51 protein-coding genes and 1 pseudogene (1 of these 52 running past the window's edge) are annotated in these 50,892 nt (G+C 66.0%); 24 read left to right on the top strand and 28 right to left on the bottom strand.

Annotated elements, in window-relative coordinates; translation table 11 throughout:
- Window positions 1-488: 488 nt before the first annotated feature.
- Window positions 489-791, bottom strand: a complete 303-nt coding sequence (locus ABE485_RS16190; protein WP_346516285.1) for a hypothetical protein — start codon at window positions 789-791, stop codon at window positions 489-491.
- Window positions 792-914: 123 nt separating this feature from the next.
- Here ABE485_RS16190 and ABE485_RS16185 point away from each other — a divergent pair, with 123 nt between their 5' ends.
- On the top strand, window positions 915-1,844 hold the full coding sequence (locus ABE485_RS16185) for a LysR substrate-binding domain-containing protein (RefSeq protein ID WP_346516284.1): 930 nt from the start codon (window positions 915-917) through the stop codon (window positions 1,842-1,844).
- Window positions 1,845-1,984: 140 nt separating this feature from the next.
- On the opposite strand, the gene ABE485_RS16180 is transcribed toward ABE485_RS16185, so the two are convergent.
- On the bottom strand, window positions 1,985-3,502 hold the full coding sequence (locus tag ABE485_RS16180) for an acetyl-CoA hydrolase/transferase family protein (RefSeq protein WP_346516283.1): 1,518 nt from the start codon (window positions 3,500-3,502) through the stop codon (window positions 1,985-1,987).
- A 242-nt stretch (window positions 3,503-3,744) separates the two neighbouring features.
- Here ABE485_RS16180 and ABE485_RS16175 point away from each other — a divergent pair, with 242 nt between their 5' ends.
- Both ABE485_RS16175 and ABE485_RS16170 read left to right on the top strand, forming a co-directional pair.
- Entirely contained in the window at window positions 3,745-4,671 is a 927-nt protein-coding gene (locus ABE485_RS16175; protein ID WP_346516282.1) for a LysR family transcriptional regulator, read from the top strand.
- A gap of 225 nt (window positions 4,672-4,896) precedes the next feature.
- Complete coding sequence (locus ABE485_RS16170; protein ID WP_346516281.1) at window positions 4,897-7,311, top strand: DUF3772 domain-containing protein; 2,415 nt, start codon at window positions 4,897-4,899, stop codon at window positions 7,309-7,311.
- A gap of 8 nt (window positions 7,312-7,319) precedes the next feature.
- Here ABE485_RS16170 and ABE485_RS16165 read toward each other — a convergent pair whose 3' ends face one another.
- The 3 genes from ABE485_RS16165 to ABE485_RS16155 form a co-directional block, all read right to left on the bottom strand.
- Complete coding sequence (locus ABE485_RS16165; protein WP_346516280.1) at window positions 7,320-8,003, bottom strand: hypothetical protein; 684 nt, start codon at window positions 8,001-8,003, stop codon at window positions 7,320-7,322.
- Between the two features lie 44 nt (window positions 8,004-8,047).
- Window positions 8,048-8,524, bottom strand: coding sequence for a hypothetical protein (locus ABE485_RS16160; protein ID WP_346516279.1), 477 nt, complete (start codon window positions 8,522-8,524; stop codon window positions 8,048-8,050).
- Window positions 8,525-8,894: 370 nt separating this feature from the next.
- Window positions 8,895-9,281, bottom strand: coding sequence for a hypothetical protein (locus tag ABE485_RS16155; protein WP_346516278.1), 387 nt, complete (start codon window positions 9,279-9,281; stop codon window positions 8,895-8,897).
- 97 nt (window positions 9,282-9,378) lie between these two features.
- Between ABE485_RS16155 and ABE485_RS16150 the strand changes: the two genes are divergently transcribed.
- Window positions 9,379-9,669 carry an antibiotic biosynthesis monooxygenase family protein gene (locus ABE485_RS16150; protein WP_346516277.1) on the top strand — a complete coding sequence of 97 codons (291 nt, stop codon included), beginning with the start codon at window positions 9,379-9,381 and terminating at the stop codon, window positions 9,667-9,669.
- 29 nt (window positions 9,670-9,698) lie between these two features.
- Here the strand turns inward: ABE485_RS16150 and ABE485_RS16145 are convergent, their stop codons facing one another.
- The 6 genes from ABE485_RS16145 to ABE485_RS16120 form a co-directional block, all read right to left on the bottom strand.
- Window positions 9,699-10,055, bottom strand: a complete 357-nt coding sequence (locus ABE485_RS16145; protein ID WP_346516276.1) for a nucleotide pyrophosphohydrolase — start codon at window positions 10,053-10,055, stop codon at window positions 9,699-9,701.
- Between the two features lie 25 nt (window positions 10,056-10,080).
- Window positions 10,081-10,692 carry a 3'-5' exonuclease gene (locus tag ABE485_RS16140; RefSeq protein WP_346516275.1) on the bottom strand — a complete coding sequence of 204 codons (612 nt, stop codon included), beginning with the start codon at window positions 10,690-10,692 and terminating at the stop codon, window positions 10,081-10,083.
- A gap of 5 nt (window positions 10,693-10,697) precedes the next feature.
- On the bottom strand, window positions 10,698-10,922 hold the full coding sequence (locus ABE485_RS16135; protein ID WP_346516274.1) for a DUF1653 domain-containing protein: 225 nt from the start codon (window positions 10,920-10,922) through the stop codon (window positions 10,698-10,700).
- 120 nt (window positions 10,923-11,042) lie between these two features.
- Entirely contained in the window at window positions 11,043-12,386 is a 1,344-nt protein-coding gene (locus ABE485_RS16130) for a methyl-accepting chemotaxis protein (RefSeq protein ID WP_346516273.1), read from the bottom strand.
- A 160-nt stretch (window positions 12,387-12,546) separates the two neighbouring features.
- Window positions 12,547-13,257 carry a glutathione S-transferase gene (locus ABE485_RS16125; protein ID WP_346516272.1) on the bottom strand — a complete coding sequence of 237 codons (711 nt, stop codon included), beginning with the start codon at window positions 13,255-13,257 and terminating at the stop codon, window positions 12,547-12,549.
- Between the two features lie 63 nt (window positions 13,258-13,320).
- Entirely contained in the window at window positions 13,321-14,403 is a 1,083-nt protein-coding gene (locus ABE485_RS16120; RefSeq protein WP_346516271.1) for a GlxA family transcriptional regulator, read from the bottom strand.
- Between the two features lie 140 nt (window positions 14,404-14,543).
- Here ABE485_RS16120 and ABE485_RS16115 point away from each other — a divergent pair, with 140 nt between their 5' ends.
- The 5 genes from ABE485_RS16115 to ABE485_RS16095 are packed head-to-tail and all read left to right on the top strand — an operon-like array spanning window position 14,544 to window position 19,332.
- Window positions 14,544-15,596: an ABC transporter substrate-binding protein gene (locus tag ABE485_RS16115; RefSeq protein ID WP_346516270.1), complete on the top strand. Its 1,053-nt coding sequence runs from the start codon at window positions 14,544-14,546 to the stop codon at window positions 15,594-15,596.
- 7 nt (window positions 15,597-15,603) lie between these two features.
- On the top strand, window positions 15,604-16,650 hold the full coding sequence (locus tag ABE485_RS16110) for an ABC transporter ATP-binding protein (protein WP_346516269.1): 1,047 nt from the start codon (window positions 15,604-15,606) through the stop codon (window positions 16,648-16,650).
- Window positions 16,647-17,495: an ABC transporter permease gene (locus ABE485_RS16105; protein WP_346516268.1), complete on the top strand. Its 849-nt coding sequence runs from the start codon at window positions 16,647-16,649 to the stop codon at window positions 17,493-17,495. The genes ABE485_RS16110 and ABE485_RS16105 overlap by 4 nt, the downstream gene beginning before the upstream one ends.
- Window positions 17,492-18,283, top strand: a complete 792-nt coding sequence (locus ABE485_RS16100; protein WP_346516267.1) for an ABC transporter permease — start codon at window positions 17,492-17,494, stop codon at window positions 18,281-18,283. Before ABE485_RS16105 ends, ABE485_RS16100 begins: the two co-directional genes overlap by 4 nt.
- Before the next feature lie 35 nt (window positions 18,284-18,318).
- Window positions 18,319-19,332, top strand: a complete 1,014-nt coding sequence (locus ABE485_RS16095) for a proline racemase family protein (protein WP_346516266.1) — start codon at window positions 18,319-18,321, stop codon at window positions 19,330-19,332.
- 63 nt (window positions 19,333-19,395) lie between these two features.
- On the opposite strand, the gene ABE485_RS16090 is transcribed toward ABE485_RS16095, so the two are convergent.
- From ABE485_RS16090 to ABE485_RS16075, 4 genes are read right to left on the bottom strand one after another with little or no spacing between them, the layout of a single operon-like run.
- Entirely contained in the window at window positions 19,396-20,994 is a 1,599-nt protein-coding gene (locus tag ABE485_RS16090) for a GMC family oxidoreductase (RefSeq protein ID WP_346516265.1), read from the bottom strand.
- A 36-nt stretch (window positions 20,995-21,030) separates the two neighbouring features.
- Window positions 21,031-21,834 carry a shikimate dehydrogenase family protein gene (locus tag ABE485_RS16085; RefSeq protein WP_346516264.1) on the bottom strand — a complete coding sequence of 268 codons (804 nt, stop codon included), beginning with the start codon at window positions 21,832-21,834 and terminating at the stop codon, window positions 21,031-21,033.
- Between the two features lie 14 nt (window positions 21,835-21,848).
- Window positions 21,849-22,832, bottom strand: a complete 984-nt coding sequence (locus tag ABE485_RS16080; protein ID WP_346516263.1) for a transketolase family protein — start codon at window positions 22,830-22,832, stop codon at window positions 21,849-21,851.
- A complete protein-coding gene (locus tag ABE485_RS16075; RefSeq protein WP_346516262.1) occupies window positions 22,833-23,690 on the bottom strand; it encodes a transketolase in 858 nt (285 codons plus the stop codon).
- Between the two features lie 123 nt (window positions 23,691-23,813).
- On the opposite strand from ABE485_RS16075, the gene ABE485_RS16070 reads away from it, so the two are divergent.
- Both ABE485_RS16070 and ABE485_RS16065 read left to right on the top strand, forming a co-directional pair.
- Window positions 23,814-24,518 (top strand): GntR family transcriptional regulator, encoded by a 705-nt coding sequence (locus ABE485_RS16070; protein WP_346516261.1) that lies wholly within the window; start codon window positions 23,814-23,816, stop codon window positions 24,516-24,518.
- A 9-nt stretch (window positions 24,519-24,527) separates the two neighbouring features.
- Window positions 24,528-25,598 (top strand): glycerol dehydrogenase, encoded by a 1,071-nt coding sequence (locus tag ABE485_RS16065; protein WP_346516260.1) that lies wholly within the window; start codon window positions 24,528-24,530, stop codon window positions 25,596-25,598.
- An 80-nt stretch (window positions 25,599-25,678) separates the two neighbouring features.
- Here ABE485_RS16065 and ABE485_RS16060 read toward each other — a convergent pair whose 3' ends face one another.
- The 3 genes from ABE485_RS16060 to ABE485_RS16050 are packed head-to-tail and all read right to left on the bottom strand — an operon-like array spanning window position 25,679 to window position 28,345.
- Window positions 25,679-26,614, bottom strand: coding sequence for a 3-keto-5-aminohexanoate cleavage protein (locus tag ABE485_RS16060; protein ID WP_346516259.1), 936 nt, complete (start codon window positions 26,612-26,614; stop codon window positions 25,679-25,681).
- On the bottom strand, window positions 26,607-27,563 hold the full coding sequence (locus ABE485_RS16055) for a 3-hydroxyacyl-CoA dehydrogenase (RefSeq protein WP_346516258.1): 957 nt from the start codon (window positions 27,561-27,563) through the stop codon (window positions 26,607-26,609). Before ABE485_RS16055 ends, ABE485_RS16060 begins: the two co-directional genes overlap by 8 nt.
- Window positions 27,563-28,345 (bottom strand): SDR family oxidoreductase, encoded by a 783-nt coding sequence (locus tag ABE485_RS16050; RefSeq protein WP_346516257.1) that lies wholly within the window; start codon window positions 28,343-28,345, stop codon window positions 27,563-27,565. Before ABE485_RS16050 ends, ABE485_RS16055 begins: the two co-directional genes overlap by 1 nt.
- A 333-nt stretch (window positions 28,346-28,678) precedes the next feature.
- Here ABE485_RS16050 and ABE485_RS16045 point away from each other — a divergent pair, with 333 nt between their 5' ends.
- From ABE485_RS16045 to ABE485_RS16020, 6 genes are all read left to right on the top strand, one after another.
- Complete coding sequence (locus ABE485_RS16045; RefSeq protein WP_346516256.1) at window positions 28,679-29,878, top strand: ABC transporter substrate-binding protein; 1,200 nt, start codon at window positions 28,679-28,681, stop codon at window positions 29,876-29,878.
- A 139-nt stretch (window positions 29,879-30,017) separates the two neighbouring features.
- Complete coding sequence (locus ABE485_RS16040; protein WP_346516255.1) at window positions 30,018-30,884, top strand: branched-chain amino acid ABC transporter permease; 867 nt, start codon at window positions 30,018-30,020, stop codon at window positions 30,882-30,884.
- A 22-nt stretch (window positions 30,885-30,906) separates the two neighbouring features.
- Complete coding sequence (locus ABE485_RS16035) at window positions 30,907-32,688, top strand: branched-chain amino acid ABC transporter ATP-binding protein/permease (protein ID WP_346516254.1); 1,782 nt, start codon at window positions 30,907-30,909, stop codon at window positions 32,686-32,688.
- A complete protein-coding gene (locus tag ABE485_RS16030; RefSeq protein ID WP_346516253.1) occupies window positions 32,681-33,385 on the top strand; it encodes an ABC transporter ATP-binding protein in 705 nt (234 codons plus the stop codon). The genes ABE485_RS16035 and ABE485_RS16030 overlap by 8 nt, the downstream gene beginning before the upstream one ends.
- 19 nt (window positions 33,386-33,404) lie before the next feature.
- Window positions 33,405-34,400, top strand: a complete 996-nt coding sequence (locus ABE485_RS16025) for an NAD(P)H-quinone oxidoreductase (RefSeq protein ID WP_346516252.1) — start codon at window positions 33,405-33,407, stop codon at window positions 34,398-34,400.
- Window positions 34,397-35,164 (top strand): SDR family oxidoreductase, encoded by a 768-nt coding sequence (locus tag ABE485_RS16020; RefSeq protein WP_346516251.1) that lies wholly within the window; start codon window positions 34,397-34,399, stop codon window positions 35,162-35,164. The genes ABE485_RS16025 and ABE485_RS16020 overlap by 4 nt, the downstream gene beginning before the upstream one ends.
- A gap of 67 nt (window positions 35,165-35,231) precedes the next feature.
- Here ABE485_RS16020 and ABE485_RS16015 read toward each other — a convergent pair whose 3' ends face one another.
- Entirely contained in the window at window positions 35,232-35,891 is a 660-nt protein-coding gene (locus ABE485_RS16015) for a thiopurine S-methyltransferase (protein WP_346516250.1), read from the bottom strand.
- A 282-nt stretch (window positions 35,892-36,173) separates the two neighbouring features.
- Here ABE485_RS16015 and ABE485_RS16010 point away from each other — a divergent pair, with 282 nt between their 5' ends.
- On the top strand, window positions 36,174-36,884 hold the full coding sequence (locus ABE485_RS16010; protein ID WP_346516249.1) for a tetratricopeptide repeat protein: 711 nt from the start codon (window positions 36,174-36,176) through the stop codon (window positions 36,882-36,884).
- 22 nt (window positions 36,885-36,906) lie between these two features.
- Complete coding sequence (locus ABE485_RS16005; RefSeq protein WP_346516248.1) at window positions 36,907-37,647, top strand: hypothetical protein; 741 nt, start codon at window positions 36,907-36,909, stop codon at window positions 37,645-37,647.
- Window positions 37,648-37,692: 45 nt separating this feature from the next.
- Here ABE485_RS16005 and ABE485_RS16000 read toward each other — a convergent pair.
- The 3 genes and pseudogenes from ABE485_RS16000 to ABE485_RS15990 all read right to left on the bottom strand — a co-directional run.
- A pseudogene (locus ABE485_RS16000) lies at window positions 37,693-38,430 on the bottom strand (YoaK family protein); the annotation flags it as partial.
- An 81-nt stretch (window positions 38,431-38,511) separates the two neighbouring features.
- Complete coding sequence (locus tag ABE485_RS15995; protein ID WP_346516247.1) at window positions 38,512-39,192, bottom strand: lysozyme inhibitor LprI family protein; 681 nt, start codon at window positions 39,190-39,192, stop codon at window positions 38,512-38,514.
- A complete protein-coding gene (locus ABE485_RS15990; RefSeq protein WP_346516246.1) occupies window positions 39,189-40,418 on the bottom strand; it encodes an SMI1/KNR4 family protein in 1,230 nt (409 codons plus the stop codon). The genes ABE485_RS15995 and ABE485_RS15990 overlap by 4 nt, the downstream gene beginning before the upstream one ends.
- Window positions 40,419-40,519: 101 nt before the next feature.
- Here ABE485_RS15990 and ABE485_RS15985 point away from each other — a divergent pair, with 101 nt between their 5' ends.
- The gene (locus ABE485_RS15985) at window positions 40,520-41,173 is read left to right on the top strand and encodes a hypothetical protein (RefSeq protein ID WP_346516245.1); all 654 of its coding nucleotides are present in this window, start codon (window positions 40,520-40,522) and stop codon (window positions 41,171-41,173) included.
- A gap of 12 nt (window positions 41,174-41,185) precedes the next feature.
- Here ABE485_RS15985 and ABE485_RS15980 read toward each other — a convergent pair whose 3' ends face one another.
- The gene (locus ABE485_RS15980; protein WP_346516244.1) at window positions 41,186-42,232 is read right to left on the bottom strand and encodes an aldo/keto reductase; all 1,047 of its coding nucleotides are present in this window, start codon (window positions 42,230-42,232) and stop codon (window positions 41,186-41,188) included.
- Window positions 42,233-42,550: 318 nt separating this feature from the next.
- Here ABE485_RS15980 and ABE485_RS15975 point away from each other — a divergent pair, with 318 nt between their 5' ends.
- Window positions 42,551-43,510: an AraC family transcriptional regulator gene (locus ABE485_RS15975; protein WP_346516243.1), complete on the top strand. Its 960-nt coding sequence runs from the start codon at window positions 42,551-42,553 to the stop codon at window positions 43,508-43,510.
- A gap of 16 nt (window positions 43,511-43,526) precedes the next feature.
- Here the strand turns inward: ABE485_RS15975 and ABE485_RS15970 are convergent, their stop codons facing one another.
- Entirely contained in the window at window positions 43,527-44,342 is an 816-nt protein-coding gene (locus ABE485_RS15970) for a 2-keto-4-pentenoate hydratase (RefSeq protein WP_346516242.1), read from the bottom strand.
- Window positions 44,343-44,509: 167 nt separating this feature from the next.
- Here ABE485_RS15970 and ABE485_RS15965 point away from each other — a divergent pair, with 167 nt between their 5' ends.
- Both ABE485_RS15965 and ycaC read left to right on the top strand, forming a co-directional pair.
- Window positions 44,510-45,454 carry a LysR substrate-binding domain-containing protein gene (locus tag ABE485_RS15965; RefSeq protein WP_346516241.1) on the top strand — a complete coding sequence of 315 codons (945 nt, stop codon included), beginning with the start codon at window positions 44,510-44,512 and terminating at the stop codon, window positions 45,452-45,454.
- A gap of 157 nt (window positions 45,455-45,611) precedes the next feature.
- A complete protein-coding gene (ycaC, locus tag ABE485_RS15960; protein WP_346516240.1) occupies window positions 45,612-46,238 on the top strand; it encodes an isochorismate family cysteine hydrolase YcaC in 627 nt (208 codons plus the stop codon).
- A 79-nt stretch (window positions 46,239-46,317) separates the two neighbouring features.
- Here the strand turns inward: ycaC and ABE485_RS15955 are convergent, their stop codons facing one another.
- Window positions 46,318-47,466: a sterol desaturase family protein gene (locus ABE485_RS15955; protein WP_346516239.1), complete on the bottom strand. Its 1,149-nt coding sequence runs from the start codon at window positions 47,464-47,466 to the stop codon at window positions 46,318-46,320.
- 253 nt (window positions 47,467-47,719) lie between these two features.
- Between ABE485_RS15955 and ABE485_RS15950 the strand changes: the two genes are divergently transcribed.
- Entirely contained in the window at window positions 47,720-47,944 is a 225-nt protein-coding gene (locus ABE485_RS15950; RefSeq protein WP_346516238.1) for a YdcH family protein, read from the top strand.
- A 17-nt stretch (window positions 47,945-47,961) separates the two neighbouring features.
- Here the strand turns inward: ABE485_RS15950 and ABE485_RS15945 are convergent, their stop codons facing one another.
- The 3 genes from ABE485_RS15945 to ABE485_RS15935 all read right to left on the bottom strand — a co-directional run.
- Entirely contained in the window at window positions 47,962-48,954 is a 993-nt protein-coding gene (locus ABE485_RS15945) for a Bug family tripartite tricarboxylate transporter substrate binding protein (RefSeq protein ID WP_346516237.1), read from the bottom strand.
- 102 nt (window positions 48,955-49,056) lie between these two features.
- On the bottom strand, window positions 49,057-50,280 hold the full coding sequence (locus ABE485_RS15940; RefSeq protein ID WP_346516236.1) for a CaiB/BaiF CoA transferase family protein: 1,224 nt from the start codon (window positions 50,278-50,280) through the stop codon (window positions 49,057-49,059).
- A gap of 33 nt (window positions 50,281-50,313) precedes the next feature.
- Window positions 50,314-50,892 carry the 3' portion of a hydroxymethylglutaryl-CoA lyase gene (locus tag ABE485_RS15935; RefSeq protein WP_346516235.1) on the bottom strand. The gene runs 378 nt beyond the window's last position, so only the last 579 of its 957 coding nucleotides appear in the window; its start codon lies off the right edge, out of view — the gene reads right to left on this strand; the stop codon is at window positions 50,314-50,316.

Below are 50,892 nucleotides of genomic sequence, written 5' to 3'. Positions count from 1 at the left end.
GCACCAATCCTTGCAATAACCGCTGGGCTTTCATCGCTGATCGCTTTTGCGGCAGGCGTTGCCGGGTAACCCTTGGCGCCTGTTGCACTTGCTTGGCTTCGCGGTTCAAAAACTGCTTGAGCTGCGAAGGAGCGAGACTATAGCACAGTTTTTGGAGCTGTCATGCCGGGGGAACAAATCGGTCGGCAGATTTCGCACGCATGGCAGAGGCTGCGGCTGTTCCCTTACCAGGAACAAGCCGCGGCTTCTGCCGTGCGGTGACATCCGCGCCCCTGGAAGTGGCCTCGCCCCCAGCCATACGTCGCAGCTGTTACCAGCCGCTGTCGCCTATATAAAGGGGCAAACGCTAGAGGGGGCAAACGCCAATCTATATATAGAAGCGGTAGAGGCTAACACCAACCTGTCGCGACAAACACCAATCACATATAGAGACAGAGGCGCCAGTCAGCCCGGATCGGTCGAACGACCGCAATGCTTGCAGGCAGAATCTACCAGCGGAGGTAGTCCGCATTGCGCAACCGTTCCAGGTCGCGTTTTACGGTTGCTTCGTTCACCAGCCATTGGGGCGCGCCGACGTCCTGCAACTGGTGCGCGTCCATTTGCGCAGCCAGGTTGCGCATCCGGGCTTCGCTGCGCCACTTGCGGTACGCGCCCCAGATCCGGCCAAGCCAGCTTTGGCCTGGCGCCTGCGCCGCTTCCAATACGGCAAGCGCAGGTTCCGGCGCCGCCCGAACCGTGGAGTAAGGCGGGCAATACAGGGGGGAAGTCGGGGTGCAGCTCTGCGTAGACATGATGGGCTCCTTCGCTTTATCCGTTTGGTAAGCGTATTCGCCCATTGTCCGGCTGAAAATCGAATTGTTTTGGCATTATCGGTAAGTTACGATGACCAATAAGCAAACCCAACCCACCCGCCCATGCGCCTGCCTCTGAATACCCTCCCCGCCTTTCGCGTCGTCGCCGAACTGCAGAACCTGCGCGCCGCAGCGGAACGGCTGCACCTCACGCACAGCGCCGTCAGTCAGCAGATCAAGGTGCTGGAAGAACAATTGGGATTTCCGCTTTTCGAACGCAGCGGCCGAGGCATCGTGCTGAACTCCGCTGGCGCCGCCCTGCTATGCAGCGTGCAAGGCGCAATGGCGCTGCTCGATGAGGGCGTGCAGGCGGCCAGCGCAGCCGTCACGGGGAGCGAGCAGCGCCTGCGCGTATCGGTGTTGCCGTCCTTTGCACAACGCTGGCTGCTGCCCCGCATGTCCCGGTGGCGGGCGCGGCATCCGGGACTGGCCCTCGAGATCGAAACGTCGCAGCAGGTGGTGGACCTGCTGCGGGACGGATTTCATGCGGCGCTGCGGTTTGGCCGGGGACCGTGGGCGGGGGTGGAATCGGAACCGCTGTTTGACATGCCCCTGCCTCTCATCGTCCTGGCTTCGCCCGAAACGATGGCCTCACTACCCGACAATTCGCCGGAAACCCTGTCGCGGCAGCCTTTGCTGGGCGAACGCGAAGTCTGGCAGCACTGGTTCAATGCCGCCGGGCTGCGCGTCCCGGTCACGCCGGTAGCGTCCTTCAATGACGCAGGAATGATGCTGCAGGCCGCCGAGCAAGGGCTGGGCATCACGCTCGGGCGCGAACTGCTGGCCGCAGACGCCCTGTGCGCCGGCCGATTGGTCCAGGTTTCGCCCATCAGCGTGCACTATGAACAGGCGCAAACCTATCACCTGGTCTACCGGCCCAGCCTGAAGGACTGGGCTCCGCTGGCCGCATTCAAGCAATGGCTGCGCGACGAATTGGAAATGTCGCGCAGGAATCTGGTCACGCCGGACCCGGACGATCCGCGCAATCCATAAAAAAGAGGCAAGGCAGCGCAACGCTGCCTTGCCTCGACCAAACGCGGCGCCCGGCGGAATGCATCTCCGCGCCCAGGATTCACTTCGCTTGAATTGCCTGGCGGACGCCGCGGCGGCGGCAGTGAATCTTCAGGCCGGCCTTATGCGGCCTTGCGCGCCGACGCGGCGGCGGGCTGCATGGAATCCGTTTCGTTGAACCGCTGGTGCCACGAGAATGCCTCTTCAAGCAGATGGGGCGTCTGGCCGCCGCGTTCGCATGCGCGGTCGAAGTAGTCCTGCAAGGCGTCGCGGTAAGAGGGGTGCACGCAATTGCGGATGATGGCGCGAGCGCGCTCCCGCGGCGCCAGGCCGCGCAGATCGGCCAATCCACATTCGGTCACCAGCACGTCCACATCGTGCTCCGTGTGGTCCACATGGGACACCATCGGAACCACGCTGGAGATGTCGCCGCTCTTGGCCATGGACTTGGACACGAAGATCGCCAGATGGGCGTTGCGAGCGAAATCGCCGGAGCCGCCGATGCCGTTCATCATGTGCGTGCCGCCGACATGCGTGGAGTTCACGTTGCCGTAGATGTCGAATTCAAGGGCGGTATTGATCGCGATGATGCCCAGGCGGCGCACGATCTCCGGCGCGTTGCTGATTTCCTGGGGACGCAGCACGATGCGTTCGCGGTAGTGCTCGATATTGGCCAGGATCTTTTCGTACACGGGCTTGGAGACCGTGATGGACGAGGCCGAGGCGAATGCGAGCTTGCCCTGATCCAGCAGTTCGATGGCGCTGTCCTGCAGCACTTCGGAATACATCGTCAGATTCTCGAAGTCCGACGATTCAAAGCCGTGCAGCACCGCGTTGGCAATGGTGCCGATGCCGGCCTGCAGGGGCAGCAGCGCGTTGGTCAGGCGGCCCGCGTCGACTTCGGCGCGCAGGAAATCGTTGATGTGCCCGGCGATGGCATTCGTCTCGTCGTCGGGGGGCAGCGCATTGGACGGGCTGTCGGGCTCGTGCGTGACGACGATGGCGGCGATCTTCTCGGGATCCACCTCGATGCAGGGCGAGCCGATGCGCTGGTCCACCGACACCAGGCCGATGGGCTGGCGGCCCGGCCGGTCGCCGGGAACGTAGACATCGTGCAGGCCCTCGATGGCGGCCGGCACGCTCATGTTGAGTTCGACGATGATCTTGTCGGCCTGCTGCGCGAACGTGGCCGAATTGCCCACCGACATCGTCGGCACGATGGCGCCGGTTTCGGTGATGGCGGCGGCCTCGATGATGGCCACGTTGATCGGGCCGAGGTGGCCGGCGCGCAGTTGCTCGACGGTTTCCGACAGATGCTGGTCGATGAAGGCGATCTCGCCCTGGTTGATCTTGCGGCGCAGCGTCGTATCCACCTGGAACGGCATGCGGCGCGCCAGGGCATTGGCCTGGGCCAGCAGCTTGTCGGTATCGTGCCCCAGCGACGCACCGGTGATCAGCGTGATGGAGAGCGGCTCGCGCTCGGCACGCGCCGCCAGCGCCGCCGGCACGGACTTACAGTCCCCTGCCCGCGTGAAGCCGCTCATCCCGACGGTCATGCCGTCCTGAACCAGCAAAGCCGCCTGATCGGCGGACGTGATCTTGGCGCGCAGTCCAGGGTTGCGGATACGGTCGAGATGCATGGTGTCTCCAAATTTGAATGCCTACAGCTTGCGGCCGGGCGCGGCGATGCCGCTTTGCGCGCCCAGGCGCCGTCTGACGCGGCGTTTCCCGAAGTCCCATTGCGGGCGCGAGCCGGCAACGGAACGATTTTTCGGCAGTATAGGAAGCCGCGCGCAAATCTCGTAATGACTTAAAATCATCCATTCCAGTCGTTTTTTTCATCATTTGAGTTTTTCGCCAACGCGCGAAGGGGCCGGCAAGCATGGATGTGCGCGCATTGCGGTATTTCGTGGAAACGGTCAGGCACGCCAGCTTCACGCAGGCGGCCAGGTCGCTCTTCGTGACGCAATCCACCGTCAGCAAGATGATCCGCCAGCTCGAGGAAGAAGCCGGTACGCCCCTGCTGATCCGCGACGGGCACACCGCGCGCCCCACCGACACCGGGCGGGTCATGTATCAGCGGGGGCTGCAGGTGCTGGAATCGATGCGCCAGCTTTCCGAGGAATTACGCCAGACCGCCGAACTCGATCGCGGGTCGCTGGAGGTCGGCATTCCGCCGATGATCAATCTGCTGTTCACCCCGGTCGTGAAGCGGTTCCGCGAACTGCATCCAGGCATCCACCTGACCCTGCGCGAAGGCACCGGCCAGGCGGTGGAAAGCCTGGTCGCGCAAGGCGAGCTGGAAGTGGGCGCCACCATCCTGCCCGTCGCCCCCGACGCTGGACTGGCTGCGCAGGCATTCGGCAGCTATCCCATCTGGGTGATCGGTCCGCCCGACGCGCCCTGGGCCGGCAAGACCTCGCTGCCGCTTGGCGCGCTGCGCGACGCGCGGCTGCTGATACCGACCGACGATTTCGCGATCACGCGCCGCTTGCGCCAGGCGTTTGCCGATGCGGGCTTCCAGCCCGGCATCGCGGCGCAGAGCGCGCATTGGGATTTCCTGGTGGCCATGGCTTCGGCCGGCCTGGGCGTCGCCCTGCTGCCCGAGCCGCTGATGCAGCGCATGAAGACCCGGGGCCTCAGCACGGCAAAGCTGGCCAAATCCGGCATGCAATGGGAAGTGGGCCATATCTGGCTGCAATCCGGCTATCTGTCCTTTGCCGCCCGCGCCTGGCTGGACGTCTGCAATGCCGTCCTTGGCGGGCCCAGGAAACCGGCAGTGCGCCCGCCAAAACACCAGCCGAGTTGAATCCAAACGTTGGCCTCGTAAACTTGGGTTGCGGCCAGCAGCGGCGGCAGACGGTCGGACAAGTCCGCCGCTGAATCCGGCCCTGTTTTATTGGCCCGGGCCCTACCCATTCGCCCGGAAAAGCGCCGTTCAGAAAACTGGGGACGCAATACCAGTTTTTGTTGCAACGGCCGGGGCGGCGGCTTGCTATGCTGCCGCCTCGACGCGAGTGACTCGCCCAAAAACATGACCCCGATTCCGTACACCTTGCTTACGCGCGTCCGCCGCGCGACCGCCTCCCATCTGGCGACGTTGCTTGCCGCATTGCTGCTGGCCTTCTGCTTCATGCCCGCCTTCGCGGCGCCGCCGGCCGCGCCCGCGGATACCGAAGCCGTGCTGTCGGCCGCCCGCAAGCAGATCGACGACATGCGCAAGCGGATCGCCGATGAAACCGACGATGCCGTGCTGGTCAAGCAGCGCGGAGACGCCCTGGACATCCAGTCCAAGGCAGACGCGGCGGCGGAAGCCCTCACGCCGCAGCTGGCCAGCGTGACGGCGCGGCTGAGCGAACTGGGCACCCCTCCCGACGGCGCGAAAGAAGCGCCGGACGTGGCGGCGCAGCGCGCGCAACTGGAAAAGAACAGCCGTGCGCTGGACGCGCAGATAAAGCTGGCCAGGCTCCTGTCCGTGGACGCCGGCCAGACGGCCGAGCAGATATCGGCGCAGCGGCGCACGCAGTTCCAGGCGCGCCTGGGCGAACGGCGCGACTCCTTCCTGTCCGGCCAGTTCTGGTCGGAATTCCACGAGGAATTCCCGCGGGATCTGGAACGTTTGGAGGCCTTGCGCGATGACCTGTCGACCGCCGTCGGCCAGACGCCCAAATGGGGCTGGCTGCTGCTGGCCGCCGTCGCCGCGCTGGCGATCGCGCTGCGCATCTGGGTGGGCCGCTTCCTGCTGCAGTTGACCTCCACCCGCGTGCCGCCCGGCCGTCTGCGCAGATCGTTCCTGGCCGTGACGCTGGTGATCCTGTCCGTGGCCACGCCCGGGGTGATCGCGCTGTTGATCCAGGCGGGCCTGGACTGGAAATCGCAACTGTCCGACAGCACGTCCTCGCTGCTGACGAACCTGGTGGCGACCGTCTGTTTCGGGGGATTCGTCTCCGGGCTGGGCTACGCGCTGCTGTCCACGAACCGCCCTTCCTGGCGCCTGCCGCCCATCAGCGATATCGTCGCCACCCGGCTGCGCTGGCTGCCCGGCGTGCTTGGCGTGCTGGTGGTGATGATCTGGCTGGCCGAACGGCTGCCGGTCCTGCTCAACGCCAGCCTGACGACGACGATCACGCTGACGGGCATCGTGGCCGTGCTGACCATGGCCATGCTGGGCGCGGTGCTGGCCATCAGCCGCCGGTTGCGGCGCCAGGCCATGCTGGAAGACGGATCGCCCGTTCCGCTCTGGGTGTCGCTGCTGCTGGCCGCCGTCTGGACCGTGCTGATCGTCAGCCTTGCCAGCCTGCTGGCGGGCTACGTGGCGTTTGGCAGCTTCCTCGTCAAGCAAGTGCTGTGGGTCCTGATCATCCTGGCGTCGGCCTATCTGGCGTCCACCCTGATCGAAGACGGATTCAGCACCCTGCTGGGCACGTCGCACCGCGACAGCGGCGAGGGCGAAGGCCCCAGCATGCGCGACCAGGCGGCCGTGCTGCTGTCCGGGCTGGGCCGCGTGGCCATTGCCCTGCTTGCCATCATCCTGCTGCTGGCTCCGTTCGGCGAAGCGCCGATGGACCTGCTGCAACGCTTCGACCAGTTGCGCAAGGGACTGGCCATCGGCGAGGCGCAGATCCGGCCCGGCGCGGTGCTGCAGGCGCTGATCGTGCTGGCCCTGTCGCTGCTGGGCGTGAAGATGCTCAAGCGCTGGCTGTCCAACCGTTACCTGCCGACCACGGAACTGGATCCGGGCATGCAGCTGTCGGCCGCGACCCTGTTCGGCTATGGCGGCTTCGTGGTGGCGGTCGCGCTGTCGCTGTCCGCGGCAGGCATAGGCCTGGAACGGGTGGCATGGATCGCCAGCGCCCTGTCGGTCGGTATCGGTTTCGGCCTTCAGGCCGTGGTCCAGAACTTCGTGTCGGGCCTGATCCTGCTGGCCGAACGTCCGGTCAAGGTGGGCGACTGGGTGTCCCTGGGCGGCGTGGAGGGCGACATCCTGCGCATCAATGTGCGCGCAACCGAAATTCAGATGGGAGACCGGTCCACGGTGATCGTTCCCAACTCCGAGTTCGTGACGAAGACCGTCCGCAACGTCACCCGCTCCAATCCGCTGGGCCTGGTCCAGATCAAGCTGCCCATGCCGTTGTCCACCGACGCGGAGCAAGTGCGCGAACTGATCCTGCAGGCCTTCGCCGACCATGAGGACGTGCTCGACGCGCCGGCGCCCAATGTGTTCCTGGACGGCATCGACGCGGGCCATCTGGTTTTCAATGCCAAGGGCTACGTATCGTCGCCCCGCGCGGCGTACGGCGTGCGCAGCGCCCTGCTGTTCACCGTGCTCAAGCGCCTGAACGATGCAGGGCTCGAGGTGTCGTCCCCGCCCACGATGTTGCTGGCTTCGGCGCCGGAACCGGTGCAGGCAGCCACGCCCGTCGCGGTCCCGCCGCCCGCGTCAACCTAGCCGCCGCCTCAGCCCGGCGAGTAAAAGTCGGCGAACTGCTGCCGCTCCAGGCGCGGATTGCGCAGCGGCGGCGCGGACAGCGTGGCGCTTCGGGCGGAGAGCACCGGGTAGCCCTGCACGACCGGCGCCTGCGGCGCGGGCGGCGCGGCGCTCACGGTCTGGACCGGCGTCGGCGTGGCGACCTGCGCGACAGCCCCGCCGTCAAAGCGATGATCGGCCGTGGTCAAGGCCGGATTGGTGCACAGGCCCTGCGCCACCAGCGCCGCCTTGGTGCGGTCATCGGTCTGGCACAGGATATCGATGGCCGCCGTTTCCAGGCGGCGCGAGCGGTCCGCATCCTTGGTGGACGCCGCGGCCTGCATCGTGCGCTCGAAGTTGCGGCGCAGGCTGCATTTCTGGTCCTCGATCGGAATCGCGACATTCATGCCGAAGCCCACCACGGACCCGCCGCCGCCGGCGGACACCATGCAGCTGTCAGACGAAAACGAACCGTAGAAGCTCTGTCCGCCGACGGGCGGCGCGCTGCGCAAGGTGCTGGTCCCGCTATTGCTGGAATTGAGCGTGATGCCCTGGTTGTTGCCCGCGTTGGTCGACCCGGAGGAAGCCGAGGTCGTGGAACTGGAGGTGCTGGTCTGCGCGCCGGCCGACACCGCGGCGAGCGACAGGGAAATGGCTAGAACTATGGTCTTCATGATGTCCCCTCGCCCGGACGGCCGAAGCCGTCCGGATAATTGGGTCAGCGATTGAACCCGACGACGTGGCCCACCGGGCCGATGCCGTGTATCGACCCGAACGCGCCGACATTCGCTGCGTGGAACGTTCCTGTCGCCGACGCGCTCGTTTCGGTCTGCCCGAACGATGCCCCGCCGTTGGCGATGCTGTCGCCGACCATGATCGGCGCGTTGCCGGACACATGGCCGTAGGACTCGCTATTGGCGTACTGGCGCGTGCTGGTCACGACTTGCGTTCCATCGCGGCTGAAGCTTCCGCCGACTTCCGCGATGCCGCCCGTGCTGCCGAACGACGTCTGGCTGGAAGAGCCGTAGCCGTTGACCTGGGTGGCCACCACGGAGCTGCCCGTGGAGATGGACGTGGCGGTGCCGTTGATGGCGCCGGCGTGGACGGTCGCCGATCCGCCCACCTGGCCAGGGCCGGTAGCGTAGGCCGATGCGGCGAACAATGACAATGCTGCGACTGCTGCGAGCTTTTTCATTTGAGCTCCTCCTGATCCGTCTGCACGGATGCACAGGTGCCGGAGACCGACCGGCGCGGACCGTTACTTCCCATGGACTGCACCCGTCTGGGCATAGGAGCGTGGGACTTTCGTATTGGTACGGAATGATTGCGCCGTCCTAGGCAGGTCGGTATCGGTTAAACGAACGACCGGGGCTTTGTGGATGATGGCGTGGCGTATTACGCGAACCTGAATATGCGGATTGGCCGCGCGCGCGGCCATGCATACGGACGAGGAGAAAAGCGCGGGAACGAGGCCCCGAATGGAAGAATTCAGCTGTAAGGATGGGGGCGAGCGCGTTCGGCTCGCACAAAATCCTTAACGCGCATGCGGGTGCGCGCCGCGAGGGTCAGGAATTGCTGCGCGCCTGCGCGATGCGCCAGATCTGCATGGTCTCGCGCCGGGCCAGCAACAGGTCCACGGCCACCAGGACCAGCAGGAATCCGCATTCGGCCAGCGTCAGGTTCGCAAGCACCTGGTAGCTGGCCAGCAACGCGATGCCGGCCACGCCGGCCACGCAGCCGGGCCAGGCGGGCGGCATGCCAGGCTCCCGGACGGGACGCGCCAGGCACAGCCAGGCCAGGAGCGGCAAGCTGAGGATCGACAAAGGTATGTAGATGGCGATCGCCGACAGCAGCACGGCCACGCCGAACTGCGTGTGCAGGAACAGGGACATCAGGGCGATGGCGCCGACGCCGGCATACCAGAGCAGGCGGACGGTAATGAGGCGAGTCAAGGCGACGGCTCGGTGATTCATTCGAAGACGCGGAAAGCGGAATTTTCAGCCATACTACTCCGGCCTTCCGGCCCCCACCCGATTTGGAGACACCGCCATGATCCAGGAGATTGCCAGCATCCATGTCCGCGAAGGACAGGAGGCGCTGTTCGAAGCAGGCGTTGCGCAGGCGAAACCGCTCTTTCTGCGCGCCCGCGGATGCCACGGCATGGAGCTGTACCGCAGCATCGAGCAGCCGCAGCGCTACACGCTGGTGGTGGCCTGGGAAACGGTCGAAAACCACATGGTGGATTTTCGCGAATCCACCGACTTCCAGGAATGGCGCAAGCTGGTGGCGGGCTTCTTCGTCGAACCGCCCCAGGTGCATCACGAACAGAAAGTGATCTGACGCGCCGGACGCATTCGCGCGCCCCTGCGCTAGTCTTGCGGCGGATCGTCGTACTTGCGCGCGCTGCGCCGGAAGCGGTCGGCCGGATACTTCCCGGCATTCTTGACCATCTTCCCGGCGACGGCTTGCGCGATATCGACGCCCAACTGATCCGCCAGCGCCACCAGATACATCTGCACGTCCGCGATTTCATCGGCGGCGTCGGCCAGTTGCTCAGCGGGCAGATGGCGGGACTGGTCTTCGCTGAGCCACTGGAACAGGGAAACCAGTTCGCCCGTTTCGCCCGCCAGGGCCATCGCCAGGTTCTTGGGCGAGTGAAACTCCTGCCATTCGCGTTCCGCCGTGAAGCGGCGCAAGGCCAGTTTGATTTCTTGCAGGTCTGACATCGGCGTTCCCCAATTCAGCGGCGGATCAGGACGCAGCCAGGCGCGCGCTGGCCGCCAGCGCCACGGCAACCGTGGTCCGTACGTCGGCCAGGGCCCGGTGGGTCGGCTGCGATGCGCCGACGTGACGCGCCAGGATATCGAGCTTATGGGAGGGCAGCTCCGGCCACGCCCGTCGCGCCAGCGCCAGGGTGCAATGCGTGGCGTTCGGAAACGGCAGTCCCGTCTGGTCGGCCGCGGCACCGAGAAAGCGCCTGTCGAACGAGGCATTGTGGAAAAACACAGGCAGGTCCTCGACGAAATCCAGGAACGAGGAAAACGCCTGCACGACCGGCACGCCGTCGCGCTCGACCTCTGCCTGGGTGATGCCGGTCAGACGCGAGATGAACGAGGGCACCGGACCGCAGGTGCGCACGACCTGCGTGTACTCGCGTTCGAGCACGCCCCCGACCCCCACCCTGACCGCCGCGAATTCCAGGATTTCGCAACTGGACGTCGACAGGCCGGTGGTTTCCAGGTCGGCGACGATGAAAGGACCGCCCAGCGCCTGCAGCGCGTCAGTCAGCGCGGCCTGGGCCCGCGGGGCCGGCCGGGCGGGTCCGGTTCCGCTGGCGCGCGTGCGTCGGTAAAAGAAGGTCACGGGCCTTACTCCGCCGGCTGCAGGGCTGCAAACCGAGGCGAGCCGTCGGCAAGCTTTCCGAAGAACAGCTCCTCGGGCCGCACCCACAGGCCGCGCGCGTGCGGCCAAAGGTGTTCGTACACCACCAGGGATTCCTCGGTCTCGGAATGGCGGGCCAGTCCCACATAGCGGTAAAGGCCGCCTTTATAGTGGCGGTGCGTGGCAAGGGCAAGGGCTTCGGATTCGGTCATGGACGGCTGCTGCAAATGGCGCGGCCCGGGATGGAAAGAGACTCCTGCCCCCGGGCCAAGGATTCAGACAATGCCGTCTTTATAGCGCACTGACGCCGGCGCCCATTGCCGCATTGCACGCTAGGCCGCCCGCCGCCTCTCGCCCGCGTCCGCGCTCATCTGGGTGATGTCTTCCGTGACGCCCCCCAGCTTGGCCGATTGCGCCAGGGATACTTCCACGACCTGGGCCATGATTTCCGTGACGCGCCGCGACGACGACACGATGCCTTCCATCGTGTCGCCCGCGGACCGGACCAGCACCGCGCCGCCTTCGATCTGTTCGACCGACGCCGTAATGAGGCCCTTGATCTCCTTGGCGGCCGCGGCGCTGCTCTGCGCGAGGTTGCGGACCTCGGCTGCCACGACCGCGAACCCCTTGCCGTGCGCGCCCGCGCGCGCCGCCTCGACCGCGGCGTTGAGCGCAAGAATGTTGGTCTGGAACGCAATGCCGTCCATCACGCCGATGATCTCGGAAATGCGGCGCGAACTCGCGGTGATCTCGCCCATGGTCGTGACCACGTCGCGCACGGTCTGGCCGCCCGTTTCCGCGATGCTGCTCGCTTCTTTTGCCAGGTTGTTCGCCTGCCCGGCCCTTTCGGCGTTCTCCGTCAGGCCCTGGACGGCGACGCGCAGCGTCTGCGCGGCCGTAAAGCGGCGGGTGATGTCGGTGGCGAACTTCACGACCTTGAACGGCCTGCCCTGCGCATCGAAGATGGGGTTGTAGCTGGCCTCGATCCAGACCTGGCGACCGCCCTTGCCCACGCGCAGATATTGGCCCGTGTCGTGTTCGCCGTTGCGCAGCCTGCGCCAGAAATCCTTGTACGCCGCACCCATGGCTTCTTCGGGCGGCACGAACATGCTGTGGTGCCTGCCCAGCACTTCGTCGGCACGATAGCCCATCGCATGCAGAAACAGGTCGTTGGCGCGGATGATGGTGCCGTCGAGTTCGAACTCGATGATCGCCTGCACCTTGGAAATCGCCGCCAGTTGCCCTTCGGAGTCGGCCTGGCGATGCTGCTGGCCGGTGATGTCGGTGGCGTACTTGACGATCTTGATCAGCCGTCCGCGTCTGTCGAAAATCGGGTTGTAGGACGCCTGCAGCCAGACATCCGTGCCGTCCTTGCGTATGCGGCGGTAGCGACCGGAGTCGTGCGCGCCCTGTCCCAGTCTGTCCCAGAACGCTGCGTAGGCCGCCGATCCGCGCTCGGCCTGATCGATGAACATCCGGTGATGCCGCCCCTGGATCTCTTCCAGCGCATAACCCATGGTGTCCAGGAAATTCTGGTTGGCCATCAGGACGCGGCCTTCGAGATCGAACTCGATGACGGCCTGGCACTTGTGGATGGCCGCGATCTGGCCGTCCAGGTCCGCTTGGCGCAAGGCGCCGCTTCCACGAAAAATGCGGTCCAGGGTAATACCAAGCATGGAGACCTCCAGGAGATGGGATTGCCGCGCGCACCTGGCACTCATGTATCTAATGGAAACTATTTAATCCTAAAAATTAGCGTCTCTCAACGGTTTTTCTTGAGGAGCGGCAAAAACAAAGGGACGCGTGGCGATTGCGCACACCCGGGTAAATCCCGACCTAGGGCGCATCCAGCTCGCGGTACTGGCGAAAAATATCCTCGCCAAACGGCAGCCGCCTGCCGCTGTCGAAATAGGCCTTCAGTTCGGGAAGCTGGGTGACCCGCTCATGCAGCGCAAAGATCTTCGGATAATGCGCGGCCAGCGTTCCCATGCGCTTGGGGAAGGCATACAGCAGGCCATCGACCAGGTGAAACAGCGACAGGTCGACGTAGGTCCAGCCCTTGCCCCCCGCCAGCCACGCCTGCGGCCCGTCCAATACCCGTTCGAAATAATCCAGGAACTTGGGAATGCGCTCCTCGCGAAATACGCGCGCGCGGCGTGCCGCCTCTTCCTTCTGGTCTTCGTAGTATTCGCTGGCCGAGATGGGGTGATGCGTGTCGTGCGCCTCGGCCACCATGTCCGCGATGGTGAGCTGCAACTGGTTCACCCACAGTCGGCCTTCCAGCGACTCCGGCGCCAGGCCGTGCTTTTCGCCCAGGAAAAGCAGGATATTGGCCGTTTGCCCCAACGTGATGTTTCCCGCCACCAGATAGGGCGGAGCGAAAGGCGGATGCCTGCGCGCGGACTGCATGTCGTCGATCAGGGTGCCTTCATCGGCGCCGGGTTCACGCGCGCGCTCGCGGTAGGGGATACCGCCAGCCTCCAGCGCCAGGCGCACGAACTCGCCGCGCCCGGGGATGCCATTCCAATACCAAAGGTCGTAGGTCATACGGTCTCCTTTCGATGGACAAGGGCCATGGCCTGTTCACGCTGGCGGCAGTTCAGCGCGGGCCTAGACTGAAAATACGCTCATGTCGCCACCTTGCTCCACGGCTCGGCGGCCATGCGCCTGCTGATATTGCCTGGGGGACTGGCCGAAATGCGCCCGGAACTCCCGCGAAAAATGCGCGCCATCCGCAAACCCACAGTCCAGCGCGATCTGGGTAATGGTGCACTGGTTATTCAGCAAAAGCCAACTGCCATACTCCAGTCGCAATTGGCGTTGAAAGGACATGGGCGACATGCCGGTGGCCAGCCGGAAGGCGCGCTCCAGTTGCCGGCGTCCCACACCCACGTAGCGCGCGATGGCGTCGAGCGGCGGCGGGTTGTCGATGCGTTGCTCGATGAAGTGGGCGGCCTGCCGCACGCGCAGGTCCTGGATGCCGGACAGGTCGGTGTGAAAATGCGCCTGAGGCACCCGGCCAGGCCGAACCCCCTGCAGCATCATGTGCCGCATGGCCTGCTGCGCCTTGTCGCGCCCGCAATGCCGCGCCACCAGGTACAGACCCAGGTCGATCGCAGCCGTCGAGCCCGCGCAGGAGATCAAATCGCCTTCGTCCACGAACAGGCGGTCGACCACGGCCCGTGTCTGCGGAAAGCGTTCGCGGAAGACGTCCAGCACATTCCAGTGCACGCAGACGGTGCGCGGCCCGATCACGTCCGCCTGGGCCAGGGCGAAAGTTCCCGTACAGATTCCCAGGAGGCGCACGCGCTGCGCCGCCGCCCGCCGCAGCCACTCGCGCAGCCGCTCCGGCATGCGTCCGTTGATGTAGTCGTTGCCGCCGCACACCGCCACGTAGTCGAACTGCGTGGGGTCGTCGGGCAGGCTGTCCACGACATCGATCGTCAGGCCGGCGCTGGAACAGCGCGGCTTGCCATCCCAGCTCATCACGCGCCACGCGGTATGGATCTGCCTGCTGCGGCCGCCGTGGTCCCCCGCCAGGCGCAGTACATCGACCAGGCCGGCAAAGGCGGCCAGCGTGAACTGGTCCAGCAGCACGATGCCGATGGTCAGCGCGGGTTTTCCCTGAAGCTGATCACCGTCGCCTTCTTCATAGGAGAGCGGCGGGAACGAGGCGGTCGGCACGGAACTCATGACGCAATTATTCAAGTTTTTGTCCCATGCCTTCAAGCTGGTTTTCCCGGGGATCGCCCAAGATGAGGGTGTGCTGCCGGATGGCGTCGCTCGTCGGCGCCAACGGTCCAGCGCCGACAAATTCACAAGGGGAATCCGACATGGCAATACTGACCCGCAGCGCCCTGAGCGCCGCCTTGCTGGGAGCCGGACTACTGCTGTCCGTCCAGGCTCACGCGCAGCAGCAGAAGATCACCGTCGCCTGGTATGGCGGCAATTGGGGCGACGCCTTCCGTGCCTGCGTCGCCGAGCCCTATACCAAGGCCACGGGTGTGACCGTGGTGCCGGAAGTCGGCACCTCCACCACGACGCTGGCCAAGCTTCAGCAGCAGAAGAACGCGCCCACCATCGACGTGGCCTGGATGGACGGCGGCATCAGCGAACTGGCCGAGCAGGCCGGCGTGCTGGAGAAACTGGATCCCTCGACGATCCCCAACTTGAAAAACGTCATCGACCAGGGCGTCTACAAGAACGGCGACGCGGCCTATGCCGTCAGCACCGGCTACTACTCGCTGGGCATCGCCTACAACACCAAGGAAGTGAAGCAGGCACCGACCAGCTGGAAGGACCTGTGGAAGCCCGAATACGCCGGCGCCATCGCCGTACCGTCGCCGGCGAATTCCTCTGGCGTGCCCTTCGTGTTCTTCCTCGCGCGCGTCTGGGCCATCGATCCCTCCAATCTGGGGCCGCTGTACGCCAAGCTGGCGTCCCTGGACACGGCGCTGTTCTTCGACAGCTCCGGCGCGGCCACCAATGCCTACCAGAGCGGTGAAGCCATCATCGGCGCCCACTTCAACGTGGGCGCTTGGGACCTGATCGACAAGGGCCTGCCCATCGGCTTCGCGGTGCCCAAGGAAGGCGCGTGGGCCACCGACGCGCGGCTACATCAGGTGAAGAATGCGCCGAACCCCGCAGCCGCGCAGAAATTCATCGATACGGCCCTGACGCCCGACGCCGCCGCCTGCCTGGCCACGCGCCTGTACCTGGGGCCCGCGGTCAAGGATGTGCAGGTTTCCCCGGATGTCGCGCGCAAGCTGCCTTGGGGCGCCGAGGGCTCGGTGAAGAACCTCAGCCTTTTTGACTGGAACCTCATCAACGGCCGCCGCGCCGAAGTCACCGACGCGTGGAACCGCCAGGTCGCCCGCAAGCGCTAGGGTCAACATGTCCGCTTTGCTAACCATCGAAGCCGTGTCCATGCGCTTTGGCGCCTACCAGGCGTTGGACCACATCGACCTGGATATCCGCCAGGGAGAGTTCGTGGCCTTGCTGGGCCCCAGCGGCTGCGGCAAGACTACTTTGCTGCGCGCGATCGCCGGATTCTTGCAGCCGGAGTCCGGCCGCATCCTGATCGAGGGCCAGGACATCAGCCGCCTGCCCGCGCATCGCCGGCCCCTGAACACCGTGTTCCAGAACTATGCGCTGTTCCCGCACCTGAACGTGCTGGAGAACGTGGCGTATGGCCCAAGGCGCCATGGCGCCTCGCGCGCCGATGCAGCCGAGCGGGCCCGTTCCGCGCTGGACCAGGTGGGACTGGCTGACTTCGGCGCGCGCTATCCCCGCGAGATGTCGGGCGGACAGCAACAACGCGTGGCGCTGGCGCGAGCGATCGTCAACCAGCCCAAGCTGCTCCTGCTTGACGAACCGTTGTCCGCCTTGGACCTGAAGCTGCGCAAGCGCATGCAACTGGAGCTCAAGCACCTGCAAGCCAGGCTGGGCATCGCCTTCATCTTCGTCACACATGACCAGGAAGAGGCAATGACCATGGCCGATCGGGTGGTGGTGATGCATGCCGGGAAGATCGAGCAGGTCGGCTCGGGCACGGACATCTACCGGCAACCCGCCACGCGCTTTGTGGCGGAGTTCATCGGGGACGCAAACTTCCTGGCGTTCAGCGCCCGCGACGGCGCGCTGCACCTGGATGCGCAGGGGCTGCGAATTCCGCTGCACGCGAGAGCCGCGCCCGTGCGCGGCGTGGCCGTGCTGCGGCCGGAAGACCTGCGGCTGGTGGACGACATCGACACGGCTTTGACGGGCGCCGTAACGGACGTGATCAATGTGGGCAGCCACAGCTTGATCCACGTGGACATCGGCGGGCAAATATTGGTGGCGCGCCACGGCGGGATCGCGCCGTCGGGGTTGGTTCCGGGCGCCACCGTCCGCGTGGCCTTCCTGCCCGAACGGCTGCACCTGATCGGCGAGCAACCATGAACGCCCGCGGCTGGCTCTCTCCCGGTTTGCTGCTGGCGGCCCCCGTGCTGTTCTTCGCGGCCTTTTTCCTGGCGCCCCTGGCGGTCGTGGCGCTGGCCAGCGTGACGGGCGGGCCAGACGGCGTCACGCTGACGCTGGAGCAATACACGCGCGTGCTGGCCGACCAGTATCACTGGGATGTCATCCTGGTGACGTTCAGGCTGGCATTCTTCACGACCATCATTTGCGTCATCCTGGGCTATCCCCTGGCCTGGTATCTGGTCCGGGTGGTGCGTTGGCAGGCCTGGCGCCGGTTCTGCGTGATCCTTCTGGTGGTGCCGCTCTTTACCAGCAATATCGTGCGCGCCTTTGGCTGGATGGTTCTGCTGGGCCGCAACGGGCTGGTCAACCAGGCGCTGGTGGCCGCCGGCGCGTCGGACCGCCCGGTGCGTTTCATCGGCACCGAGCTGGGCATCCTGATCGGCATGGTCTACGTGCTCCTGCCCTTCGTGGTACTGGCGGTGGGCAACGCCCTGGCGCGCGTGGACCCCGCATGCGAGCAGGCCTCGGCCGACCTGGGCGCCAGTCCGGCCGCCACATTCCTGCATGTCACGTGGCCGCTGACCGTGCCCGGCGTGGTGTCCGGCGCCATCATCGTCTTCACGCTGGCGGTAAGCGCCTATGTCACGCCGGCGCTGCTGTCGGGCGGCCGCATCTCGGTGCTGTCCATGCTTATCTTCCAGCAATACAGCACGGTGTTCGACTTCCATTACGGCGGCGCGCTGAGCATGGTGCTCCTGGCGTTCACCCTGATCCTGGTTGCGCTGGCGAACCGCGCGGCCGCCCTGCCTGGAGCCGCGCGATGATCGCCCGCCACCTCATCCGCCTGATTGCGCTGGTCGTGCTGGCCTACCTGGCGCTGCCGCTCGTCGTCATCCTGGGCGCGTCGTTCACCGCCACGCCTTACCTGGCGTTCCCGCCGCAGGGCTGGACGCTGGACTGGTACCGCACCTTGCTGATCGAGGCCGGTTATGTGGCGGCGTTCACGACCAGCACCCTGCTTGCGCTGGCGGCCACGGTCGCGGCCGTGCTGCTGACGGTGCCGGCCGCCCTGGCGGTGGCACGCCATGACTTCCCGGGCAAAGCCGCCCTGACGTCGGTGCTGATGTCGCCGCTGGTGCTGCCGCATATCGTGCTGGGCGCGGCGCTGCTGCAGTACGGCGCGTACTTCGGCCTGAGCCGCAGCTTTCTGTCGCTGCTGATCGGGCACGTCGTGATCATCGCGCCCTTCGTGCTGCGGTCCACGCTGACCCTGCTGACGCCGGAACAGCGAGCGCTGGAAGAGGCCTCCGCGGACCTGGGCGCCAATCCCTGGACCACGTTCTTCCTGGTGGTCCTGCCGCAGATCCGGCCCGGCATCGTGACCGGTTCCATCTTCGCGTTCATTTCGTCGTGGATCAACGTGGAGCTTTCCATCTTCAACACCACGGCGGACCTGAACACCATCCCCGTGAAGCTCTTCAACTATGTGCAATACACGATAGACCCGACCATCGCAGCCGTATCGGGCGCCACGATCGTAGTTGCGGTGATCGCCATCGTCATCCTGGATTTGACCGTCGGGCTGGACATGCTGTCCGAACGCGGCAAGTAACCCTTCTTATCTTCCTCTAGCCTGGAGCTACAGTCATGCGCAAGCAAGACGCGTTCGATGTCATCTATACCCATACCGAAGGCGAGCCCCTGTGCATCGTGCACAGCGGTATCCCCTACCCCGCAGGATCCACCATCCTGGAAAAGCGGGCGTTCCTGGAGCAGAACTACGACTGGTTGCGCCGCGCGCTGATGCGCGAACCGCGCGGCCACAAGGACATGTTCGGCGTTTTCCTGACGCCGCCGTCCAGCCCTGACTATGACGCCGGCCTGATCTACATCGACGGCACCGAGTATTCGCACATGTGCGGCCACGGCACCATCGCCGTCAGCATGGCCATGGTGGCCAACGGGTTGGTCGCGCGCGGCCAGGACGGCATCACCAAGATCCGCTTCGAGACCACCGCCGGCCTGGTCGTGTCCGAAGTGGCATCCGAAGGCGACAACGTGCTGTGGACGCGCTTCGAGAACGTGCCGGCCTACGTGGCCGCGCAGGATATTCCCGTGGAACTGCCCGGCTACGGCAAGCTGTCGGCCGACATCGTCTGGGGCGGCAACTATTTCGGCATCGTGGACCTGTCCGGCTGCGATCTGCGGATCTCCCCGGATAACGGCACCGAGCTGTCGCGCATGGGCCTTATCGTGCGCGATCAACTGAACGCTCGCCAGCGCATCCAGCACCCGACCGAAGCGCACATCAACAACCTGAACTTCATCACGTTCTGGCACCAGCCCACGATCGAAGGCGCGTTCTACAAGAACGTCCACGTGTTCAGCGCCGGACAGCTTGACCGGTCGCCCGGCGGCACCGGCACCAGCGCCATGATGGCCATGTTCGAAGCGCGCGGAAAGATGGGCCTGAACCAGCCCATCAAGTCCGAGGGACTGCTGGGCAGCGGCGTGTTCGAAGGCTGCCTGCTGGGCGAGGTGGACCTGAACGGCACACGCGCCGTGCGCCCCACCGTCAAGGGAACGGCCAGCATCCTGGGCACGGCGCGGTGGGTCATCGACAAGAATGACCCCGTTGGCGCGGGCTTCCTGATCCGCTGAGGCCGGCGGGCAAGCCAGCGGGCGGGGATTGAAGACCCGCCCGCCGGCCGTCGCCGCGCCGGCCTAATCGCGCGCCGCGTCTTCCAGGATCATTTCCGCGCCGCGCTCGGCCACCATCATGACGGCGGCCTGCGTGTTGCCGGAGACCATCTTCGGCATCACGGACGCATCCACCACGCGCAGGCCGGACAGGCCATTCACGCGCAGTCGCACGTCGGTGACGGCGGCCGTGTCCGACCCCATGCGGCAGGTGCCGATCGGGTGATAGATGGTCTGCCCGTTGTGCCGCGCGAAATCCAGCCATGCTTCGTAGCTGTCGACGGCGGCGCCGGGGCTGACCTCGGCCTCGACATAGCGCTGCATCGCGGGTTGGCCCACGATGCGGCGGGCCGCCTGCATGCCCCCGACCAGGCTGTCGCGATCCACCTGGGCGGACAGGAAGTTGGGGCGGATGGACGGACCGGCCAGCGGATCCGCGGATTTGATGTGGATGGATCCCACGGACTCGGGCCGCAGTTGCGCCACGCCGATGGTCATGCCGGGGTGCCGGTCCAGGATGCGTTCGGCGGCATTGGCGTAGCTGGCGTGCACGAAGAAAAACTGCACGTCGGGCGTGGGGAGTTCCGGCGCGCTTTTGACGAAGCCATGCACCAGCCCCGTGCCCAGCGTCAGGATGCCCTTGTGGCGCAGGTAGTAGCGCGCCACCTGCTGCGCCAGCCTCCAGCCGCGCGACATCTCATTCAACGTTACCGTGCCCTTCACGCGCCAGTTCATGCGCGTGGCGAAGTGGTCGATGTAGTTCTCGCCCACCTGCGGCTGCGCATGCACCACGGCAATGCCGTGGGACTTCAGCAAGGCCGGATTGCCGACGCCGGACAGCTCCAGCAGCTGCGGCGACTGCACCGCGCCCATGCACAGCAGGGTTTCGCGGCGCGCGCGCACCGTGTGCTCCTGCCCGTTCTTGCGGTAGGCCACGCCCACGCAGCGCTTGCCCTCGAAAACCAGGCGCGTCACATGCGCGCCGCATTCCACGCTGAGGTTCCTGCGCCCGGCCGCCGGCTTCATGTAGCCGTCGGCCACGCTCCAGCGCCGCCCCCGATGCTGCAGGACCTGGTAATAGCCCACCCCTTCCTGGTTGCCGCTGTTGTAGTCGGGGTTGAAAGGCTGGCCGTCCTGGCTCGCGGCCTGCAGAAAGGCATCGGACACCGGGAAGCGCTCGGACACTTCTTCCAGGAACATCGGCCCGTCCTTGCCCCGGCCGTCTCCACCGGCGCGGTAGTTTTCTATCTTGCGAAAGACGCGCTCGGCGACGGCACTCCCCCAGCCGGCCGCGCCCGCGGCCTCCCAGCCGTCGTAGTCCTGGGGCTGGCCGCGCACGTAGATCATGCCGTTGATCAGCGTCGAGCCGCCCACGCCCTTGCCGCGCGGCACGGCGATGGTCCGGCCGTAGACGTTGTCTTCGGGTTCCGTCGAAAACCGCCAGTTGTAGTCCGGATCCACCAGCAGCTTGGAGAAGCCCGCCGGGATCGGAATCCACATGCTGCGGGCTTCCTGGCCCGCCTCCAGCATCAGCACGCGGTACTTGCCGTCGGCGCTGAGCCGGTTGGCCAGGATGCAGCCGGCGGTGCCGCCGCCGGCGATGATGAAATCGTAGTCGCCCATCTTTATCCACCGAATCCCGAATATGGCTGCGCGGCCTTAGCCGGCGGCCCCCACGCCCAGCATTTCGACCATCAGTTCGATCTGGCAGGCCAGCATCGGCGCGCCATAGTGCACCTTGCAGCCGCGCGCCTGCGCGGCGAGCAGCAACGCGGTTTCGCGGGGCTGCATGATGACTTCGCAGACCAGCTGATCCGGCGTGAGGCGGCTGGCGTCCAACGGAAGCGGATCGCCTTCTTTCATGCCCAACGAGGTGCCGTTGACGACCAGGTCGTGGCCAGAGGGATCAGGCGTGCCCACCGCGATGTTGGCGCCGGGGTGCAGGGACAGGATGCGGGCCTTCAGGTCTTCGGCCTTGGCCGGCGTGCGGTTGGCGATGGTCAGCCGCGAGACGCCGGCCTGCGCCAGCGCGAAGCCGATTGCGTTGGCCGCGCCGCCCGCGCCCGCCAGGTAGGCGCTCTTGCCCTCGGGAGAGACGCCGCAGCTTTGCAGCCCCCGCACGAAGCCTTCGCCGTCCAGCATATGGGCGACCAGCCGGCCGTCGGATTCGCGGCGCAGCACATTGGCCGCGCCGATCTTGCGTGCGACGGGCGTGGCCTCGTCGGCCAGTTCCAGGATGGCGGTCTTGTGCGGAACGGTGACGATCACGCCGCCCAGGTTCTCGAGGCGGCGCAGCCCCTCGACCACGGCGGCCAGATTGTCGGGCCGGACATGGAATGGCACGCACACGCCGTCAAAGCCGATCCTGGCGAAGTGTTCGTTCATCCGCTGCGGGGTCTTCACGTGGTGGATCGGGTCGGCCAGGATGCCGAACAGGCGCGTGTTGCCGCTGATTTCTTGCATTGTTGTCTCCGGGATCAAGTCTTGATGAATTCGCGCGCCACGTCGGCGATGCCGGCGGCATCGAGCTTGTAGTGGGCGTACAGGGTGGTGGGCGGCGCGATCAGGCTGTATTCATCATAGATGCCGTGACGGCGCAGGCGCACGCCGGCGCCCGCGTCGGCCAGGACCTCGGACACGGCCGAACCCAGCCCACCCAATACGTTGTGTTCTTCGACCGTCATCAGCAGGCGGGATTTGGCCGCCGCCAGCACGGCATCGCGGTCCAGGGGCTTGATGGTGGGCATGTCGATGACGCCCACCGACAGGCCCTCGCCGCGCAGCTGTTCGGCAGCGGCCAGCGCCGCATGCACGGTAATGCCGCAGGCGATGATGTTCAGGTCGCTGCCCGTGTCATGCACAATGGCGCGGCCGAACTGGAACGGCGCGCCGTCTTCGTAGACCTGGGGATCGCGGCCGCGCCCGATGCGGAAATAGATGGGCTCGGGCCAGTCCGCCGACGCCTTGATGGCCGACGCCAGCTGCGGCCCGTCTGCCGGCGACACAACAGTCAGGCCGGCCAGCGCCCGCATGGTGGAGATGTCCTCGGTGGCGTGGTGCGACGTTCCGTAGAAGCCCAGGCTGATGCCGGTGTGGTGCCCGATCAGGCGGACCGGCAAGCGGGTGTAGGCGACGTCCATGCGGATCTGCTCGCAGCACAGGAGGCCCAGGAAGGACGCGAAGGTGGCCACGAAGGGCATCATGCCCGTGGTGGCCAGGCCCGCCGCCGCCGACACCATGTTCTGCTCGGAAATGCCGAACTGGACGTAGCGGTCGGGGTAGGCCTGCGCGAAGCGGTTCAGCCCGTTGGAGTATTGCAGGTCGGCGGAGCCCGCGACGACCGGATGCCCGGCCTTGGCCAGTTCGATCAGGGCGTCGGAAAGATAGGACAGCCCGGGGTTCACCGCATTCAGTGCGCGGTACTGCCAGGAATCGGGGGAAAGTACTTGTGCCTGTGCCATTCAGATCTCGCGGGAGAGGATTTCGTCGACGGCGCTTTGCGCGTCCTGCGGGGCCAGATAGCCCAGGTGCCAGCCCGGTTCGGTTTCCATGTAGGACACGCCCTTGCCCTTGATCGTCCTGGCGATGACGCAGGCCGGCCTGGCCCGTTCACCGTCGGCACGCAGGCGGCGCAGCAGCGCGGTCAGTTCGGCCAGGTTGTGGCCGTCGACTTCGTGGACTTCCCAGCCGAACGCCTGCCATTTCTCTTTGAGCGATTCGACGCCCATGACGTCGTCGACCTTGCCGTCGAGCTGATAGCCGTTGCGGTCGATGATTGCGATCAGGCGCGACAGGCGGTTGTGCGCGGCGAACAGCGCCGCTTCCCAGACCTGCCCTTCCTGCATCTCGCCGTCGCCCAGCATGACGAAGACGTTGAAGTCCCGCCCGTTCATGCGGCCGCCGACGGCCATGCCGACGCCGTTGGACAGCGCATGGCCGATCGAGCCGGAGCTGAAGTCCACGCCCGGCACCTTGCTCATGTCGGGGTGGTCGCCCAGCGGGCTGCCCAGGCGCGTGTAGCCGTCCAGCAATTCGCGCTCGATGAATCCGTGGTCAGCCAGCACGGGGAACAGGCCCACCGCCGCGTGGCCCTTGCCCATCAGGAAGCGGTCGCGGTCGGGCCAGTGGGGCTCGCCCGGCCGCAGGCGCATGACGTCGTAGTACAGCGCCGCGAAAATCTCCGCGCACGAGAACACCGAACTGTAGTGCCCCACCTTGGCGATTTCGATCAGGCGGATGGTTTCCAGCCTGATGTAGCGGGCCTTTTCCCGCAGCATCGCGATTTCCCCTTCAGTGGGGGTCTCCTGGTCCTTGCGCATCGCGTCTCCTCGCTTGTTTGGATATATGATATATAATATACCCAACCCGCTCGAATTGGCTATGCCGGGCTAGAATTCATCCTGGATTCAACCTGCTTCCTATACCAGCAAGCCAGATACGCCATGCCCAGCCTCAAACCGGTCAAAAAAGAGAACCTTTCCGTCAAGGTCTACAACGAGATTCGAAATGCCCTCATCAATGGGCAGTACGAACCTGGCGAGCGCCTGATCATCGGGGAGCTGGCCCAGGAAATGGGCGTGTCCATCACGCCGGTGCGCGAGGCCATCTTCCGCCTCATCAGCGAGCAAGGCCTGGAAATGCAGGCGGCCACCGCGGTCTACGTGCCCTACGTCAATTCGGAAAAGCTGCGGGAAATCCAGCAGATCCGTTTTCACCTGGAAGGCATGGGCGCGGCCGAGGCCGCCCAGAACATCACGCGCAAGCAGCTGGACAACCTGATCGCCCTGCAGCGCGACTTCATCTCCTGCACGTCCACCGATCCCAAGCGCGCCAGCTACCTGAACCGCAAGTTCCATTTCGCCATCCTGGAAGCCAGCAACAAGCCCATCCTGCGCAGCACCGTGGAATCGTTCTGGGTGATTACCGGACCGATTCTCAAGGTGTTCCACATCAAGACCGCGGGACTGGACTACTCGCAGGACGAACACCGCCACGAAGCGGTGATCCAGGCCCTGGAAGCGCGCGACTCGGAAGCGGCCCGCAAGGCCATCCAGGCCGACCTGGTCTGGGGCGGCAAGATCATGATCGACTGGCTGGTCGAACGCGAGAAAGAACTCGACTACCGCCCCCCAGGGGCCCGCAAATAGGACGACTTCATGCTTAAGATTTTTGGAGCTCCCAGCCGCTACATCCAGGGACCCGGCGCGCTGGACACCCTGGGCCAGTACGCGGCGCTGTTCGGCCGGCGCGCCGCGCTCGTCATCGACAGCTATGTCCATGGCGTGCTGGGGCCAAGAATCGAAGCCTTGTGCGCCAGGCACGGCGTGTCGCTTTCGCCACTGATGGTCGAGGGCGACCTGACGCCCGCGGTCATTGACGGCCTGCGCGCGCAAGCCGCCCCGGCGGACATCGACATGGTGATCGCGGTGGGCGGCGGCAAGTCGCTGGACGCGGGCAAGGCGGTGGCGAAGTCCTCGCACTGCCACCTGATCACCGTGCCCACGGTGGCGTCCAACGACGCCCCCACCAGCAAGAACTACGTCCTGTACGACGCGCATCACAATCTCCTGGCGGTTGAGCACATGCTGTTCAACCCGACGATCGTGCTGGTGGACACCGCCGTCATCGCCACGGCCCCCGTGCATTTCTTCCGAGCCGGGCTGGGCGACGCGGTCTCCAAGAAATTCGAGGCCGAACAGTGCCAGCGCAATGGCGGCAAGAACATGTATGACGGCGCGCCGCTGCTGACCGCCCAGCTCATCGCGGACGGCTGCCTGCGCACGCTGCTGGCCGACGGCGCGGACGCCGTCGCCGTGGCCGGCACCGGGAAACCGACGCCGGCGTTCGAGCGCGTGGTGGAAGCGATGATCCTCATGAGCGGTCTCGGTTTTGAAAGCGGCGGCCTGTCCATTGCGCACGCCCTGACGCGCGGGCTGCCCAAGATCAGCGGCGTGGCCACGGCGCTGCATGGCTTGCAGGTCGCCGTGGGCCTGCTGGTGCAGCTGGACATGGAAAAGCGCAACGACGGCATGCTGGCCGACCTGACCCAGTGGTACGCGCAGGTGGGCCTGCCCGCCACGCTGCGCGAACTGGGCGCGGCCGCCACGCCGTCCGACGCCGAACTGACGCTGGCGGCGGACCTGAGCCTGAAGGCGCGCCATGCCGCCAACTTCGATCGGGCGCTGGATGCGAGCACGCTCGCGGACGCCTTGCGACGCCACGCCTGACGGCGGCCACGGCCGGCCGGGCTGGTCGGCCGCACTTCGCCGGCCGCACCTGGCCGGCCGCACCTAGCCGGCCGCACCCGTCAAAACGCGACGTTGTCCTTGCCCTTCAGGCCCAGCTTCGCGCGCGCCTCGTCCGGCGTCGCGATGTCCAGGTTCAGGGCTTCGAGAATGCCGCGAATGCGCTCCACCTGGACGCGGTTGGATTCCGCGAGCTGGCCCGGCCCGATCCACAGTGAATCCTCCAGGCCCACCCGCACATTCGACCCCATGGCTGCGCCGATGGTCGCCAGCTGCATCTGGCTGCGCCCGGCGCCCAGGATCGACCATTCATAGTCGTTGCCGAACAGGCGGTCGGCGGTGCGCTTCATGTGCATCAGGTCTTCGGGATGCGGCCCGATGCCGCCCAGGATGCCGAACACCGACTGGATGAAGGGCGGCGACTTGACCAGTCCGCGGTCCACGAAGTGCGCCAGGTTGTAGAGGTGGCTGATGTCGTAGCACTCGAACTCGAAGCGCGTGCCGTTGGCATTGCCCAGCGTCAGGATGGACTCGATGTCCTGATACGTATTGCGGAAGATCAGCGACCGGCTGTTTTCCAGGTGTTCGCGTTCCCAGTCGTGCTTGAATTCCTTGAAGCGGTCCAGCATCGGGAACAGGCCGAAATTCATGGAGCCCATGTTCAGCGAAGCCAGTTCCGGCTTGAAGGTGGTGGCCGGCCGCATGCGCTCTTCCACCGTCATGTGCGGACTGCCGCCGGTGGTGATGTTGATGATGGCGTCGGTTTCGCGCTTGATGCGTTCCAGGAACGGCTTGAACAGCGCCGGATCCTGCGAAGGCTTGCCCGTCTGGGGATCGCGCGCGTGCAGGTGCAGCACCGCGGCCCCGGCCTTGGCCGCGCCGATGGCGGCCTCGGCGATCTCGTCCGCCGTGACCGGCAGGTGCGGCGACATGCTGGGCGTGTGAATGGCGCCCGTCACGGCGCAAGTGATGACGACTTTGGGTTTGGGCTTAGCCATTGATGTCTCCGTTGCTTTGTTTGTGGCGCATGAGGCGCATCAGTTTTTCGTCGCGCCAGAAGCGGCGGCCGGCGAGGTCTTCCTGGGGCAGCAGACTGCGCCGTTCGTTGGTCAGGGCGGCGACCAGCGCCCCTTCCCAGGCCACGCATTCCCCTTGCGTGGCGCCGATGGATTGGTAGAGTCCGCCGTAGCGCTCGCAGTAGTCCGCGATGCCGCCGGGCGCGTTCAGGTCGATGGTTTCAAACGGCCCCATGAAAGACCAGCGCAGGCCCAGCCCATCCTTGACCGTGGTGTCGATGTCCTCGGCGCTGGCGATGCCTTCAGCGGCCAGCCGGAAGGCTTCCTGGAGCAACGCGCCTTGCAGGCGGTTGAGGATGAATCCTTCGATTTCCTTGCGGACCAGCACCGGCTTCTGGCCGATGGCGGCCATCACGGCGCGCGCGCCTTCCAGCGCCTCTGGGCTGGTCCAGGGCGCGGGGCAGAGCTCCACGACCGGAATCAGGTAAGGGGGATTGACGGGGTGCGCCACCAGGCACCGCTGGCGGCCAGTCAGATGCGCGGTGAACTGGCTGGCGGGAATGCTGGAGGTAGAGCTGCCGATGATCGCGTGGGGTTCGGCCAGGGCGTCCAGTTGCGAGAACAGGGCCCGCTTGATCTCCAGGTTTTCCGGGGAGTTCTCCTGGATGTAGCTGGCGCCGACGAGGGCGTCCTGGAGGCTGTTCGCCGCATGCACGCGCTGGACGATGGCTTCTGCGCCTTCAAGCAGGCCCTGGGCTTCGAGTTCGCGCAACTGCTGCAGGATCAGGGCCCGCGCTTCGGCAAGCATGGCGGCGTTGACGTCGTACAGCCGCACGTCCCAACCCATGCGCGCGAACACGATGGCCCAGCCCTGCCCGATCAGGCCCGTTCCGATGATGGCGGCGCGCGGCGCCGCGGAATCGGCGCCCATCAGTAGAGCTTCTGCGTGAAGCCGTCCACCACGATGGCCTGGCCCGTAACGCTGCGGGCGGCCTCGCTGGCGTTGAACAGCACCATGTTCGCGATGTCCCTTGCGGTCACCATGCGTCCCAGCACCGCCTGGTTTTCGTACTGGGCCGCGATTTCCTCGACGGGACGTCCCAGCGTGCCGGCCTTGGCCGCGATGACGGCCCGGATGCGCGGCCCTTCGACCGCGCCGGGCAGGATGGCGTTGACGCGAATGCCGTGGCCGCCGAGTTCGATGGCCAGGGACTTGGTGAAGCCGATGACGGCCCACTTGGATGCCGAGTAGACCGACCGCCCCGCAAAGCCCAGGTGTCCGGCCGCCGACGACAGGTTGATCATCACCCCCGCCGCCGACGCCTTGAGCAGCGGAATCGCCTGCCTTGCGCACAGGAACTGGCCGGTGATGTTCACGGCCAGGGTGCGGTCCCAGTCGGCCTTGGACAGGGTTTCGACATAACCGGTGGGGCCGGCGACACCCGCGTTGTTGATCAGGATATCCAGGCCGCCCAGGGTGTCCTTGACCGCGGCGAACAGGGCCGCGACGCTGGCTTCGTCAGAGACGTCCGCGCGGACGGCGTGCACGCCGGGCAATTCGGCGGGCAGCGCGGCCAGCCGTTCTTCGTTCACGTCGCACACGAACACCGTGGCCCCGGCGTGGCGGAATACCTTTGCCATTTCCAGGCCCAGCCCATCCGCGCCGGCGGTGATAAGCACTTTCTTGCCGGCGAAATCCACTTCCTCGAACATGCTTCTGCCTCCTCGGATTGTTCTGATAAGCGCAAATCATCATATACGATATATGATAAAAACAGCTATCCTGTGATGCCTTGAACGACCCGGGAATCCGTCTTAAGGTGTCATCCGCCTGGCGGAATCATGCGCGTACTTTCCCTGCATATCGGCCGCTAAGGCTTTATTCATGCGGTTTCAGGGAATTCCCTGATTCGGCTTGCTGCGGCCCCCACTAGAATCCAAGGCGAGGGTTTTGCGCCTCGCCGGCACATATATCATATATACAAAAAGACGGACGCTACTCAAAAAGCCAGTCCGCACCCCGATACCCACAAAGGAGCGTAGACAGTGTTCAAGTTCAACAAAATCGTATTGGCCCTGGGCGTGTGCGGCGCGCTGGCGAGCGGCACCGCGGCCGCCGACATGAAGGTGGGCGCCCTCTTCCCGTTCAGCGGCGCGCTTGCGCTTCTTGGACAAGAGAGCTACCGCGGCCTGGAACTGGCCGTCAACGAGATCAACGCCGCAGGGGGAGTCAACGGCGAGAAGATCGAAATCATCAAGGCCGACGCCGTGGATCCCACGCAGGCCGTGTCGGAAACCAAGCGCCTGATTTCCTCCAACGTGGTTGGCGTGTTCGGCAGCTACGCCTCCGGCATCTCCTACGCCGCCTCGCCCGTCACCGAACTGGCCGGCGTGCCGTATTTCGAACTGGGCGCCACCGCGCACAAGATCACCACCCGCGGCTACAAGTATCTGTTCCGCAGCAATCCCAACACCGCGCTGTACGGCGTGTCGGTGGTGAATGCGCTGCACGAATCCATCGCGCCGGGCATGGGCCTGAATCCCAAGGACATCAAGATCGGCATCATCCACGAAGACGGCCCCTATGGCACGGACGTGGCGGCCACCGAAAAGAAGCGCGCGCAGGAACTTGGCTACAACGTGGTCGAAGTCCTGCCGTACTCGGCCAAGACCGTCGACCTGTCGTCCCTGATCCTGCGCCTGAAGGGCGCCAAGGCAGATGTGGTGCTGCAGACCGCCTACCAGAACGACGCCATCCTGTTCTTCAGCCAGGCGCGTGCGGCCGGCTTCAAGCCCAAGGTCGTGATCGGCGCGGGCGGCGGCTACTCGCTGGCCGACACCGCCAAGGCCGTGGGCGCCGACATGAACGGCGTGTTCGACCTGGACTTCCCCCAGGCATCCATCAACCCGGCCGGCGCGCCCGGCCTGGACAAGTTCCTGGAAGCGTACAAGTCCACCTACAAGAGCGATCCGCAGTCCGGCCACAGCCTGACCAACTACGTCGGCGCCAAGGCATTCTTTGAAGCCATCGGCAACGCCAAGTCCACCGACAAGGACAAGATCCGCGCCGCGGTCCTTGCCTACAAGAAGCCGGCCGGCCAGACCGCCAACGGCTGGGCCTTCGACTTCGGCGAAGACGGGCAGAACAATGCCTCCACGTTCTACGTGATGCAGTGGCAAGACGGCAAGCTCGTCACCATCGCACCCGACAACCTCGCGCTTGGCAAGCCGGTTTTCAAGAAATAAAAAGCGACGCCAGCAGCCGGGCGCCTGGGCCGCTTGACGGCCCGCCGAGCGCGCCCGGTCTTACCCCGGGGCCTGCGCGCCCCGTTCCTGCACGCCGCGGGCCAGGGACGGGGCGCCTCCCGCACTTAGAGGTTGCACCATGGAATTATTCGTTCAACTGGTCATCAATGGCCTGTTGCTGGGCGGCGCATACACGATCATCAGCCTTGGGCTGACGCTCATCTTCGGCGTCGTGCGCGTCGTGAACTTCGCGCACGGCGAGTTCCTGATGATAGGCATGTACATGGTCTATCTGATTGCCGCGCAATTCGGCATCCATCCCTATGCGGGCCTGATCCCGGTCGCCGTCATCCTGTTCGCGCTGGGCGCGCTGACCCAGAAGGGCATCATCCAGCCCCTGCTGCATGCCGACCAGCACATCCAGATCTTCGCCACGGTGGGCGTGTCCACCATCCTCCTGAATCTCGCGCTGGTGATCTTCGGCGCCAACGTCTACCGCGCCCCGGTCGAACTGGGCACCAACGCCATCGACATCGGCCCGTTCTCGATGGTGACCGGCCAGCTCGTCACCTTCGTGATCGGCCTCTCCCTGGCGGTGCTGCTGCACCTGTTCATGCACCGCACCTACCTGGGCCGCGCGCTGCGGGCCGTGGCCCAGCACCGCTACGCGGCCACGCTGATGGGCGTGAACGTCAACAACGTCTACGCCATCGCCTTCGGCCTGGGCACGGCCTTCGTCGGCATCGCCGCCGGCCTGCTGGCGCCGCAGTATCCCGTGTTCCCCACGGTGGGCACCTACTTCGTGCTGACTGCCTTCGTCATCGTCGTGCTGGGCGGACTGGGCAGCCTGTACGGCGCGGTCGCGGGGTCCATGATCATCGGCATCGTCGATACGCTGGCCGGGTTCTACATCGCCCCCGACCTGAAAGAGGTCGTGTATTTCGGGATCTTCCTCTTGATCCTTGTCCTGAAGCCGAACGGCCTGTTCGGCGTCGGTACAGAGTGACCAGAACAACAAGGAGCAAGACGTGTTTCCCGACTTTCGACACCCCAAAGCCTACGTCAGCCTGATCCTGCTGATCGTGATGTTCCTCGTGCCCGTCGTCATGGGCACGCCCTTCTGGACCAACCTTTTCGTCCTGCTGTTCGTGTTTTCCGCGCTCTCGGTGGCCTGGAACATCGTCGGCGGCTACGCCGGCCAGCTGTCGCTGGGCCATGCCGTGTTCTACGGCATCGGCGGCTACACGGCCACGCTGCTGACGCAGAACTTCGGCGTCTCGCCGTGGATCGGCATGTTCGCCGGCGCCGCCATTTCCGGGGCGGTGGCCATCCTGATCAGCTATCCCACGCTGCGCCTGCGCGGCCCCTTCTTCGCGCTGGCCACCATCGCCATCCTGGAGGTCGTGCGGCTGCTGGTCATCCACGAGGAAAGCTGGACCGGCGGTTCCAGCGGCATCAGCCTGCCCTTGAATATCGGCTGGGCCTGGATCGTGTTCCGCGAGAAGATCAACTACGTCATCATCGCCTTCGGCCTGTTCGTGCTGGTGACGTGGGTGTCCTGGTACATCCGCAAGTCGCGCATCGGGCACTACCTGATCGCGATCCGCGAACGCGAGGACGCGGCGCTTGCCGTCGGCATCCACACCGTGCGCGTCAAGATCATCGCCGCCGTGGTGTCGGCCATGCTGACCAGCGTCATCGGCACCTTCCACATCACCTACCTGACCTTCGTGGATCCCAGCTCCGCATTTTCGCTCGAGCTGTCCATCCAGGTGGCCATGTTCGCCCTGATCGGCGGGCTGGGCACCGTGTCCGGCCCGATCGCCGGCACGTTCCTGGTGCTGCCCATCGCCGAACTTGCGCGCGGCTGGCTCAGCAGCGTGGGCAACGGCATGCACGGACTGATCTACGGCCTGATCCTGGTGGCGGTGGTGCTGACGATTCCGCGCGGCCTGGCCGGCGCGTTCGGTCCCTTCGTCGAGCGCATGCTGGCGCGCCTGCCCTACCTGGGCACGCCCCGCGCCAAGTTGAAGCTGGCCGACGAAATCCGCCTGCGCAGCGCCACCCGCAGCGATCAGCCCGTGCTGAAGGCCGACAAGCTGTTCAAGAGCTTTGGCGGGCTGCGCGCCACCAACGACGTGTCGCTGACGCTGAACCAGAACGAGATCCTGGGCATGATCGGGCCCAACGGCGCCGGCAAGACCACGGTGTTCAACCTGCTGTCGGGCTTCCTGTCGCCGGACAAGGGCGACATCTCGATGCTGGATGCGGACGGCAACTGGGTCAGCTGCAAGACCCCCGACGCGTTTGCGCACAAGGGCCTGGGCCGCACCTTCCAGATCGCCAAGCCGTTCACCGGCCTGACGGCGCTGGAAAACATCATGCTGGGCGCGTTCATCCGCACCTCGGACCGCGACGAAGCCGAACAGATCGCGCTCAAGGTGGCCGAGCAGACCGACCTGGTGAAGTATCTGAACACCGAGGCGCGCAGTCTCACCGTGGGAGGCATGAAGCGGCTGGAGATTGCCCGCGCGCTGGCGATCAAGCCGCGGATCCTGCTGCTGGATGAAGTCATGGCGGGCTTGAACCCCACCGACATCGAAAAGTCGATCCAGATGATCCGTCGCATCCGGGATTCCGGCGTGTCGGTGCTGCTGATCGAACACATGATGCAGGCCACGATGGCCCTGTCCGACCGCATCATCGTCCTGAACGAAGGCGGCGTGCTGGTCAGCGGCGCGCCTAAGGACGTGGTCGAAAATCCCGCCGTCATCGAAGCCTATCTGGGCAAGGAGTATCAGGATGCTTAAGGTTTCGAATCTGTCGTCGGGGTACGGCAAGAGCCAGGTGCTCAACGGTTTGAATTTCGAGGTCCATGCCGGCGAGATCGTGACGCTGATCGGCGCCAACGGCGCGGGCAAGACCACCACGCTCAAAACCTTGTGCGGCGTCATCAACGCCACGCAGGGCAAGGTGGAATTCGAAGGCCAGGACCTGACCAACCGGCATCCGTACGACATCGTGGACGCCGGCATCACCATGATCCCCGAAGGCCGGCAGCTCTTTCCGCATTTCACCGTGCGCGACAACCTGCTGATGGGGTCGTACAAGCGCGCGGCCCGTCCCATCGTCGAACGCAAGCTTGAAGAGGTGCTGCGGATCTTCCCGCGCGTGAAGGAACGACTCAGCCAGTACGCCGGATCCCTGTCGGGCGGCGAGCAGCAGATGGTGGCGATTGCGCGCGGCATGATGGCCGATCCGAAACTGCTGGTGTTCGACGAGCCCTCGCTGGGCCTGTCTCCGCTGCTGGTGCAGCAGATGTTCGACATCATCCGCGACGTCACCGCGCACGGCGTCACCGTGCTGCTGGTCGAACAGAACGTCTTTCGCACGCTGCGGCTGGCGGACCGCGGCTACGTGCTTGAGAACGGCGCCATCGTGCGCACCGGCACGGGCGCCGAACTGCTCAGCGATCCGCATGTCAAGAAGGCCTATCTGGGCCATTGAATCCAAGGACCACCGCTTTATGTCTCTACGCTGCACATTCATCGACCACGGCAAGGGCGGCGCGCCCGATTGCATGCGCATTGCCGAACGCGACATGGAAGCGCCCGCCGGCCGGCAGGTGCTGATCGAGGTCGCCTACGCCGGCGTCAACCGTCCCGACGTTCTGCAACGATCGGGGTCCTATCCCCCGCCCCCCGGGGCCTCGCCCTACCTGGGCCTGGAGGTATCGGGCACCATCGTGGCGACCGGGCCCGACGCCCGCGACTGGACAGTCGGCGACCAGGTCTGCGCGCTGACGCCGGGCGGCGGCTACGCCCAGTATTGCCTGGCCGACGAACGCCACTGCCTGCCCGTGCCGCGCGGCCTGGACCTGCTTGCGGCCGCCGCCATTCCCGAGAACTACTTCACGGTCTGGACCAACGTGTTCGACCGCGCGCGCCTGTCGCCCGGCGAAAAATTCCTGGTGCACGGCGGGTCCAGCGGCATCGGCCTGACCGCCATCCAGCTGGCCCGCGCATTTGGCGCGCAGGTCTGGACCACCGTGGGCAACCAGCAGAAGGCGGACGCGTGCCTGAAAGCCGGCGCGCACCATGCCGTGCTGTACCGCGACACGGATTTCGAGTCCGAAGTGCGCCAGGCCACCGGCGGGACCGGCGTCGACGTGATCCTGGACATGGTGGGCGGCGCCTACATCAACAAGAACCTGAAGCTGCTGGCGCTGAACGGCCGCCTGGTCCAGATCGCCTTCCTGGAGGGCAGCAAGGCCGAGATCGACGCACTGCCCATCATGACCAAGCGCCTGCAGTTCACCGGTTCCACGCTGCGCCCGCGCTCGGACGAAGACAAGGGCGCCATCGCGCAGGCGCTTGCCGCCAAGGTGACGCCGCTCATGGAAAAGGGGCAGTGCCTGCCGCTCATCCACCAGGTCTTTCCGCTGGCCGAGGCGGCCCGCGCGCACGAACTGATGGAAAGCAGCAGGCACATCGGCAAGATCATGCTGCAGGTGCGGCCATGACCCCGCGCTTTCAGGACCAGACCGTCATCGTCACCGGCGCGGTGGGCGGCATCGGTTCGGCCATCGTCGAAGGCTTCCTGGCCGAGGGCGCGCGCGTCGGCCTCATCGACTTCAACTCGCAGGCCGGCCAGGCCTACGAGGCGGCGCTCAGGAAGCGGGGCCACGACGTGTGCTTCGTGCACACCGACGTCGCGCATTTCGACCAGTGCCAGGCGGCCTACGACCGCATCACGGCCGAGCTCGGCGGCGCGACCATCCTGGTCAACAACGTCGGCATCTCGCCCAAGACCAATGGGCGGGCCCTGAAGGTCTGGGAAATGCCGCCCGCCGAATGGGACAACGTCGTCTCGGTCAACCTGAACAGCGTGTTCTACATGACGCGCCTGGCGTCGCCGCACATGGTGCGCGAACGCCAGGGCCGCGTGATCAACATGTCGTCGGTGGCGGGCAAGGCGTATTGCGACATCGTCGCCGCGCACTATGCGGCGACCAAGGCGGGGCTGATCGGCCTGACCCGCCACTGGGCCGCCGAACTGGGCGAGCACCAGGTGACCGTGAACGGTCTGGCGCCCGGACGGATCAGCACGCCGCTGCTCAAGAGCGTGCCCCAGGAGATCAATGACGCCGTGGCCGCGGTGACCGCGCTGCGTCGCCTGGGCACGCCCGAGGAAGTGGCCGACGCCTGCCTGTTCTTTGCTTCCGACCAGGCGCGGTTCGTGACCGGACAGGTCCTGGATGTGGCCGGTGGATGGTTGATGACCTAGAAAAAAAGCCCGTTCGCGTCTGAATCGACCCCCGAACGGGCTTTTTTTCCTGCCCTGGCGACTGACCTCAATCCTGCACGCCCAGCCGATACACGACGGTATCCAGCCGGCTCACGCCGGCCGCCAGGAACTTGGGTTCCTTGTCCAGGATGTCCCGGCGGTCGATGATCGTGGCGGGCGACACGCCCGAAAAGATCTGCTGCACCTCGGCGTCCACCACCGAAAACGGCGGCCCCGCCATCTCTTCCTGCGGATAGTCCAGCGTGATGAGCAATCCCCGGTAGGCGGGCGACAGCTGTCCGTAGACGTGGCGCACGTAGTCGGCCCGCATGGCTTGCGGCAAGGCCACCAGCGCGGCGCGGTCGTACACGCCGACGCAGTGCGACAGCACCTGCGCATCCATCTTGAAAATGTCTCCGCACACGATCTCGATGTTGCCCGCCACGTAATGTCTGCCGTAGGCCGTGTCGTGCGTGACCGGACGAAGCTCGTTCTCGGCGAAGAACTGCTCCACCGCAAGCTGCGACAGCTCGGCGCCCAGCACCTGATGGCCCTGCGCCGCCAGCCAGACCATGTCCAGCGATTTGCCGCAAAGTGGAACCAGCACCCTGCCGCCCTGCGGCACGGCCAGCGCCGGCCAGTATTTCTGCAATAGCGGCGTCACCCGGGTTTGGTGAAAGTGCGTGCGCCCCTCGCGCCACCGTTCCAGCCAGAATTCCGCGTCCATATCTTGTCTGCTCCTCCTATGAATCCGTGTCGCAACTGCACGATGTTGTTTCGTCTCCGGGTCCGGTCAGGACGCCTGAAGGTCCTGAGCGTAGCCGCGGCAGCCTCGGGATCGCTTGACCGAGCGCAAGGCGATCGGGGCATTGTATTACCCGGCCGCAGGGCGCGCGCGGCGCGTCTGTTGCGCAGGAAAGCGGCCCTTTTGCATGCCGGCGCTTTGGGCATGCCCGGACGTTCCGGTATCGTTCAGGTCCGAAACAAAATCCCCGCCCCAATGCTCGCGATGCTTCGAAACCGCCTGTTCACGCCGCTGCTTGTGGCCTGCAGCCTGACCGGCCTTCCGGCCGGCGCCCAGGACGCGTCCCAACTGGACGATGCCTATCGGTCGGAACTGCAGGCGGAGAACGACGCGCTGCGGGCGCGCATCCAGCAATGGCCCGCCGCCTTGCAGGCGCTGAACACGCAGGTCTCCGCGGCGCTGCGCGCGGGAAACCGCCAGGAAGCGCAGCGCGTGGCGCAAGACATGGCGCAGCGGGAACCCGCCAACGCCGACATCAAGCTGTTCCTGGGAAAGCTCCAGGGCCAGCAGGGCAACATGGCGGCGGCGCTCGACCTGTTCGACCAGTCCATCAAGCTGGATCCCGACAACAAATGGGCGTACATCAACAAAGCGGGCGCACAGGCCGAGCGCGCCGACATGCCCAATGCGCTGGCGACAACGCGGGCGCTGACAGCCAGGTTTCCCGATTGGAGCATCGGCTACAACCTGCAGGCGTCGGTGCTTGACGCGATGGACCGCAAGGCCGAAGCGCTGGACGCCTATGAAAAAGCGGCGCGCGCAAAGCCGGCCAGCGCACTGATCCTGACGAACCTGGGCAACCTGCAGCGCAGGCTGGGACGGCTGGCGGACGCCCGCAGGTCCTACGAAGCCGCGCTGCGCGTGCAGCCCGGCTACGCCTACACCGAAACCCAGCTGGCAGGCATGCCGCAATAGGGCCGATGCGCCCGGAGACCTCATGAAACGCCGTCTACTCCTGATGCTCGGCAGTGTGCTTGCCTCACCGCTGCGCGCCCTGGCGTCGCCTGGTCGCGATGCCATCATCCGCCAGGTATACGCGGCCCCGGCAGCCAGCCTGACTTACACCGCCCAGCATGCGGCCCTGGTGCGCCTGCTGCGCGTGCAATGGATGCCGGTCGAATCCGGCGCGCCGGGCATCGATTTCGAACAGCCGCTGCTCGGCGGCGCGGACACGCTTGCCGTCGCCCGCCGCGCCCTGAAGACGGCCGACGAGGCGCTGGCCGTCCGCAGGCTGGCGGAAGTCTGTCGCCTGGTCCCTCGCTATGTGCAATCGATCGGCAGGCTGCAGCCGGGCCGTTATGCACTGCCGGCAGAAATGCGCGAAGCCTTCGACTTTCCGGAAAGCGGCGTGGATGCCCAGGGGATGTTCCATCTGCGCCAGGAGCACCTGGTCCTGCTGCGCGCGGCAGTCTGGCGCGAAGTGGACGAACAGGCCCTGAGCTCGGTGTTGCGCGAGGGAGACCGCTTCTGGCCCATGCCCTACACCGACGGCAAGCGTCCGTACGGGAACGCCAGCTATTACCAGGTCGACATCGCCCGGTTGCTGGGCGAACCCTATCCACTGGATGCCAAGGGATACGCCATCACCGACGCCGCAAAGGACGCCCGCCTGGAGCGCCTGCACTACGAGACGCTGGCGGCGCTGCAGGTCTTCCTGGGCCACTCCGCGGCCGGCTAGGCGCGGCCGGCCAGGCGCGGCCGGCTAGGCGCGATGCAGGAAGCTGCGGATGTCGTCCGCGATGGGCACCGCCGCCAGCAACGTCAGCAGCAGCGCCAAAGGCCAGGTGGAGCCGAAGCCGAAATTGAAAAACGAGTACGCCCCGATCACGCCCCCCACGAAAAACAGGGTCACCATCAGGCTCAGCACGATCAGCTTGCCGCGGTCGGCCAGCACGCGCGGCATGGCCTGCGCATCGCCCTTGGCCAGGTTCCAGTAGAACAGCTTGCCGAACTCGATGCCGATGTCGGTCACCATGCCCGTCACGTGGGTGGTGCGGATTTCCGACCGCGAGACTTTGGTGATCATGGCGTTCTGCAGGCCCATGATGTAGCACAGCAGCATCACGGTGCCCGGCACGTAAAACCAGCGCAGGGTTTCCAGATTGGCGCCCAGCAGGCCGAATACCAGCAGCAGCGCCGCCTCGAGCAGCAAGGGCAAGGCATATTCGCTGGCCAGCCGGGACCGGCGCCCGAAGTTGATCAGGAAGGCGGAGCTGGCGGCTCCCGCCATGAAGGACAGCAGCGCCGCCAGGCCCTGCAGCACCACCACCACGCCGCCCAGCGCCATGTGGTCCGCCATCATCGACACGATGCCGGACATGTGCGAGGTGTATTGCTGGACGGCGAGGAAGCCGCCCGCGTTGACCGCGCCGGCGGTAAAGGTCAGCAGGTAGGCCAGATGGCGGTTGGCTTGCGGACTGCGGCTGACGGCCGTCAGCCTGCGCAGATACGGAATGGTCACGCCTGTCCCTTCAAAACAAGAACGTACTCACTGCGATGCGACTGACATTCTAGGCCCAGGCTGATCGTCCGGGCTGGCCGGTCAGGGCCTGGCGACGGGGAAATACACGCCTTGCAGGGCGCCATTCAGGCCGCAGTACGGCCGGCCTGCCGGAGCGCCGGTCGGCGACGCTTCGGCCAATTCGACGCCCGCGCCCTTGCGCACCAGCGTCAGCCTCCAGCCCTCGGCGTCCGTCGTCTCGACCACCAGGGTATTTCCCTTGACCGTGCCGACGCCTTCGACGGCGCAAAGCCAGCGGCCGTTCAGGGGCTGCGCGGCAGACCCGTCGAACGCCAGGCGGCCATCCGCCAGCTTCTTGATCGAGAAGCCGCCGGCGAGGTTCTCCCAGTCCCCTTCGAAGCCCTGGCGCCGCTTTGCCGACAGGGATGCCAGGAAGGCGTCGCGGTATTTCATGCGGTCCGCCAGCTCCTGCTGCGGCGTGTCGCTGCCGGACGGCGACGCATAGGCCTCGTCCCGCACCTGCACGAAATAGCGCTGGTCTTGCGCCAGCGCCCGGGCCGCGGCAGGATCAAAGGCCTTCCTGGCCTTGCTGTAACGACTGGCGATGCTCGCGTCCTGCGCCGCCAGCGCGCCGTCGGCGCATATCGCCTTTTCGACGGCGGTCCGGGCCTTGGCGCAGTCGAACGACGGTTTGTCCGCCGCCCAGGCGGCCGGAACGCAAAACGCGATCAGCAGGGCGCAAGCGCCGGCACGGTATTTCATAGCGAGAACTCCCGCAGATTTGCGACGCGCGCGGCCAGGCCGTCGGCACCCAGATAATGGCCCAGCTTGCCCGCGCGCACGCGCCGCAGGTCTTCCTGGTATTTGCTGGCCATCGAATCGCGAACTTCGGCATACGCGGCGGCGATGCCCTCGCCGCACGCCTGCGCCACCAGGCGGGCGGCTTCGGGCGAACCGCAGGCGACGCAGCGCGCCACACCCAGCGCGTCCGCCTCCGCCCCTTGCGCCAATAGCCGCGCCACCAGTTCCGCGGGGGGGTCGCGGTCCAAGCGGTGAATCGCCGTGGCGCTGACGGGCGCGCCGGCGTCCAGCAAGGCCTGGGCCGCGGCATAGGCATGCTGCATCAGCGCAACATCCACCGGCTGGGCGCTGCCGCGCAGCGGGACGTCAAAACGCACGCCCGCCGCCGACAGCCGGCGGACCAGCGCGGCATCGTCGTGGGCCAGCGCGTGCTGCAGCGCCAGGCCGGCCAGGCCGGGGGTATCGGCCAGCGTGCCGGCCTCGAGGGGGCCGCGCCAATCCAGCAGCGCACGCCGGTAGAACACGATCAGCTTGTCGGCCAGCGCCTGGGGCATGCCATGGTCCGACACGCGCTCGTCCAGGTACTCCAGCACGCGAATGCCGGTGCTGTCCTCGTCCTCTTCCGGGTCTGTTTCCAGGCAGAGCGCCGCGAAGGCGCCATACAGGTCGGCGGCGACGGTCGCAATGCCATCCTGCTGCAATGCGTGCGTCCAGCCGGGCAGGCCCTGTTTCCAGGCGACCACGCTGCCCGCGCGCGGGCCAGGCTCCATCGCCACGTAGATGCGGTCGCAGTATTCAAAGCCGCCGATCGGCAGATAGCGCAGCCTGCCGTTCCAGACGCCGCCGTCCTCGGCGGCGGCTTCTTCGGCGCATTCCTGTTCGTGCTCGATCCAGCCGCGCAGGTCGCGATACTGGTCGCTGCCGTCGTAAAAGAGTTCGGACCAGCTCAGGGCTTCTTCGTTGCCATCCATCCGCGCGCGCAGGTCGTAGGCCAGTTCTCCGCCCGCGGTCAGGCGCCAGAGCTCAAGCAGGGCTTGCGGCAAGGGCCCCTCGCAAGCGGCTTCGATTTCGGCAATGCGGGCGTCGGACAAGGGGGGCTGCACGCCGATCAGCACGCGGTCCGCGAACAGCGCAATGCCATGCTCGCGCAGGACTTGCCGTTCGCCGGCTGTGAAAAACTCGCTCATGGTGGATCTTCAGGAACTGGGCTGGTGCGATTCTACTAGCGGCAGGCGCCGGATCGGCACGATAAGATGGCCGCCCCCCAGTTGATGTACGGAGAATGTCCTTGGCCTTTCACACGAGAACGTATGACGCCTACCTGGTGTTGACCGGCCCGTCGGCTCCCGCCCCCTGGACCACTGCCGCCTGGCTGCCGGTTGCGCAGGCGCTGGCGCCTTTCACCGAGTCCCCCCGTGGCAAGGCGGCAGTGCGATGCACGCAAATCGACAAGGCCACGAGGAAGCGCGCCAGTTTCGGCAGGCTGGGATGGAATGAAGCTGCGCATCGCAAGTGGACGCACGACGCGCCGGAAACGGCGCCGTGGATCTTCCTGGGCGCGGAGGCCTGGGCGCCGTCATGGACGCAATGCGAAAGGGACGTCCAGGCGCCGGACTGCTTCGTCGCGCTATCCACGCCCAGCGCCGTGCATCGGGACGAGCCGCTGCATTTCGGCGGCAAGCTCCTGGTGGCGCTGGCCTGCGATGCGCCGCAGGACCTGAGGGCGCGGCTGCGCGAGACCGTCGTCGCGGTGGCGCGCGGGCTGGACAGCCCCCTGGCCGCCCATCAGGTGCGCGCGTGGGGCAAGCCGTCGTCGTACGGCGGCTTTACCGCGGCCATGAACGATCTGAGCATCGTCGGCCTGTTCCGGGGGGGAAATCCCCATGAGCGGCCACTGGATTTGGCGACCTTCGAGGAATCGTGGACGGCCGTCCCGCGCTGAGCCACAGGCGGATCAGGCGGATCCCGCTTCGTTCAGCTGCTGGCGCCGGTGCTCGCCCTGGCGCACGTGCATCCAGCCCGGGTATTCCGGCGGCAGCGCGCTCACCTTGTCCAGCGCGGACAGTTCATCCTGCGTCAGCCTGATGCCGGTGGCGGCCAGATTGTCTTCAAGCTGGTCCACGCGCTTGGCGCCGATGATGACGCTGGTCACCACGCGCTGGTGCAGCAGCCAGGCCAACGCCACCTGCGCCACCGACACGCCGCGCGCGTCCGCGACCTGCCTCAGGACGTCGATGCTGTCGTAGGCGCGGTCGCGGTCCACGGGCGGAAAGTCGAACGCGGCCCGGCGGCTGCCGGCCTCGGCCTGGCCGTCGCGGCCGTACTTGCCGCTGAGCAGGCCGCCCGCCAGCGGGCTCCACACCATCAGCCCGACGCCCTCGCTCTGCAGCATGGGCACGAGTTCCCGCTCCAGGTCTCGGCCCGCGATCGTGTAGTAGGCCTGAAGCGACTCGAAGCGCGCCAGCCCCAGGCGTTCGGCGATGCCCAGCGCCTTCATGATCTGCCAGGCGGCCCAGTTCGAGACGCCCACATAGCGCACGTGTCCGTGCTGCACCAGATTGTCCAGCGCCCGCACGGTCTCCTCCACGGGCGTCGCCGGATCGAAGCCGTGGATCTGGTAGAGATCGATGTGGTCCAGCTGCAGCCGCGCCAGGCTCTTCTTGACGCTGTCCATGATGTGGAAGCGCGAGTTGCCGCGCGCGTTCGGGCCGGGGCCGGTCTGGCCGAACACCTTGGTGGCGACCACCACGTCGTCGCGCGCGACCTTCAGGTCCTTCAGGGCCTGCCCGGTGATGACCTCGGACCGCCCCTCGGAATAGACGTCCGCCGTGTCGATGAAATTGACGCCGGCGTCCAGGGCGCGCCCGACCAGCCGGTTGGCGTCTTCCTGCTGCAGGTTGCCGATTTTGCTCCAGAGTTCACCTTCGCCGCCGAAGGTCATGGTGCCCAGGCAGAGTTCCGAGACGAACAGGCCAGTGCTGCCGAATTTCTTGTATCGCATGCTTGCGCTCCTTCAGGGCGTGGCGGGCGCGCCGGTCCCGGGATGGGACGTCGCTGCGGCAGCCTGCCGGCGTGGACACAGTATGCGTCCGGCGACGGACGGCCGCGCTGCTTGATCCTGCCCTTTTTTTGCCTGATTCTCCGGCTTGCCGGCGGGCGGCTCGGCCACGCGTCGATTTCTCCTGAATTCCTGCCTGATCGTCCAGACCTGCGCACCCGCCCCCGCGCGCAGCGCCCGATGGCAATACACTTGCAGGCACCCAATCCTCTGTTGCTCCGCCGATCCCCGCGCGCGGGCGGCGCGCCTCGGGAGTCCCCCATGCCACTGATATCAGCCCCCCCGGACGGCCCTGCCGGCGCCAACCAGGACGCCGCCTGCGAGCTTGCCCGCGCCGAGCTGCTCCATACCCTGGAGCGGATGACCGGCAGCCTCGAAGGCTCCCTGGACACGCCCATCGAGGGCCTGTACCTGCACCGCCTGTCCCAGCCCACAGGCGCCAAGCCCAGCCTGCAGCGGGCCGCGCTGGCGGTCATCGCGCAAGGGTCCAAGCGCCTGTTCATCGGCGACGATACCTACGAATACGACCCCTTCCACTACCTCATTTCCTCGGTGGACCTGCCGGTGGTGGCCAAGGTGTCGGTCGCCAGCCCGACCCTGCCCTACCTGGGGCTGCGGCTGGACCTGAACCCGGAGGGAATCACCGAGCTGATCAGCGACGAGAATCTGCCGCCGCTGGTGCCCGCCGAAGCCTCGCGCGCGCTGTGCGTCAATCCGCTGGGCGGCACGCTGCTGGACGTGGTGCTGCGCCTGCTGCGGCTGCTGGACACGCCGCGCGACATCCCCATCCTGGCGCCCATGATCAAGCGCGAACTCCTGTACCGCCTGCTGATGAACGGCCAGGGTGTCGTGCTGCGCCAGACGGTCCTGCAGGACAGCCAGCTCAATCGCGTGGCCAAGGCCATCCGCATCCTGCGCGACAACTATGCGCAGCCCCTGCGGGTCGAGGAAATCGCGCGCGACGTGCACATGAGCGTGTCGTCGCTGCACCATCATTTCAAGCAGGCCACGGCGATGAGCCCGCTGCAGTACCAGAAGCACCTGCGCCTGCAGGAAGCGCGCCGGCTCATGCTGACCGACGACGCCGGCGTGGCGCTGGCGGCGCATGCCGTGGGCTACGAAAGCTCATCGCAATTCAGCCGCGAGTACAGCCGTTTGTTCGGCGCTCCGCCCCTGCGCGACAAACAGCGCTGGAAGGACGAAACGGCCCTGGCCGCCTGACGCCGCGCCGCCCGCCTCAGGCGGCGAACACGATCCTCAGCCCCGGCAGGTCCAGCCCGTCCAGCGCCGTGCTCCAGGTTTCGCCCGGATGCACGGGATAGGCCTTGGTCAGGGTGCCTGTCGTGACCAGTTCGCCCGCCTGGATCCCCTCGCCGGCAGGGCGGTCGGCCAGCACCTCGAGCAGATGCGCCAGCGCCGCCAGCGGGTTCCCCAGCACATTCTCGCCACAGCCGGTTTCGCGCCGGATGCCATTGCACGACAATTCGACGCGGAATCGCCGCAACCGGTCGATCAGGTCCGGTCCCAGGCTGGCCGGCGCCTCGGGCGCGCCGATGAACAGCGCGCCGTGCAAGGCGTTGTCCGCCACGGTGTCGGCCGCCTGGAACTGCCAGGCGGGAAAGTGCGATTGCACCAGCTCGTATCCATGGGCGATCCAGTCCACGCAGTCCAGGATCCTGGCCAGATCCCGGGTCGGCGGCGGCGCATCGCGGAAATGCAGCACGATCTCCGGTTCGATGCGGGGTTCGACATAGCGGTCGAGCCGGCACAGGACCTCGCCGCCGTCGCATTGCACGGCGGTGTGGTCGTAGACGCGGCCCCAGACGGGAAAGTCCACGCCCAGCGCGGCCCACATGTCCGGATTGGTGAAGCCGATCTTGCGGCCGGCCAGGCGCGCGCCCTGCGCCACGCGCGCCTCGTGCACGTGGGCGGCCACCTCGTAGGCCCGAGCCAGGCCGAATCCCGGATATCTTCCCGTAAGCGGCGCGATGGACAGGGCATGGTCCTGCGCCGCCTTGATATCGCGGGCAAGCGCAAGCGGATCGAATGACATGACGACGGCTCCTTTGCATTTCCGATGCACCGACTTTACGGGGAAACGGGTCGGCGCGGCTGGGCCGCTGCACCCTCCCGCACTTGCCGGATTCTTGCTCCCGTTTCCAGGCCGGACCGTAATATGCTCGGCCTGACGCCCCAAACCCGGATTCACGAGGAATACGCATGCACGACCTGAATGACCTTTATTACTTCGTCCAGGTCGTCAAGCACGGCGGTTTTGCGCCGGCCGGAAGGTCCCTGGACATCCCCAAATCGCGCCTCAGCCGCCGCATCGCCCTGCTGGAAGAGCGCCTGGGCGTGCGCCTCATCCAGCGTTCCACCCGCACGTTCGCCGTGACCGAACTGGGCCAGGAATACTACGACCAGTGCCTTGCGATGCTGGCGGGCGCCGAGGCCGCGCAGGACGTCATCGACCGCACGCATTCGGAACCGCAAGGCACGATCCGCATCGCCGCTCCCCCGGCGCTGATCTACTACTTCCTGGGCGACGTGGTGGCGCGCTTCATGGAGAAATGCCCCAAGGTGAACGTGTACCTGAAGAGCTTCAGCCGCCCGGTGGACGTCCTGCGCGAAGGCTTCGACCTGGCCGTCCGGGTCCGCTTCGGCGCGATCGAAAGCAGCGACCTGGTCATGAAGCATCTGGGCATGAGCTGCCAAAGCCTGGTGGCCAGTCCGGGGCTGGCGCGCGCCCTGCCCGATCCGTCCGACCTGCAGCGCATCGGGCAGCAGCCCACGCTGGCGCTGGGCACGGAACAGCGCGAATGCCAGTGGCGGCTGTGGGGCCCCGACAACGGGCGCCTGGCGGTTCCCTTCATGCCCCGGCTGGTGACCGACGACATGCTGGCCTTGAAACAGGCCGCCTTGCGGGGCGTGGGCGTGGTCGCCCTGCCCCTGTTGATGATCCGCGAGGAACTGGACGCGGGCCTGCTGGTGCCGGTGGGTGCTCCCTGGCAACCGGAACCCGGCAGCGTGCATGCCGTGTTTCCCTCGCGCCGCGGCCTGTTGCCGGCGGTGCGCGAGCTGTTGGATTTCATGGGCGCGGAGTATCGTGAAAACGCCCGCCGCGAAGCCGAAACGCAGGCGCGCCACGGCATCCCCTCGCTGTAGCCCTCCCGTCATTGTCCGATTTTTAGAACTCTGAGATGCGAAATGGCAGTCTAGCGGCCGAATGATCTTGAATTTAGGATTCTGTCTACGCACTCAGCGTCCCAATTCAAACGCCGCGCACTAAGCGCGGCAGACAGTCCCAACCAAGGAATCAGCCATGACCAAGCCCTACGTGAAGCTCGACAAGTCCCAAGCCGCCGTTCTGCTGGTGGATCACCAGGCCGGCCTGCTGTCGCTGGTGCGCGACTTCCAGCCTGACCAGTTCAAGAACAACGTGCTGGCCCTGGCCGACCTGGCCGAATATTTCAAGCTGCCCACCATCCTGACCACCAGCTTCGAAGACGGCCCCAATGGCCCGCTGGTCCAGGAACTGAAGGACAAGTTCCCCGACGCGCCCTACATCGCCCGGCCCGGCAACATCAACGCCTGGGACAACGAAGACTTCGTGAAGGCCGTCAAGGCCACCGGCAAGAAGCAACTGATCATCGCCGGCGTGGTCACCGAGGTCTGCGTCGCATTCCCCGCGCTGTCGGCGCTGGAAGAGGGCTTTGACGTGTTCGTCGTCACCGACGCATCGGGCACGTTCAATGAAGTCACCCGCAACGCCGCCTGGAGCCGCATGGAGCAGGCTGGCGCGCAGCTGATGTCGTGGTTTGGCGTGGCGTGCGAATTGCACCGCGACTGGCGCAACGACGTGGAAGGCCTGGGCAACCTGTTCTCGAACCACATCCCCGACTACCGCAACCTGATGGCGTCGTACTCGGCGTTCAAGAACACCAAGTAAGCCCGCCACAAGGCTGCCGGCCGGCCAGTCCGGCCCCGCAACGAAAAAGGCCCAGGCAGTCTGCCTGGGCCTTATTCCTCTACTTCTTGCGGGCGAAGGGATACGCCTGCTGCGCCAGGAATGTGCCTGGCATGTCGTTGTCGAGGATGCCGTAGTTCTGCGGCAAACGGTTGCCCGCCCCCCGCACGGCGGTGCCGAACAGGTAATCGATGAACGAGAAATGCGCCGCGTAGTTCTTGTCGATCGCCTCGGTGTCCGACGAATGATGCCAGTGGTGGAAATCGGGCGTGACGATGATGTAGCGCAGCCAGCCCCACGGTAGCTTCACATTCGAATGGATCAGCACCGCCTGGAATCCGACGATGATGATGTAGGCGTCCAGCACCGGCTTGGAAAAGCCCAGCACGAACAGCACGCCCAGCACCGCCACGCGCGTGATCAGCAGTTCGACGATGTGCAGGCGCGACCCCGCCAGCCAGTCCAGCGTGCGCGTGCTGTGATGTACGGCATGGAAGCGCCACATGAAGGGCACCTCGTGGTAGATCCGGTGCGCGGCGTACTGCGCCAGATCGGCCACCAGCACGGCCACGAACAATTCCAGCAGATAGGGCATGGATTGGATCGCCTGCTGCAGGGGCTCGTAGGCCGCCCAGGAAAACAGACGGTGGATAAAGAAGTTGATGCACAGCAGCACCGCGCCGACGGACAGGTGATTGAACAGGAAGTGCTTCATGTCCACCTGCCATTCGCCGCGGAATACGGGCTGGCCCGGATACAGCGGCGTCAGCTTTTCAAAAATGATGAAGACCGTGCTGGACGCCAGCAGGTCCAGGATGAACCAGTCCAAACCCAGGTAAGGATGGCCGCCGGCGGCCGATGGCGTCACCGCGACCTGGCTGCCGCCGGCCGCCACCGCGCAGCAGACCAGGACGAAAGCCGAAATGTTCAGCCAGCGCTGGCGGCCCAGCACCGTATTGGCCAGCGCGATCGATCCCGACACCAGCAACGCGCCGAACAGCAGGGTGCGCATCGCGTCCACGGAATAGAATGCGCGCAATTCGGGCGTAGTCAGGTAGGCGGGGAAGTGGAACGCCAGCACACCCAGCACGGCCAGAATCGCCAGGAACAGCGCAATGACGCCGCTCATCATCCCCGTCCCCCGATGGATGCGTCCGTCCTGCCTGAAGAGGTCGAAGATTTTTCGATAGCTGGGCACGCGCTGGTTCATTTCGATTTCATGGCTGTCCAAAGGAAGCGGAGTGTATCGCCGGGGACAGAGCACCTTGTAATTAAACGTGAGCGCGCACGACAGAATCGCTCTGTATCGCACCAGCGCTTGCGCACCGTCAACGGGGCGCAAGCGGCGGGCGGCCGCAAGGTTGACAAGGCGCAGGGGTTGGCGTGTCATGGAACGGACGCTGATGAAAGCGTCTTGCCAGGCGCATCATCGGTCCCGTCAACCGGTTCCTTAAGAGGCCCCTATGTTTCCTGAATACCGCCAACTCATTACCCAGCTGAAGTCCGAAAATGCCCATTTTTCGGCACTGTTCCAGCGGCACAACGATCTGGACCAGGAGATCAAGAATATGGAGGACGGCATCGTGCCGTCCTCGGGCACCAACATCGAAGTGCTCAAGAAAGAAAAGCTGCACCTCAAGGACAAGCTCTACGGCTTGCTGAAGGCAGCAGACAAGAACGGCAGCTAGCCGCGTCCCGGCGCGGGCTACATCAGTTCCAGCCCCGCGCCTTTGACAACGGCGGCGTACTTCGCCATTTCGGACCGGAAGTATGCCTCCGTCTGCTCGGGCGGCATCAGGACAATCCGGTTGTTCTGCGCCGCCATCGCCTGCTTCACGTCGGGCGCATTGAACGCGCGGCCCAGCGCTTCGTGGATCCGCCGCACGTCGGCGGCGGGCAGTTTCGCCGGGCCGGCAGCCGCAAACCAGCCTCCGATTTCATAGTCCGCCAATCCCTGCTCTCGCAAGGTCGGCAGGTCAGGCAGCGCCGCCATGCGTTCGCCGCCACAGGCGCCCAGGGCCTTGAGCGCGCCGCTCCTGACCTGCGGCAGCACGGAAGGCAGGGACAGCACGCCGAAGTCCACCTGGCCGCCGATCAGGTCCGACATCATCGGCCCCACCCCCTTGTAGGGAATGTGCCGGGCCTTCACGCCCGCCTGCTGCACGTACATTTCCGCCGCCAGGTGCAGGATGGTGCCGTTGCCCGACGAGGCATAGTTGTAGCGGCCCGGCTGGCTCTTGAGCAATGCGGTCAGGGCCTTGATGTCGTTGGCCAGGATCTTCTGCGGATTGGCGACCAGCAGGAACGGCGTCATGCCCACCATGCTGATCGGCGTGATGTCCTTGAGCGGATCAAAGGGCAGGCTTTTGTACACGCTGGGAAAGATGACGTGATTGTTGGACAGCATGCTCAGCGTGTAGCCATCGGGCGCCGACCGCACCAGCGCCGACGTGCCGACGATGCCGCCCGCGCCCGGCTGGTTCTCGATCACCACCGTATGTCCCAGCGCCGCGGACAGCGCCGGCCCGGCGGCGCGCGTGATCGTATCCACGCCCGCCCCCACGCCAACGGGCAGGATGAATTTCACCGGCCGGTCCGCCTGCGACCAAGCCACGCCTGGCGCCCCCAGCGTCGCGACGCCCAGCGCGCCCAGGAACTGGCGGCGACTCCAGCACCCGCCTGCGCATTGATTGCTCATGTCTGTCTCCTAATGGTTCTTGTATCGACCGACTGGCGCGGCCGTTTACGTACTACGACTTCAGCACTGCCCGCGGATGCCCGCCCCGGCTTTTTGCACGGGTCAGGCCACCACGCCTTGCTCGCGCATCGCGGCAATCTGCGCGCCGTCATAGCCCAGCCCCTGCAACAGCGCATCGGTGTCCGCCCCCAGGACGGGGGGATGCCGCCTGACGCCCAGCCGCTCGCCGTCCATCATCAGCGGAAACAGCGCGGCGCCCGCCATCTGTCCCGCGCGCTCGCCGTCGGGCAGGCGGATGTCGGCCAGCCCGCCGGTGGCGCGCAGATGCGGATCCTGGTACAGGTCTTCCGGCTTGACGATCGGTGCGAACGGCAGGCCGATGCGCTCGAACGTGGCGGCCAGCTCGGCCGCGCCGTGGTCCGCCAGGCGTCGGCGCAGGTCCGCCAGCAGCGTCGGCCGCTGCCGCACCCGGTCATTGTTGGTGGCCAGCGCCGGATCGCTTTTCAGGTCAGCAAAGCCGAACGCATCGCAAAACGTGGTCCATTGCGTATCGCTCACCGCCGCCAGGAAGATCTGTTCACCATCCTTGACCGTGAACACGTCATAGAGCGCCCAGGCCGACACGCGCTCTGGCATCGGCGCCGACGGCTGGCCGGTGATCGCATACTGGAGCATGTGCTGGCCCACCAGGAAGACATTGTTTTCGAACAGCGCCGACTGCACCTCCTGGCCGCGCCCGGTGATGCCGCGCTGGATCAGCGCCGCCATCGCGCCGATGGCGCCGAACATGCCCCCCATGATGTCGTTCACGCTGGTGCCGGCGCGCACCGGATCGCCCGGCCGCCCGGTCATGTAGGCCAGTCCGCCCATCATCTGCACCACCTCGTCCAGCGCCGTGCGCAGCGCATAGGGGCCGGGCAGGAAGCCCTTGTGGCTGACATAGATCAGGCGCGGATTATCACGGGACAGGGATGCGTAATCCAGCCCGCGCCTGGCCATCGTGCCCGGCCGGAAATTCTCGGCCACCACGTCGGCGCTCGCGGCCAGCTTGCGCGCGGCCTCGGCGCCCGCGGGGCTTTGGATATCGAGCGCGATGCTCTTCTTGTTGCGGTTGAACATGGGGAAAAAGCCCGCGCCCACGCCGAGCAGATGCCGGGTGCGGTCGCCCTGCACCGGCTCCACCTTGATGACCTCCGCGCCCAGGTCGGCCAGCACCATTCCGCAGGTGGGCCCCATGACCATGTGGGTGAATTCCACCACCCGCAGGCCGGCCAGCGGCAACGGTCGGGAGGACGGAGAAGCGGCGGCGTCGGGTGTGTTCTGCATGGCAAGGCTCATTGAAGATTCGGGGGTGCGCGTTCAGGCCGGGATGGCGCGGCGCGGATGAAAGGTCTTGGGCAAGCCGGCCCGCCACAGCGAACCATGCAGCGGCTGGTCGGGCAGCCAGCCTGCCGCCGCCTCGCGCAACGCCAGCAGGCTGGCCATGTCCACGCCGGTATCGATGCCCATGCTTTCCAGCATGAACACCAGGTCTTCCGTGCTGACATTGCCGCTGGCCCCCGGCGCATGGGGGCAGCCCCCGATGCCCGCCAGGCAGGCGTCGAATCGCGCCACGCCGGTGTCCAAAGCCGCCAGCACATTGGCAAGGCCCAGGCCGCGCGTGTCATGGAAATGCGCACAGCACAAGCGGTCACCGGCGATGCGCCGCGCCTGTTCGAACAGGCGGCGCACCGACGCCGGATCGGCATAGCCCACGGTGTCGGCCAGGCTCACGCGATCCGCGCCCGCATCCAGCAGCGCCTGCATCAGGCGCAGCACCTCGTCCGGCCGCACCTCGCCCTGCAAGGTGCAGCCGAAGGCTGTTCCCACCCCGCCCTCGATCAGCATGGCCGAACCGGCCGCATCGCGCGCGGCCCGCATCTGCGCGACCATCTCCAC

The organism is Achromobacter spanius (genome assembly GCF_039673305.1).
In the GTDB taxonomy this organism is placed as follows: domain Bacteria; phylum Pseudomonadota; class Gammaproteobacteria; order Burkholderiales; family Burkholderiaceae_B; genus Achromobacter; species Achromobacter spanius_F.
This window is presented reverse-complemented; position numbering and strand designations above follow the sequence as displayed.

Coding starts and splice junctions, on each gene's coding strand:
- ABE485_RS16190 (WP_346516285.1), bottom strand. CDS start 791: ATGTCTACGCAGAGCTGCACCCCGACTTCCCCCCTGTATTGCCCGCCT.
- ABE485_RS16185 (WP_346516284.1), top strand. CDS start 915: ATGCGCCTGCCTCTGAATACCCTCCCCGCCTTTCGCGTCGTCGCCGAA.
- ABE485_RS16180 (WP_346516283.1), bottom strand. CDS start 3,502: ATGCATCTCGACCGTATCCGCAACCCTGGACTGCGCGCCAAGATCACG.
- ABE485_RS16175 (WP_346516282.1), top strand. CDS start 3,745: ATGGATGTGCGCGCATTGCGGTATTTCGTGGAAACGGTCAGGCACGCC.
- ABE485_RS16170 (WP_346516281.1), top strand. CDS start 4,897: ATGACCCCGATTCCGTACACCTTGCTTACGCGCGTCCGCCGCGCGACC.
- ABE485_RS16165 (WP_346516280.1), bottom strand. CDS start 8,003: ATGAAGACCATAGTTCTAGCCATTTCCCTGTCGCTCGCCGCGGTGTCG.
- ABE485_RS16160 (WP_346516279.1), bottom strand. CDS start 8,524: ATGAAAAAGCTCGCAGCAGTCGCAGCATTGTCATTGTTCGCCGCATCG.
- ABE485_RS16150 (WP_346516277.1), top strand. CDS start 9,379: ATGATCCAGGAGATTGCCAGCATCCATGTCCGCGAAGGACAGGAGGCG.
- ABE485_RS16145 (WP_346516276.1), bottom strand. CDS start 10,055: ATGTCAGACCTGCAAGAAATCAAACTGGCCTTGCGCCGCTTCACGGCG.
- ABE485_RS16135 (WP_346516274.1), bottom strand. CDS start 10,922: ATGACCGAATCCGAAGCCCTTGCCCTTGCCACGCACCGCCACTATAAA.
- ABE485_RS16130 (WP_346516273.1), bottom strand. CDS start 12,386: ATGCTTGGTATTACCCTGGACCGCATTTTTCGTGGAAGCGGCGCCTTG.
- ABE485_RS16125 (WP_346516272.1), bottom strand. CDS start 13,257: ATGACCTACGACCTTTGGTATTGGAATGGCATCCCCGGGCGCGGCGAG.
- ABE485_RS16120 (WP_346516271.1), bottom strand. CDS start 14,403: ATGAGTTCCGTGCCGACCGCCTCGTTCCCGCCGCTCTCCTATGAAGAA.
- ABE485_RS16115 (WP_346516270.1), top strand. CDS start 14,544: ATGGCAATACTGACCCGCAGCGCCCTGAGCGCCGCCTTGCTGGGAGCC.
- ABE485_RS16110 (WP_346516269.1), top strand. CDS start 15,604: ATGTCCGCTTTGCTAACCATCGAAGCCGTGTCCATGCGCTTTGGCGCC.
- ABE485_RS16105 (WP_346516268.1), top strand. CDS start 16,647: ATGAACGCCCGCGGCTGGCTCTCTCCCGGTTTGCTGCTGGCGGCCCCC.
- ABE485_RS16100 (WP_346516267.1), top strand. CDS start 17,492: ATGATCGCCCGCCACCTCATCCGCCTGATTGCGCTGGTCGTGCTGGCC.
- ABE485_RS16095 (WP_346516266.1), top strand. CDS start 18,319: ATGCGCAAGCAAGACGCGTTCGATGTCATCTATACCCATACCGAAGGC.
- ABE485_RS16090 (WP_346516265.1), bottom strand. CDS start 20,994: ATGGGCGACTACGATTTCATCATCGCCGGCGGCGGCACCGCCGGCTGC.
- ABE485_RS16085 (WP_346516264.1), bottom strand. CDS start 21,834: ATGCAAGAAATCAGCGGCAACACGCGCCTGTTCGGCATCCTGGCCGAC.
- ABE485_RS16080 (WP_346516263.1), bottom strand. CDS start 22,832: ATGGCACAGGCACAAGTACTTTCCCCCGATTCCTGGCAGTACCGCGCA.
- ABE485_RS16075 (WP_346516262.1), bottom strand. CDS start 23,690: ATGCGCAAGGACCAGGAGACCCCCACTGAAGGGGAAATCGCGATGCTG.
- ABE485_RS16070 (WP_346516261.1), top strand. CDS start 23,814: ATGCCCAGCCTCAAACCGGTCAAAAAAGAGAACCTTTCCGTCAAGGTC.
- ABE485_RS16065 (WP_346516260.1), top strand. CDS start 24,528: ATGCTTAAGATTTTTGGAGCTCCCAGCCGCTACATCCAGGGACCCGGC.
- ABE485_RS16060 (WP_346516259.1), bottom strand. CDS start 26,614: ATGGCTAAGCCCAAACCCAAAGTCGTCATCACTTGCGCCGTGACGGGC.
- ABE485_RS16055 (WP_346516258.1), bottom strand. CDS start 27,563: ATGGGCGCCGATTCCGCGGCGCCGCGCGCCGCCATCATCGGAACGGGC.
- ABE485_RS16050 (WP_346516257.1), bottom strand. CDS start 28,345: ATGTTCGAGGAAGTGGATTTCGCCGGCAAGAAAGTGCTTATCACCGCC.
- ABE485_RS16040 (WP_346516255.1), top strand. CDS start 30,018: ATGGAATTATTCGTTCAACTGGTCATCAATGGCCTGTTGCTGGGCGGC.
- ABE485_RS16030 (WP_346516253.1), top strand. CDS start 32,681: ATGCTTAAGGTTTCGAATCTGTCGTCGGGGTACGGCAAGAGCCAGGTG.
- ABE485_RS16025 (WP_346516252.1), top strand. CDS start 33,405: ATGTCTCTACGCTGCACATTCATCGACCACGGCAAGGGCGGCGCGCCC.
- ABE485_RS16020 (WP_346516251.1), top strand. CDS start 34,397: ATGACCCCGCGCTTTCAGGACCAGACCGTCATCGTCACCGGCGCGGTG.
- ABE485_RS16015 (WP_346516250.1), bottom strand. CDS start 35,891: ATGGACGCGGAATTCTGGCTGGAACGGTGGCGCGAGGGGCGCACGCAC.
- ABE485_RS16010 (WP_346516249.1), top strand. CDS start 36,174: ATGCTTCGAAACCGCCTGTTCACGCCGCTGCTTGTGGCCTGCAGCCTG.
- ABE485_RS16005 (WP_346516248.1), top strand. CDS start 36,907: ATGAAACGCCGTCTACTCCTGATGCTCGGCAGTGTGCTTGCCTCACCG.
- ABE485_RS15995 (WP_346516247.1), bottom strand. CDS start 39,192: ATGAAATACCGTGCCGGCGCTTGCGCCCTGCTGATCGCGTTTTGCGTT.
- ABE485_RS15990 (WP_346516246.1), bottom strand. CDS start 40,418: ATGAGCGAGTTTTTCACAGCCGGCGAACGGCAAGTCCTGCGCGAGCAT.
- ABE485_RS15980 (WP_346516244.1), bottom strand. CDS start 42,232: ATGCGATACAAGAAATTCGGCAGCACTGGCCTGTTCGTCTCGGAACTC.
- ABE485_RS15975 (WP_346516243.1), top strand. CDS start 42,551: ATGCCACTGATATCAGCCCCCCCGGACGGCCCTGCCGGCGCCAACCAG.
- ABE485_RS15970 (WP_346516242.1), bottom strand. CDS start 44,342: ATGTCATTCGATCCGCTTGCGCTTGCCCGCGATATCAAGGCGGCGCAG.
- ABE485_RS15965 (WP_346516241.1), top strand. CDS start 44,510: ATGCACGACCTGAATGACCTTTATTACTTCGTCCAGGTCGTCAAGCAC.
- ycaC (WP_346516240.1), top strand. CDS start 45,612: ATGACCAAGCCCTACGTGAAGCTCGACAAGTCCCAAGCCGCCGTTCTG.
- ABE485_RS15955 (WP_346516239.1), bottom strand. CDS start 47,466: ATGAACCAGCGCGTGCCCAGCTATCGAAAAATCTTCGACCTCTTCAGG.
- ABE485_RS15950 (WP_346516238.1), top strand. CDS start 47,720: ATGTTTCCTGAATACCGCCAACTCATTACCCAGCTGAAGTCCGAAAAT.
- ABE485_RS15945 (WP_346516237.1), bottom strand. CDS start 48,954: ATGAGCAATCAATGCGCAGGCGGGTGCTGGAGTCGCCGCCAGTTCCTG.
- ABE485_RS15940 (WP_346516236.1), bottom strand. CDS start 50,280: ATGCAGAACACACCCGACGCCGCCGCTTCTCCGTCCTCCCGACCGTTG.